Raw genomic sequence first — 50,873 nt, forward strand, 5'->3', positions numbered from 1 at the left:
ATACACTAAATCAGTAAGTTGGCAGCATCACCCTCCACACAATATTCAGCATATGCAGACGCCTCACGATCTGACGGTGGATCTGCACGCGAAAGCAATGCTGAGCATCGATCCCGTTACCGGCGATAACCGGGTGAACGGTGATGAATCTCACCAGCCGTTTACCTGGGTAACCGGAAAAGTCGCTGGTGATGTGCACGTCAATGATGTGGTGTATCTGACGGTGAAAGGCCACGTCCTGACAGGGAAAGTTGTCGATCTGGGCGGCGGAGTTCTCGGGTATAGCATCAAGGTCAGCACCGCTGATTTGCTGGCCGACCCGCACTTAACCGCCACCGTCAGCACCACCGATGCGGCGGGCAACGTGGCGAAAGCGGATGCCGAAACGACGGTGATTATTGATACGCGTGTCGACGCAGCAATCAAGATCGATGCAGTAACACCGGATAACACGCTTAACCGCGATGAGCAGATGCAGAGCCATACGCTGGTCAGTGGCACGGTAACGGGCGAAGTGCATCCGGGCGATCCGCTGGTGATGACAATCAACGGGCAGATTTATACCGGGGTGGTGGAAGACCTCGGCGGTAATAAAATGGGCTTCCATATTTCGGTGGCGACGTCCGATATTATCGCCAACCCACATATTGATGTGTCGATGGATGTGACCGATGCGGCGCAAAACCATGCGCATATTACGGCACACCATAACGTGGGGCTGGATGATAAAGCCTACGCCGCAATCACTATCGACCCGGTCACCGGTGATAAGGTTCTGAACGGTGCTGAGTTGCAGAAAACAACCACCGTAGTGAGCGGGACGGTGGGCGGTGACGCGAAGGCGGGCGATATTGTTCATCTCAATATCGGCGGACATCTGGTGGACACTCAAGTGATTCCGCTGCCGAATTTGGGCGGAACATTAGGCTACAGCGTCGATGTAACTACCCAGTGGTTGCAGCACGATCCGCATATTACCGCCACCATTACCGCCACCGATCCGCATGGCAATAGCGCCACGGCGCAGGCGCAGGATGTCCTGACGATTGACGACCATGCTGTGGCTACGGTGCACATAAACCCTATCGTTACGGCGGATCACGATTCCGTCATCAACTATAACGAGGCGCATAACCCGCTGACAACCGTCACCGGGACGGTGGGCGGTGATGTGCTGGTGGGCGATTGGGTTGAGCTGACCGTCAACAATCAGGTCTATTACGCCCAGGTACAGGACAGTAACGGGCAGCATACCTTTAGCGCGGATGTCTCCACGCTGGACTTGCTGTTGGATCCGCACATCCATGCAGAAGTGTCGGCCACAGACGCGGCAGGTAACGTGGCATATGGGCATGATGACCGTCCGGTAGTGATTGATACCCATGCCGATGCCAGGATTACGATTGATTCAATGACCACCGGTTTATTGCCCAACATGACGACCCCGCAGGATCTTGCTCCGGGCAGAAAACCTGACTATGTGATTGTCACCGGACATGTTGACCCAGATGCTAAGTTGAATGATGAGGTGATTCTTATTGTTGGGAATGGGATCCGATATACAACCCATGTCATTGAATTACCAAATCACATTCTGGGTTTTCAGGCCTCAGTGAGCACGGGTGATCTCGGTGATAACGGTAATATCACCGTTTCGATTACCACGCATGATGATCATGGTAATACCGCGACGGCAACGGACCACAAACTGATTGATCTGCCATGGACTCACAATCAGGCTGTCAGTGGGAATACGCCGTATATCATGCATAACCCGCCAGCGATCACCACGCCGCCAACCGGTACCGGGACGACGGTCCCGCATCAGCCGCAGGTTCATCTGACTGTTGATAAGGTGACGGGTGATGATGTGCTGAACCACGATGAAGTAAATAACGCTACCACACCTGTGCGTGGCAGGGTGACGGGGGATGTGCATGCCAACGACGTTGTCACCGTCACGGTGAACGGCGTGGACTACCACGGCAAGGTATTTGCGATTCCGGGGCTGTCAGGCGAATTTGGCTACCAGGTTGATGTTCCCTCAAATGTGCTTCAGGCACACCCGACGTTTGATGTCTCTGTTACCGTGACCGAGGGCAATCTGACGGGATCGGATACGCAGCACAAGGTTATTAGCATCGACACCGATAACCCTATCACTATCAACATGAACCCTGTGGCCAGCGATGATGTCATCAATGGCAAAGAAGCGCTTACAGGCAAAACGATGATAACGGGTACGGTCAAAGGCGAAGGGTTACACGATGGCAGCGTGGTGTCCTTGCAGGTCAATGGCAATACCTTAACCACCGTGGTGCATAACAATAACGGCACGCTGGAGTGGTCAAAAGAGGTCAGCATTAATGACCTGCGCACCAACCCGACTATCGTTGCGACCGTAACCGGCACCGATGCGGCCGGGAACACGGTCACCGGGTCGACGGACCGACATCTCATCGTCGATCTGAACGCCGTTGCGGGAGTGACGATTGATAACATCACCGCTGATAACGTGCTCAACGCGCAGGAGTCTGACGTCACTGTGCATCCGATGACGACGGTGACGGGCTCCGTGACCGGCGATGTGAAGTCCGGCGATATCGTAACACTGGAAGTGGACAATCATACCTACACCGCGACGGTTGATAACCAGCTGCATTATTCGGTGGATATCGACACCCAACACCTGAACGCCGACCACTCAATTGTGGCGAAAGTCACTGGTCATGACGTTCACGGTAACGATCAGGACGCCAGCTACACGAAGAACTTTACGCGTGATACCACGGCGGCAGCGACGGTGACCATTAACACCGTCGGCGGTGACGATGTCATTAATGCGGATGAAGTGAAGGCAGGCCAGATTGAAGTCAGCGGCACCGTGGGTGGCGATGTGCATAAAGGCGATAAAGTGCATATCACCGTCAATAACATCACGGTGGATGCCGATGTGGTCGAACTGCCGCATATGAACGGACAACTGGGCTACTCCGCGTTAGTGAGCACCGCTGGTCTGCAAACCGATCCCACTATTTACGTTAGCGTGACGGGTGAAGATGCGGCGAAAAATACCCAGACTGCGAACAGTCAGAAACCGGTGACCATTGACACCAATGTGGTGGCAGAAATTCATCTGGATAAGGTGTCGGATGATGATGTGTTGAATAACGCGCAAACGAAACTTCAGCACACCAAAATCAGCGGCTATGTCACCGGTGATGTTGACGTTGGCGATCTGGTCACCATCAGGGTCGGCGGCAAAGACCTGGTGGCGAAAGTTACCAGCAGCGGCGGTAAAAAAGTGTTTAGCGTCGATGCCAGCACCGTGGATTTGGTCCATGACCAGAATATTACGGCACATGTGACCGCCCATGATGATGCGGGCAACCGTCAGGAAATCGATACTGCGAAAACCCTCACCATTGATCGGGAGGCGAAGGGGACGGTGGATATCGATAACGTCACTGCTGACAACGTCCTGAACCAGCAGGAGCTGCAGGCGCTGAAAACGACGATTACCGGTACTGTGGGAGGGGATGCGCAGAAAGGCGATCCGGTGGTTTTAACGATTGGTAACCGTACATTTAATGGTTCGGTGGACGTGCTGCCAAGCGGCAAGCTGGGCTATCAGATTGATGTGGATACCGATGTATTAAAAGCCAACACCAGTATTGATGCCAAAGTCACCGGCCAGGATGCGCCCGGCAACCCGTACAGCATCCATATATCCCATTCTTACGTGGTTGATGATCATGCCGAAGGTACGATTGTCATCAATAACGGTATTGCAAGGGATAACGCGGTAAACCAAACGGAATCTCAACACGACACCGTTATTTCTGGCGTCGTTACCGGTGATGCGAAAATGGGGGATAGCGTCACCCTGACGGTGAACAGTTTCTCCACAACGGTGAAGGTGACACAGGATCCGCACAGCAATAAATTGGTTTACGCAGTTGCGGTACCGACCAGCGCGCTGAATGAAGGCGATAACGACGTTCAGGTGAAAACCACGGTTAAGGATGCGGCAGGTAACACGCTGGATGTGACCGATCATAAAACCGTGGTGCTGGATACTCACGCTGATGCCACTATCGTGGTGGATAAAATCACCGGCGATAACCACATTTCGCAGGCAGAGTCGCAGAACGCGATCACCCACCTTACCGGCAGCGTAACCGGCGACGTGCATGATGGTGAACACATTACAGCGCGGGTCAATGGTCATCAGTACGATACGGTTATTCATCTGAATAATAACGAACTGCGTTATGACTTTGCGGTGGATACGTCGACCTTGCGTACCGGCCATAATCGCGTCAGCGTGATGGTTGAGGCGAACGATAACCACGGCAATACCACGACACATGCGCAAATGGCTGATGTCACCATGGAAGATCATGCGCCAGTGAAAGCGCATGCGGCAGACAAGGGACAGCACGCCGCAGCACAGCATGCGCTGCACAATCTGTTTGATGACAGCGCATTGTCTTTGTCATACGCGCCAGCGGCATCCGCGCACGGACAGGCGGCAGCCGTACTGGGTCCTGACGATAAAGCGAAGGCCGTGCTCGATAAAGTCGACCTGAGCGATTTGGCCCGTGAGCTGCATGAAGGCGTTGATATTGCGAAGTACATTCAAAGCGGCGGCGATCATCATCTGATTGCCAGCCCGGCGAAGGTTGCGCATGGCATTGACACGGCAGTCTCCACACCGTTGAGTAGCGATGTGCATGCGTCAACGTACTCGCTGGATCACCTGATCGCCAAACCGGAACAAAATCACTCTCACTAACGGAAGCTGACTGCCCTGTGTACACGGGGCAGTCGCGTCACGACATATTAATCTAAGGCAACAAGATGAATGCTGTTCCACCTGATGAACACGGCACTGAAATAGACAACCAACAGTTCCTGGCCATGCTGCAAAAGAGCGACCTGGAGATGGTGCGCGTATTGGATGACTTGATTTACCTGTTGATCCGTAAAGGCGTTATAGCGATTACCGATCTACCGCCGATGGAGCAGGTTAAATTAATGAATCGCGCGAACGCGCGTCAGGAACTCGGGGGGTTAGAACAACTGCTCGGTAACGATGACCGAATTTTTTAACGGCAACAGACAGCCTGCAGACAACGTAGAAAATGCCCGGTGGCGCAGGCTTACCGGGCCTACAAAAAATCATAACCATTTGATTTTGTAGGCCGGATAAGCGAAGCGCCATCCGGCAAAAGCAAGCAAAACAACGGCGTCCAGACGGCCCGTTTTCATCACAGCGGTGCGGGCTCGCCTAACAGCTGTCCCATTGCGCCATCCACGCCCAGTTCCTGCAACACCTTAAGCTCACCTGCGGTTTCAACGCGCTCGGCAATCAGCGGTAAATCAATACTGCGGGTGGCGTTACAGAGCACTTCAATAAACAAGCGCTTATCTTTTTCTTTGTCGATATGGCGGATATAGCTGCTGTCGATTTTCAGATACGCCAGGCCCCACTGTGACAGATGACCAATCATATCGAAGCGACTGCCGAAGTGTTGCAGGCCCAGCGAGCAGCGATATTGACTTACGGCTTTAACAAACATCGCCATTTGGTTCGGCCCAGGTAGCTGGTTTTCATCCAGCTCGAGAATTAACCGACCGGCCAGCTTTGGTGCGTATTTCAGCGGATTTAACAGGTCGGAAATGGCGCAAGCACTGGTTACTGAACTGCCTGAAATACTCAGCGCTAACTTACCGGGGGCGATTTTCAGCTGATTTAAGGTCAGTTTTAACATGACCTTGTCCAGACGATGGCTCCAGCCAAAGCGGTGGATCCACGGCAGGAAACGACCGGCGTTAATGGTATTGCCCTGCTCATCAACAATGCGCGACAGCACTTTGTAATGCAGGATTTTATCCGGCTGATGACAATCGACCACGGGCTGATACACCAGCTGAAATTGCTGATTCTCCAGCGCGTGCTCCAGACGCACAAACCATAAATGCTGATCTTCGCTCGCTGTGGCGACCTCTGTCGTCGGCACGACCTGGTGGTCGGTATGCGTTTCCGCTTCGACCAGCAGACGATCGGCCTGAATCAACAACGACTGCGGACTGTCTCCGGCGCTGAAGGGCACCATGCTGCAGTAGGCGACCGGCTGTTGATCTGACATTCCGGTGGCATAAAATGCCGTCAGTTTTTGCGTCAGCGAAGTACGCAGTTCCAGCATCTCACCGTGCGTGACGCCGGGGCAGAGCAGGGCGAACTCGCCGCCCCGAATGCGGGCGAGCGTGCTGTCGAGCGGCGCGTATTTGGCTTTGTGTGCATTCAACAGGTTGGCGATATTCAGCAACAGCTTATCGGTATGTGGACCGCCAAAACGCTGGTTCAGCCCCCCCAAATCCTGAACGCGAACCAACATCAAATAGCCCGGTGCGGTATCCGCATCGCTCAGTCGCGCCTGCAACTGCATATCAAATGCACGGCGGTTGGCAATACCGGTCTGGCTGTCGAGATAGGCCTCATTGTGCAGGCGCTCGCTATAGATAGCCTGCTCTTCAAAGAGTGATTTCAGCTTGGTCGCCATCAGGTTCATGGCTGCGACGACCCGGCGCAGTTCCGGCGTTTTTGGCAGTTCAGGCAGCGTCAGGAATTCGCGACGGGTAATCGCTTCTGATTGTTTCGCCAGATAGTTAAGCGGGCGCAGCAGTTTACGCAACAGCATAACCCCCGCCAGCAGGCAGGCCAGACTACAGGACAGCATCCACACCAAATTGCCTACAGTGCTGCTCCACAAACGTTGCACTGCAAAGATGGGGTCACTGGTGACCTCCACGCGGGCGGCCTGCTGCCAACCGCGCATAATGGTGGCATTGCCCGTTTGCGGGACCACATCTACCAGATCCACAAACCAGCCGGGTACATCCGGGATCGACGCCGCCGCGTGACGTTCCAGCATCGTTGTACCGTTGGTCAGATCGACGATGCGGATTTTTTGATAGTAACCACTATCAAAAATAGAGCTCACCATCAGCTCGATCATCGCCGGATCGTTGACGTTCGGTGTGAGTGAAACCCCCAGAGCCGTTGCCGCATCCTGGGCATGCGCCAGCAGCTGGTTGTTGTATTGATGGCGGGAGCTTTCCAGCGTCACAATAAAACTGCCGCTGAAGACAATCATCATGAAAAGAGAAATAGAAAAAAGTAACTGTTTAAAAAGTGACACTGACGTTCCCTATTTATCTATCGGGAAGCCTTCTTCCCGCATTTTTGTGAATACTTGCTGCCAGCGAGAAAGTCTCTTGCTGTCCCCAATACGTTTTGTGTTCTGGTTGCCCGGCAGCCACAGGCCGCTATCGTTAAATGAGTACACCGGTAATAAATCCTGACGCTGGCTGGCCGGTGAAAGGGTGTTTGTCAGACTATCGAGAACCAGAGGGATGGCGTCAGGCGTGGCATACCAGGTCAGTACCATATGTGCGCGGTTTAAACGTAGGGCTTTAACGTAAGTGATACGTAGCTTCTCTTCGGAAACGCCCAACTGCCGCAGCGTGAAATATTTCGCGATGGCGTAGTCTTCGCAGTCCGCTTTACCCTGGCGCAGGGATTCCACCGGCGTCGCCCAGTAGTCGACGTTGTGCCAGACGTCGCTATCCTCGGCGTAACGGAGCTGGGTATTAAAAAACAGATTTACCGCGCGCAGCTGTGTTTGCTCATCGGCATGGCGCAGTTGAATTAAGAGCTTTTGCCAGGCGTTGATGCGCTGTTGTGCCGCAGCGCTGGCGGGGCCATAGAGGACATCGGACTTCTGCATGATGGTGGCAAAATCCCACGCCGCGCGCAGCGAATTGACCATCAATAGCAACAACAGCGCCCCTGGGATCTGCCAGAGGCGAAGTAAGCGAGTGAGTGAACAGACGCTTATTTTTTTCAAGGGTGATGCTGACACGGTGTAGGTGGCTGATTTCCCGTATGTTTACAGGCATAAGGCGCCAGCCATTTTTTGCGCAGCTGTACATTAATAGGGGAAGCGAAAATGGTTTTCAGTGAACTGTCGATGAACGCCACAAACTGCGGATCGTTTTTGCGCATCATAATGGCATAGTGCATATCCGCGCCGATGGTTTCGGCTGACACGCTGAATGTGTCAGGCAGTTCACTCTGATTAATCAGCGGCCAGGCCAGGATATCATCGATAAACAGCGCTGCAGATTCATTCTGCGCCATTTTATTAAACGCCCCGTTTATCGTGGTAGTGGTTATTGTTGAAATATTAAGATGCTGTTCCCGGTTCGCCTTGTTGAATTCCAGCAAATCTTTTGAACTGCCTGTCAGGCTAACCGTTCGTCCTTTTAAGTCAGCCAGGGAATGAATATTGTTTTTACGTAAAGAGATGATGCGCATTTTCGCGATGTAGTAGTTAACGGAAAATGAAACGCTGGAGGTCCGCTCTGGCGCGTTAGTATTTACGCCACAGTCCATGTCTATTTTACGTGTTTTTAATGCAGAAAAGCGTTCCGCAAAATTCACCGGAATATAATGAATGGTTAAGTTATTGAGCTTGAGATACTGCCGCAGTTTGTCCGCAATCAGGTTACACACCGCAATGGTATACCCCGTTACCTTGCCGTTTTGGTCGGTAAAGGAAAACGGCGGCAGCTGGCGATAACCCACGTTCAGTACGCTGCTGATTTGTATGTGTTCCAGCGTGGCGGCATTCTGCTGCGCCATCAACACAGGGGACACGGTGAGGCCAGCCAGTAAAATCAGCCCCTGCGCCACACGTTTTATCCGGGCCATCTCATGCTTAATTATATTTTTCATAATCAAAACCGATCTTCTTTTTTGCTGACGTTAATGCTTTCAGATTATCTGACATGGGAATATTTAAATTGATGGCTTTCGGCGGTATTGGAGACTGAAACCATTTATTGTACAAGGTCGTAAACTCACCGCTGGTCATCAGAGAAGATAACGTGTCATCCACAAAAGCTTTAAATTCTTTATCGTGTAAAGGGAGCAGCAGTCCCGCCGGAAGTGGCGCACTGAGCGCAATACGGGATAGCATATATTCATCCGGGTTGGCGGCCTGCGCAATCATCCCTTTTAATAATACGGTGCTGGAAATCAGCGCCGGATAGGCGCCGCTCTGAACGCCATTGAAGGCGACGTTGTTGTTAGTATCCAGCTCAATATTAATGTTAAGCGCGTTGGCGGTATTAATTTTCTGTAGTTGCTCAACGTAAACTGTGCCGCTTTTTACCAGCACGCTGTGCCCGGAAAGTGCTTGTAGATTGCCATTATAATCATTCCTACGCATCACATAGCGAGTGCTGGAAAAGTAAAATGGCAATGAGAATTCGCTAATGCTGTGGCGACCCTTCGAATAAAAAGCCGGAATGCACATGATATCGGCCATGTGTTTTTTAATGAGCACAAACTGAGATGCCGAGTTTGCGCGCACCCATTGCGTTTTCAATGTTTTAAGCTGTAGTTTGGTTTTCAGCGCAGCGACGATATTTTTACAGATATCAATGGAATAGCCAGCAGGTGACGTACCTTCCTGGTACGAGAAAGGAAAGGCATCATCCTGGTAACCGAGGGTGATAGTTTTCATACTGGCAATCTTCTCCAGCGTGCGCTGTTCGGGCAAAACATCCGTCGCGCAGCGTGCAGAGAAGGGGATTAACAGCGCAGCGGCAAGCACAATACGCGTTGCCAAACGCAGGCGATTAGTCATGCATAACCTCTTCTGCAAGGGCTTCATCGGCAAAAGCAGACAACACGTCACGCTCGCGCAGCGGATAGCTGAAGAAATATCCCTGCACATGTTGGCACTTAATTTTGCGCAAAATGTTGCGCTGGAGCGGTGTTTCCACCCCTTCCGCGGTGACGGAGATATTGTACTTTTGCGCGAACTGGATAAGCATCACAATCAAGTACTGGCTGGCATTATCCTGCTCTAACTTATCGATAAGCGTGCGGGCAATCTTGATGCGCGTGAAGGGGTAGACCAGCAAATAGTCCAGCGCGGCGTAGCCTGTTCCCAGATCGTCCATTGCGATGTCGATCCCCATCGCGCGGATCTCTTTCAGTACCGGGAGGGCAATAGACTGATCCAGTTTCTCGGATTCGGTGATTTCAATTTCGAGTCGATTGGCTGACAGTTGGCTGGTGCGTAACGCTTCTTTGATGACGTCGACCAGCCCTGGGCTGTGTAGCTGGTTGGCTGACACATTGACGGCAATGCGGATGTGTTCCGGCCATTTTGCGGCGACGGCGCAAGATTGGCGAATGACCCATTCACCTAAACGCACAATCAGGCCCGAGCTTTCAGCAATATTGATAAAGTAATCCGGGTAAATCAGCCCTTTCGTCGGGTGATTCCAGCGGATCAGCGATTCGTAGCCGTGAACCGTTTCATCCTGCAGATTAACGATGGGCTGGTAGTAAAGTTCGAACTGCTCGTTATCAATACCATCAATAATTTCCTGATTAATGAACAGGCTGTGGCTCTGTTTCATCACCATGCCGTCTTCGAAGAAATGGAAGCAACCGCGGCCATGGTGCTTGGAGGCATACATGGCCAGATCGGCATTGATCATCAATGTTGAGGTATTATTGCCCTGATAAGGTGCGCTGGTAATGCCAATGCTGCAACTGATAGAGAACGTGTGGGTGCTCCAGCTAAACGGTGTGCTCAGCGCGCGGAGAATACGTTTCGCCAGCCGGTTCGCCTCTTTAACGGCGTTGTCGCTGACCTGTTGCAGAATCGCAAACTCATCCCCGCCCAGACGTGCCGCCATATCGTTTGGCCCCAGCAATAATTGCAGGCGCTGCGCCACGTTGATTAACACTTCATCGCCGGCTTTATGGCCGAAGGTGTCGTTTACCGGCTTGAAGTTGTCGAGGTCAATCAACAGCAGGTTGAACGGTTTCTCTGCCTGCTGGACTTCACTGACGCGTTTATCCAGCGCCAGTCCGAAAGAGACGCGATTGGGTAAGCCTGTCAGCGAATCATGATGGGCCATATGCTCCATCTTTTGCGACATCTCATGCATACGCTGTAGATAGCCGCGTTCTTTCATCGCGACGCGCAATTTTTCAATGGCGCTGGCGAGATGTCCAATCTCATCATCCTGGTCAAGATAGGGGGTGACAGAGTCGGTTTCTTCGCGGGCAATGCGGGTAATGGAGTTAATCAGCAACGGAACCGGGCGGAACAGACGGCGCATGAACAGCGTCACCAGCGTCAGCGTTGCCAGTAAAATGAGGACGAAAATGATACTGCTCTTTTTCAACATCGCATCATAGGCAGCGTACAGATCACTCTTCTTACCAATGCTGCTTATCAGGCTGCCGAGGATTTCACCTGAGGGCGTCAGAACAGGGACGGCGCTGATGAAGCACGCTTCGCCGTTGATCTGGGCAAATCCGATATAGTCGTTGACCAGCACATCGCGTGGCAAACGCCCGGCGAAGGAGATTACCCCGTCGCCCTCTTCAGACTTATTGTTGATGCCCACGAAACCTTTATCTGGCGTATACAGGAACATCCAGGTGGGATTGTGCGTTTGCGCTGAGGCCAGAGCCAAAACGTCTACCGGGTTATAGCCGGTCTGAATAATGGAGTCGGTATCGCCAAGCTGTCTGTCCGAGACAATACGGGATATTTGCCCCGTGTCGCGGGTTTCAACCGAAACGGTGGTATACACGCTGCGGATGATGTAGGTCATGATCTGGGCGTTGGCTTCTGCTCTCTGTACCCACTGCTGATAAGAAAAGTTGTCGATCAGGCTCCAACTGGTAAAGGCACCAGCACCAAACGCAATAATGATCCCCGCCAGCAAAAACTGTGTTATTTTGCCGGTGATCGAATGTTGCCATCCTTTTATTGCCTTTAGGGAAAACAGAGACGTGGCCACGGATTCTTTTTAATTCCTGAAAATACACATATATGCTGAATTAAATTTCTTTTATGACTTAATGAAATAACAGTATGGGTATTTTTGTTACAAGTAAGTAGATGAAAGGTGTGAAACTCTCAGGTACAACATTTAATTAACACTGGAGCTGAATAGCTAACGATAAAATAACGGTGTATAAATATAAGGATCGCTGTACATTTCGTCAACAGGTAAAAATGTACATTAAAACACAATTTCATTCAGTGGTGATGTGTCGTATTAATGTTGACATTAATACCTGTAAGGAATGTTTTTTGTACACACGTTAAAGATGTGCGATGGATACGCTGGCGGCGCTGTGTTTTTACACTATTAATCAATTGATTAGGTGGCTTATTAACTGGTGAGATAAAAATAAAAATATTATGATATGTCCATTTTTATCTATAAATGATGGTTTATTTTCTGATGCGATATGAATAAGATGCACGCTTCAATGTAGAACCTTTTTTATTTTCTCAGTGTGCGGTTAATGTCATCAATTTTACAATGGTTAATGACTGGCCCAAATGGATTTGTTTGCGACATTAGAATCTGGATTAAAGTCCTATTGGTATAGTGTATAGCGGATAAATTGATTTGGACGCAATAATAAATACAAACACTGCAAAAATCACTCGTGAATGGTGTCTGCCGCTTGCTATTCCTGGCCTTTTTTATCCACTGGCACACTATCTTAACGGTTACTGCATTCTTAATAATACTCTATTAACCGTTTACGATCTCAAATTAGCCGTATTTTCCGCCGCATTGGTTCTCTTTGGTTATCGGGTTCTGCCGGGGATAATGCTGTTTCTGGCGGTGATGTTTTGGGTTGGTCCTGTAGGCGAACACGTGGACGCGTTGTGCCTGACGGCGGCATCGACGCTGAGCTATGCCATTTATCGTAAAGTGACGGGCAGACGCAGTAGCGCCAGCTTTAGCCGGATCACCATCAGCTTGAATCGTATGATTTGGCTCTGCGGCTACAACATTTTGCTGTATCTGCTTTTCAGCAAAATTTTCGCCTTTGTGGTTCCCCACAGTCAGCGATCGGATGTGGCGAACCTGCATATTATGAGTCTGGAAATGCTGGTGCGTGTCCAGGGACTTGCTAACGGTTGCCTGACGGGGATCCCCTTTTTCTACAAAGCATTTCGCATCCTGCGCCGACCGTCCTGGTTGTTTACCTTTATTAAGTCGATCGGCGAACAATGCAAAGGCAATGTCACGGTATACGGCGTCATGGCGTGGTGCACCGTGCTTATTGGTCTGATGCTATGTTTAACGTCGCCCTATAACTCGAATATTTTCTTCTCATTCTACAGCCTGATCCTGCTTTTCCCGTTGATGCTGTGGGGAGCTATTAAGATTGGCCACTCATTTACGATGCTGGTGTGGACGGTGGTATTAATTATTCTGGGCAAGCATAACGATAATTATATCGCCAGCGATGAGAGTTTCATGCTGCACCAGGCTATGGTTTCAACGCTTATTTTTATCTTTTCACTCACCATTGTGATTATGGGCGCGCTGGCAAAATTTACCCGTCAACGATTTAGCCAGGCGCTGGTATTAGGTCTGACCGACCCGATGACGGGCATGGCAAACTTGCGTGCGCTGAAGACGGAGCTGTTTACGACCGAACATGCGACGGTGTGCCTGATTCAACTCCCCGAACTGGAGCTTTTTTCCCGCCGCTACGGTTTTCATTTTCGTACCCGTTATCAGAAAATTTTGGCTGAGCATTTGCAAAAGCACTTGGTCGAAAGTGAGAAGGTCTATTATCACGCCGGTTATGATCTGCTGATCAGGCTGGAAAATTGTACCTGGGAGCGGTTGTGTGATTTATACCAGGCTGCTAACGGTTTTCGCCTTTTTCATAATAATCAGCGGCTGGGGTTTCGCAGTGGTTTGGGCTATTGCCTGATTCACGATGTGAGCGATGACATCTATCAGTTGGTGGGGAAACTGGGCATGGTCGCGGGGTTGTCTCTGACCAACGGCAGACCCGAAAACCTGGAAACGCAACATAGCCGCATGCTTGGCAACCATATTGTGGATAAAACCGATATTCGCACGGCGTTGCAAAATGCGTTGGATAACAATGCGTTTGTGCTGATGGCCCAGCCTATTGTCAGCACCCAGGGCGAAGAACACTATCATGAAATATTGATCCGCATGTTAAACGATAAGGGTGAGTTTATTTCGCCAAACAGTTTCCTGCCGGTGGCGCATGATGCGGGGCTGGCACCGGAAATCGATTTATGGGTCATCGAAAATACGCTCAAAGCCATGTGTCACCATCCACAGCGTTGCTTTTCTATTAACCTGGCACCGGTGACGGTGTGTCGTTCAAATATTGTCTCGAAGATCACCCAGCTCTTACAGGAATACGCCGTCGCGCCGCAGCGAATTATTTTTGAGATTACCGAAGCGGATACGCTGTCCGATAAACAACAAACCGTAGAAACGCTGCGTTTAATTCGCCAATTAGGCTGCCGGGTGGCGATTGATGATTTTGGTACCGGGTTCGCCAGCCATGCGCGTTTGATGAATATCGAGGCGGACATTTTGAAAATTGATGGCTCGTTTATTCGGCGGATCACGGAAAGTGAAATCAGCTACTACATCGTTGAATCATTCTGCCGCGTTGCCGAAATGAAAAACATGCAAGTCGTCGCCGAATTTGTGGAAAACGCCAGTATTCAGGCATGCCTGGAGCAAATGAACGTGGGGTGGTTGCAGGGATATCACATTGGTAAGCCGACACCGCTGCTCACGCTGAAATAGCGTGGCGCCAGCATAATTCTGACTCAAAAAAAGAACAGCGCCTTCTCAGACAGAGAATAAAAAATATGAGTGACATGATTAAAGTAAAAGAACGCCCGGCGGCCATATCTTCAGACGGACCCACTGCACGAGTGCTCGCCTGGCTGCACAGTATTCACCTGGGTGTCGCGATGAAACTCGGCATGATTCTGGTGGTGTGCATTGCCACGCTGCTGATTGGCGCCTCTTTTATGTTATCGAATTATCTGTCCAGCGAGCTGCAGGTTAATGCGCTGGAAATGATCAAAACCAACACCCGTATTTTCCACAACAATATCTCTAATGAGTTTCAACGGGTTACCCGGGATGCGGAACATTACAGCAATGTTTACATTAATAACTATCAGAATGTAGCCAATAAGCCACTGCGCTCTATGGACGCGTCTGAACTAAAAGCCGTTTTGAGTAACCCCAATACAAACGACCATTTCACCGAATTAACCAGCGTCTTTGCCAGTACCTTTATTCTGCAGGGCGAGCAGTTTGTTCGCGTCAGCAGCACGTTGCTGGCCAGTTCCGGTAATACGGCGACGGCAACGGTATTGGGGCGCGATAATCCGGCATTGCCATTACTACTGAAAAATAAACCGTTTTCAGGTGTGGTCACGCTGTTTGGTAAGCAGTTTATTAGCCACTATGAGCCGATTGCCGATAAATATGGTCAGGTGATTGGTGCCGTGGCGGTCGGGTTTGATGTCAAACAGACCCTGCAACCGATCATCAGGCAGTTATTGGATGTGCATATTGGTAAAAATGGCTACGCCTACGTGCTGGATGCCGGGTTCGACCCCGGGCGTATGTTGGCGCACCCTTCGCTGGCTAACCAGCAGGCGGTGAATATTACTGACGCCAACGGTTATAAGCTGTTTGCCGATATCCTCGAACATAAAAATGGCATCACCTACTACAACTGGGTGAGTGGTTATGGTGTCGCACCTAAGACCAAAGTTGCCGTCTATGAGTACATTGAAGGGATCAACTGGATCATCGCCACCACCAGCTATGTGGATGATGTCGCCAAGAGCAGCAATCTTGTGCGCAATGGCCTGTTGCTGTTCACCGCGTTGCTGTTACCCATCATTTTATTGCTGATTGCGATTGCCAGCCGCTTCCTGATTTCACGCCGTCTAAACCGCGTGCTGAGGATTGCGCAGACCATCGCGGAAGGTGACTTAACGGTGGATGTGCAGGTGGATCATCCTGATGAAATTGGCGAACTGCTCGGCGCGGTAGAAATGATGCGCCAGCGCCTGCACTCGCTGGTGGGGGCTATGGTGTCTCATGCGAACTCAGTGCACCAGGCATCATTGCACATCACCGAGGCGGTAGACGGCCAGGCCTCAACCAGCGTGGAAACCTCATCTTCAGTGGCTGAAATTACCTCCACCATGGAAGAGCTGTCAGCCTCTTCCACCCAGATAGCCGAGCATTCGCGGGCGGTGGTCGATATTGCCAACCAGACGCTTGAGGATTGCAATAAAGGCTCGGATTCGATGTCGCAGCTGCTGATGCGCATGACGGATATCGACAACGATAACCAACAAAACATGCGTGAAATCATGATGCTCGGCAACAAGTCGACGGAAATCAGCCGCGTGATGGTGATCATTAACAGTGTGGCGGATCAAACCAAACTGATTGCCTTTAACGCCGCGCTGGAAGCGGCCAGCGCCGGAGAAGCCGGGAAACGTTTCTCCGTGGTGGCGGCTGAAATCCGTCGTCTGGCGGATTCAGTCACCGAATCGACGGTTGAAATTGAGAATAAAATTAGTGAAATCCAGAACGCGATTAATCGCCTGGTGCTGAACGCGGAAAAAGGTGGCGAGAGTATAAAATCGGGGACGAGGGCGTGTCAGCTGAGCGCTGAGCACCTGAATGATATCGTCGTTACCGCAGAGCAAACCTCTACGGCGGCGCTGCAGATCTCGCTGTCTACCCAGCAGCAGAAAACCGCCAGCAATCAGGTGGTTATGGCGCTGCGTGAAATTGTTGTCGCCAGTAACTACACGTCGCAGTCGATCAAAGACATTCTGATTGTGAGTCAGGATATGACACAGCTGTCGAAGGCGCTGAAAGAGGCCTCTGCATCATTCACCCTGATGGATATGGATGCATGAGTAGCCGCGGTATTCGGGTACTGATCCTGGATTTGGGCAGCGTGTCGCGCAACCAACTGGTCAAGCAACTGGAAGATCATCCACATATTTCGGTGGTTGGGCAGGCGGCCCATCGCCGCCAGGCAATGCGGTTGTTGCAACAGTTAGGGCCTGATCTGCTGATCCTGACGCTGGAAACGTCGACCGCCGATAACGTCGAGATCGTCGAAACCATCATGGCGACCAGCGCAATCCCTATCCTGGTCATGCATTTTGGTGGTGAAAATGCAGGCGATGAGGATTACATCTCTCGCGGGGCGCTGGCGGTGTTGCACCATAACTACGACTCTCCACTCGCCACCCGGACGCTGCATCGACAGGTGGAACTGCTGGTGGGCGTGAAGGTCATCCGTCATATCAAGGGGTTACGCTACCCTGCAGAACCGAGTGTGTCGGGCACGCGATTGGCAATGGAAACGGTTGAGACCACGGCCGACTGGCCCTATGTGCTGGCGATTGCCTGTTCGACCGGTGGGCCGCAGGCACTGAGCAAACTGTTGCAGGATTTACCCGGTACGTTCCCGTGTCCGGTACTGATTGCCCAGCACATTGCCGATGGTTTCGCCAAGAACATGGTGCACTGGCTGGACAGCGTAACCGATCTGAAGGTACGGCTGGCGCAGGATAATGACCCGGTGGAGGCCGGAAATGTCTATATCCTGCCACCGGAACAGCATCTGATCGTCAAAAGTAACCAACGGCTGGCGACGGTTCCACGACAAGAAAGCGACGTGTATCACCCCAGCTGCAATCTGTTATTGGAGTCGGTCGCTGAGGTGTTCCGCGAAAAAGCGGTCGGGCTGATCATGACCGGAATGGGCAGCGATGGATGTCGCGGCATCGAGCTTATCGTCCAGCGTGGTGGGCGAACGCTAGCGCAAGATGAAGAAAGTTCGGTGGTCTTTGGTATGAACAAGAACGCGATTGATAAGCAGCTCATACACCGCACGATCCCGCTGAATGGCCTCGCGAAGGTGCTGCTTTCGATGGCAGGTCACGGGCATTTCGAGAGTACATTGCCATGATACCCAACCTTCCAGAATATGCCCGCTTGATCAAAGAACGGGTGGGTTTGCACTTTGATAATGCGATGGAAGCGCTGCTAAAATCGGCGCTGAGTCAGCGCATGGCTGAGCGTAATATCACTGATTATTATGAATACTATGAAAAACTGCGGCTGTCGCAGGACGAGTTTGATCGCTTTATTACCCTGATTACGATTAATGAAACGTATTTTTTCCGTGAAAGCGACACGCTGGATTTAATCTGCGAAAAATGGGTGCCGCGCATCATGCAACAGCGTAGCGGTCCGGTGCGTATTCTTAGCGCAGGGTGTTCATCAGGGGAAGAAGCCTACTCGCTGGCCATCAAACTGCATGAAAAGTACCAGGATGGGATGGCGGAACGGGTTGAACTCTACGGCTGTGATATTGACCCGGCAATTCTCGCGAAAGCCAGAAATGCCAGCTATTCCAGCTACTCGTTTCGTGGCGTCGATCCGTTAATTCAGCAGCGCTATTTTACCCGTACGGGAAACCAGTTTCGGCTGCATGACGCCATCCGTGAAAAAGTGTCATTCCACCGCACCAACATCATCAAAGAGCAACTGCTGCCGGAAGTGGACATTATTTTGCTGCGCAACGTGTCTATTTATTTCGACACGCCGACCCGCCGCGAGCTGCACGCAAATTTGCAAAAGATGCTGCAGCCGCACGGCGCTCTGTTCTTCGGCAACGCAGAAACGCTGGCGAACAATTTCGATATCCTGAAGCTTGAGCAGGAAGAGAGCATTTTCTATTTTTGCCACCACGCTGAATCTCCTCGGGTAGTGCCAACACCACGGGCTACGCCGCGCGTGACCGTTACCGCCCCCGTTGTTGCCGTCGAGCCTGCCACACCCGCGACGCTTAAGTCTGACGACTGGCTGAAAAAGGCGCGTGCCTGCCTCGATGAAAAACGTTTTTCCGATGCTGAAAAGTGTATCGCCTGCGTATTACGCAGCGATCCAGGCCATCAGGATGCGCTGCTGATTCAGGGCGTGATTGCGCTTGAGCAGCGAGAGTTCTCGCAGACCACCGGCAATGCGCAAAAGATCCTCGCCCAGGATGAATGGTCGGCAGAGGCAAAAATGTTGCTCGGTCTGGCGATGATGTGGCAGCACCAGACGCAGCAGGCGATTGCCTGGTTCAAACAGGTGGTTTATCAGGAACCGGGTTACTGGCCCGCGCATTATTATCTGGCCGAAATGTATCGCCAAAGTGAACTTCACCAGCCCGCGCAGCGGACTTATCGCGTGGTGATGCAATTACTTAACGATGAAATCAACAATCCTTCAACGGTGTGTCGTCTACGTTTGCCGATGGTCTTTCCCGGCACGACGTTTCGCTTTCTGTGTGAACATCAACTGGCGCAATTCGCCCATCAAAGCGGGTAATAAGAACGATTATGGCTATCGATCTGAAAAAATTCGTTCTGCGTTTTATTGATGAAGGGAGAGGTCATTTGCAGACGCTCAGCGAGGGGGCCTTTCTGCTCTCCGCTGGGGAACATACTGATGCCGGGATCGGTGAGATGTTTCGCGCCGCGCATACCCTGAAAGGGGGCGCACGGATGCTGAAACTGCAAAGTATCGCCGATGTCACGCATCACCTGGAGGACGTCCTGAGCGAACTGCGGGAAAAAAAACTGACGCCGGACCGGGCGCTGGGCAACCTGATTCATGAAGCGGTGGAGTATCTCTCAAACCAATTGACCCAGCTTTTTGTTAGCGCAGGGGATAACCAGCTGCCGCCTGCGGATGCGGGGCTGTGTGAACGTCTTGCCTGTGCGAGCCGTGGGGAAGCCGCTACGTTGGCGGTGGAGGCGGTTATTCACGCGGACAAACCCGCGCCGTCGGCGGCGTCGATTACCGTGGACGGTGGCATTAAGCAGGCTGACTTCGTGCGCGTTAAGCTCAACAAGCTGGATGATCTGATCGACATTCTGGGGGAAGTGGTCGCCGGTCATGACCGCCTGGAACAGCAGATACAGAACCTGAGTCACATTGTGCCGCGGTTGTTAGGGCTAAGCGCAGAGCAACTTCGTCAGCAGATCCGCGATTTCAGCGCCCAGTTAAAAGAGAGCGTACAGGTTCAGCATTTGCAGATGTTTGAACTGTATGACGTGGCGGCGCGGATCCGCATGCTCCCGCTTTCCACGCTCTTTGAGCCGATTTCATTGCAGGTGAGTGAGCTGGCCTCCACGCTGAATAAGCAGGTGGTCTGCCGCTTTGTGGGCGGGGAAGTGGAGATTGACCGCCAGCTTATTGACCGGCTATCGGAGTCGCTGACGCATCTACTGCGCAACGCGGTCGATCACGGCATTGGTGACATTGATGAGCGGTTGGCGCTCGGTAAATCCACGCGCGGTACGATCACCATCACTACCCAGCAGGATGGCAGCGGAATATTACTGCGGGTGGAAGATGATGGCCGTGGGCTGAACTATCCGGCCATCAGCGCGAAGGCGGTCAGTAGAGGGCTGGTTCCCGCGTCGATGGCCGGGCAGCTCTCCGAGCAGGAGTGCAATGAGCTTATTTTTCATCCCGGTTTTTCAACCAGCAAAATCGTTTCTGAACTGTCCGGTCGCGGCGTCGGTCTTGATGTGGTGCGCAAAACGGTGGTAACCGATTTGCAGGGGGATTTGCAGGTGTACAGTCGGCAAGGTGTCGGAACGAGTTTCACGCTGCGTCTGCCGGTATCACTGACAATGATGCGTATCCTGCAATTTGAAGAGCAGGGACACCTGTTTGGGTTGCCCGCTCAGTACGTGGTTGAGGTGGTGGAGTACACCCCGGAAGGGATCAGCGATATTGCCGGACGCCCGGCCATTATTTTGCATAACGAGTTTATTCCGGTGGTTTGCGCAGGCCTGTTACTCGGTATACACGCACGTCAGGGAAGCCGCTCTCCGGCGGGGCAGCGCTTAATCATTGTGCAGAATCAGTACAGCAAGATGGCGCTGCGGGTCGATAAGTTGCTCGATGAGCGCAAGATGATGATCAAACCGCTACCGAAGCATATGCAACAGCAATCGCTGGTATCCGGAATGGTCCAGACGCCGGAGAACCAGCTGGTCAGTATTTTGCAAGTTCCGGCGTTAATGGCGATGGCGCAGCAATCGCGACAAACCAGTACGCCCGTAAAACCGGTGAGCGTGGCGCAAAACGCCTGGCATGTGCTGGTGGTTGATGACTCGCTGAATACCCGCGAGATAGAAAAGAATGTACTGGAAGCGCACGGCTATCAGGTGACGCTGGCGGAAGATGGGCTGTCAGGCTTGCAGAAAGCGAAACTGACCCAGTTTGATGCGGTCCTGACGGATGTCGAAATGCCGTTTATGGACGGTTTTACCTTCACAAAATCGCTGCGTGGCGAGAAAAACTACCAGCACACGCCGATTATTATCGTGACCTCCCGCGCCAAGGAAGAAGACCGGCGGCGCGGTATTCAGGTAGGCGCGGATGCCTATATTGCCAAGGGCGATTTCGAGCAGGACAGCCTGATAAAAACCTTAAAAATGCTGTTGTGCTGAGGGCACAACACCGAGAGAGACGATGCGAATTTTATTAGTTGATGATGATCTTTTTGCCGCTGAACTGGCATCCGTCTTCCTGGAAATGGACGGCTACGAGGTGGTGATTGTGGAAAGCGCCATCTCTGCCTTAGCGTGCCTGGATTCGGATAAAACACTCGATCTGGTGATTAGCGACCTGCATATGCCAGAGATCAGCGGGCTGGATCTGCTGGCGCTGCTGCGTGCCCAGGGCTGGTCTAAACCGTTTATTTTGCTGAGCGCCAATGAAGTGACGGCCAGCGATGTGCCGTATGATCGCTGGGTGAAAAAAGATGAAAATCTGGCGGAAAACCTCGGCGCCGCGGTCAATGCGCTGCTGCAGCCTGCTACTGAATAAGTCAAAAACCTCACGATGAAACAAGAAAATAAGCACCTTGCTATGGCTGCCGCTCAGGAAAAAATCTCACGGCTGAGACAGGGGTTTTTACGCCGCATTCCCGATATGCTGGCACAAGCGGACAGGCTATTGGTCCAACTGGTCGCCGAACCCAGCGAGGTTTGTCGTAAACAGCTGCATATTTTGCTGCACAGTATTCACGGGTCTGCCGGATCTTTTGGCTTTGCTCCGCTCGCTACTGCCTCCGCGGAAGGTGAGCGATTACTCACCGAGCCGGAGCAATGCACATTACATTGCGATGAGCTGCGGAGGATCCTCCGTTGGCTGTATACCCTGACGCAAGAACAGCTCAGTCTTGAGCATCGTATCAGCGACACAGGCTTCAAATTACCGAACCCTGAGGAGCGTCCAGAGGAGGCGTTTGTCCGCCGTACCAGTAAACCGATCTACCTGTGCGATGATGACCTCGATCAGGTTGAACTGCTCGCCACCCAACTGCGCTGCTTTGGTTTTACCTGCCATGTCTTTGCGAATACCGAGGACTTTACCCAGGCCGTACTGGCGCAACCGCCTTCCGTGGTGATCATGGATGTCAGCTTTCCGGACAACGCCTACGGCGGCCCGCTGACCATGTCAGATCTGAAAAAGAAAGTTGGCACCGCTTTCCCGGTGCTGTTTCTCTCCTGTCACAGCGACTTTACGGCGCGTATTAACGCCATAAAATCGGGCTGCGACGGCTACTTTGTTAAACCGGCGTCTATCACCGATTTAGTGCAGGAACTTCACCGCTTAACCCAGCCGTCGCTAAAGAAACCCTATCAGATCCTGTTGATTGACGATGAGCCAGCGGTCGCGGAATACAACGCGGAAATGCTGCGGATGGCGGGAATGGACGTGCATGTGCTGGAGAAACCTCAGTATTTGCTGCATGTGCTGAACGCCCAGCCGATTGATCTGGTACTGATGGACTACCACATGCCTGAGTTTAGCGGCGTGGATCTGACCAAACTGATCCGCCAGATCCCGCAGCACATTGGCCTGCCGATTGCCTATCTTTCCAGTGAAACTAATAAGACGGCGCAGTTTGGCGCCATGAGTATTGGTGCGGAGGACTTTATCCTCAAACAGGCCGATCCTCAGGGATTGATCCATGCCGTGTCGATCCGAGCGGAAAGAATGCGCACCCTGCGCGCCCGGATGTCGCAGGACAGTTTGAGTGGGTTATACAACCACTCGACGACCACCCACTTTCTTAAAAGCGCGATCGCCGAATCTAACTACAGCGGTAAACCGTTCTGCATGGTGATGGTGGACCTGGATCATTTTAAAAATATTAACGATACCTACGGCCATGTCGTCGGAGACCAGGTGATTGTCGGCATCTCGCAGCTGTTTTCCCATCGTTTACGCAGCACCGACATCGTGGGCCGCTACGGCGGGGAAGAATTCGCCATCATCATGCCGAATACCACCAGCGAAACGGCAGCCCTGGTAGTGGAACGTTTACGCAAGGATTACGAGCAGGTCGCGTTCTCCGTTAATGATACCTATTTTCACAGTACCTTCAGCGCTGGTATCGCGCAGTGGCAGTTTGGCGATCGTATTGAAACGCTGCGTGAGCGTTCCGATCAGGCGCTGTATGCCGCCAAGCAAAAAGGCCGCAACACCTTCTGTATCGCTGAAGAAAAGGAGAGGGCATGAGCCCACAACTGGAGCAGATCCTGGCGCTGAATCATGGTGAGAAACCCGAGTGTGAAAGCGTCGATGAGCCGCAGTGCACGCTGGTGTTATTTCAGCTGGCGGATAAAAACTTTGCTTTCTACGGCGCGCAGATAAGAGAGATCCTCGCGGAACGTCCTATCTCGTGGGTACCCTGTTGTCCGCCGATGCTTGAAGGCGTGATCAACTATCGCGGGCGCGTGGAGTCGGTCATGAGGCTGGACGGCCTGATTGACAACCCCGTGGCTAACGCCCTGGGAAAACGGACTATCCTGATTGGCTGCGGTGAGAGGATGCAAAGTGGCATCCTGATTGACAGATTGATTGATGTTCTTGAGGTGGTGGAAAGCCAGATTCATTTACCCGGTGATTCGCTGCCTCCGGCGCTACAGCCGATTGCGGTCGGGGTGGTCAAGGTGGGCGACACCTGGTTCACCCTGCTGGATCTGAATCTGGTATTTGACCGTTATCAGGAGACCTGTGGTGATGACGCAACCCGTTAACCTGGCGGCCGTGCGCATCCGCATGGGAACGCAGGAGTTTTACATTCCTGCAAGCCAGGTCCGTAACTGCTCGCGGGTGACGCACGTTTCACCGGCTATCCCGCGCTTTAGCCAGTGGCTGGGCATTGCCGATGAACCGTCAGAGGGCGGACATTTGCATTTTTTTGTTCCGCCAAGTGGTGTTGATACTGGCTGGTACTTATGGGGGCAACTGGAGAATGTCATGCTCTCCAGCGACATCATTTTTGCGCTGCCTCCGCTGCTGGCTCACAGCTGTCGCCTGCCCGCGTTACGGGCGCTGGTGGGGCGCGAAGCGCTCAGCCCGCTGTTGAGCTGGGGCTGATAAATTAGCGCTTTATATGCTGCGGGGCAGGTTCTGACCTCGCAGCGTGGGGGCGTTGAGAATACTATATCCAGTTACTGGATATAAACATCTACAGACCGACTGACCAGATTAGTCATGAAATTATCAAGACTATCAACGGTCTTTTGGTCCTGGATACCATAAATTTTTGCCACGTCATCAAGGTTTTCATAACTAACCCAAACCCGACCAATCTTATCCTGCCAGACGGAAACACGTAACGGCAGATCAAGCGATATGCCCTGTTTATCCTGCATCAGTTTTGTACCGACTTTAGGATTACCAAATACCAGGACTTTCGTTGGTCTGAGGTTCATGCCAGCGCCCTCGGCATTTTTCTCATGATCAATCTCGGTGAATAACGGAACACCTTCACTATTCAGAACGGCCTTCAGTCGGGAAATAGTCTCATCGACAGAGTATTTACTCTCTTGATTTTTGATTTTCTCTGAATTTAAACCAGAATTCAGTCCGGTTTTGTAGGCTTCGGCAATATCACGTGCCACCTGGGTCATGTCGACACCTTCTTTGTTGGTCAGTATCGTCACGCAAACCAGTTCATCACCGGCGGTAAAGCGGCTCAGATAGGCGCTGAAACCAGCGGTCGTTCCTTTGATTTCAAGGAAACCAGGATGACGGGTAAATTCCCAGCCAGCCATAGCGGGCACGACTTTGCCGTTTTTCAGTTTTGCGGGGCTGTAGATAATATCGCGCAGCTGTTTATCTTTAACTAGCGTGCTGCCTGCAAGACCGATGTCCCATTTACTGATGTCTTCAGCTGATGACCACAAGCCGCCGTACGCGTACAGGTTATTGGTGGCGATAGCGCTGACCGGCTCCAGTTTTTCACCCGCGGCGACATAACCGGTTGCGGGTTCAACCGGGTTGATGTAGGCGATTTCTGCTTTAAATTTAGCGTGCTGGTTGTGTTGTTTGTCGGGTGTTGGGCGATCCAGATAGGCTTTCGTTGGCATATCCTTCGCGAACTGTGTGCTTTGCAGGCCTAATGGTTCAATTTGGTATTTGATAACGAAGTCTTCATAACGCATCCCGCTGACGTTTTCGATAGCCATCCCTAACAAAATAAAGTCGGTCGCACTGGCGTTGATATCAGTACCGTTTTTAAATTCGAGTGGTTTATTTTTGACAAGATCAACCAGCTGCGCAGGTGTATATTTCTGCGCTTGTTTATAGCCGAAGGATCTGAAGTCGGGGATCCCGGAAGAGTGTTGCATTAACTCCAGTATCGTAATGTTATGCCAGCTTTCCGGTAAGCCGGGTATATACTTGCTTACTGGGTTATTAAGATTTAATTTTCCTTGCTCTACCAGCTGCATGACCGCTACGGCGGTAAAAGCCTGAGTGATTGGCCCGATACCCCACATAGTTTTGGTCGAAGCCAATTCATCATTGGTGAGTGTTGCCAGTCCATATCCAGCTGAGCGCGGGATATACGGAGCCTGAACGATCGCCATGGATAAACCGGGCAGATTATTTTTCGCCATCACCTCGGCAATCATCTGATCGATATATTTACCGTTTACTTTTAACTGTGGGTTACCACGATTAACTAAGTAGGTTGTCTCGTTAGAATTAGGGGCGGCAATCACCACGGAGGTTGAAACGGACATGGAAAGTAAAATACATGCCGCAATCACCTTTAACTTAAGCTTCATGGAGGGGTTCCGTTTTATTGATTTTTCTGTGCAGTTGTTGGCGATAACTGCACAGCAATTAGATAATGATATGAAAGGTGCCGATAGTCGTTACTTAGCTGCGGCTATTACTGTTTCAATCGTCTTTTCAGTGTCCCATAAATCATTAGCAATAATACGGTAGTTGGTGAGTGCGGCGAGATAACCGTCACCTTCCGGAATTCGTGGCCCTGCCGTGGCGTCTTTAACTACGACAACCTCAAAGCCTTGCTCAATCAATTCACGCAAATGGGATTCAATGCACAGATTGGCGGCCATACCTGCCAGAATGACCTGGGAGATGCCACGTTTTCTGAGTTGCAGCACCAGATCGTTGGTTTCTGGTCCAAAAATTTTATGCGGTGATGTAATGACCGTTTCGCCGTCATAAATATAGGGTTTAAACTGCGGCATAAAGTCAGCACCTGAATTTTCGAAATTATCCACGTTCAGCGGTCCCTGACGATCAAACATTCCCGTGCTGTGCATAAATGTTTCGCCTGGTGCGGTCGATACCCATTTATGATCATGTGGGAAATAATAATGTGGAGAGACAAATACAGGAAGATGCTGTTCTTTTGCCAACTTAAACAGCGCTTCCAGGTTTTCTACGGTATTGTTTTCGGTGATGCTGTCTTTAAATACTTCCCAGCCAATTCCCTGCGGACTTAGAAAATCAACTTGTGGATCAACTACCACCAATGCAGCAGTCTTGCTATTAAGTGTAATACCTTTACGTGGTAATCCGTAGGCTTCTGGTTCAGAATATATTTCGGACATGCTTATCTTGCTCATAAAAATTTACCTGTTTGTATTTATTTATATCTGATGTGATAGTTACTATCGTCGCGATAAATAACGTCGGTAAATATGGCATGGTTTCAGAGGGAGTGAGTTGCTCAATACGCTGATAAAATTGTCATTGCGTATTCTAATAACGAAAGTGGGCATCTGAGTGCCCACACGTTAGAGGTCGTATTGCCGGCGTCGCCGTTCTAAACGGCGATCGCGTAGAGTGGAATAAATAAAGGCGATAACAAATAGCAGGGAGAATAAGACGACGATGGTCGGGGCCGGTGCGCTGTCGATGAAAAATGACAGGTACACGCCCATAAATGAGGTGACCATCGACATGACGACGGCGAGTATCAGGGCGTGGGAAAACTGGCGCGTGAGTAAAATTGCAATCGCGCCCGGCGCAATTAACAACGAGATCGACAGAATAATACCCACCGACTTCAGCGTGGCGACGATGGTGAGCGCGATCATACACAGCAGACCATAATGCAGCAGGGTGGTGTTCAGCCCGCAGGCTTTTGCCTGGTGCGGATCGAAGGCGTGCAGCAACAGATCTTTCCACTTTAACCCGATGACAAGGGCAATCCCCAGCGCAATAACCGCCGTTTGTGCGATATCCCCCAGCGAGACACCGAGCATGTCGCCGAACAGAATATGGTCCAGATGAATCTCAGACTGGATTGAGACGTACAGCACCAGTCCTGCGCCAAACATGCCGGAGAAGACGATACCCATCAGCGTGTCGCGTTTGATGCGGCTGTTATCATCGAGATAGCCGGTCGCCACCGCGCAGAACAGCCCAGCGATAAACGCGCCAATGGCCAGCGGAATGCCCGCGATGTAAGCCAGTACGATCCCCGGAAATACCGCATGGCTCATGGCATCGCCCATCAAAGCCCAGCCTTTGAGCACCAAAAAAACCGACAACAGCGCGCAGGGTATGGCGACGATAACGGAGATGGTCAGCGCGTTCACCATAAAGCTGAACTGAAAGGGTTCCAACAGGGCGGTTAAGAACATGAGGACTCCTTATTCACCTGGCGGGCGCGGCGACGGTTGGCCAACAGACCGTGTTTTGGCGCGAAGACAAACGCCAGCAGAAACAGCAGTGTTTGCAGAACGACAATAATTCCGCCGGTCGCGCCGTCCAGCCAGTAGCTCAGCCAGGCACCGAAAAAGCTGGTCAGGCTACCGATAGCGACGGCGATAGTGAGCAGCCGGGGAAAGCGATCGGTCAACAGCCAGGCCGTGGCACCGGGCGTCACTACCAGGCAAATCACCAGAAATGCGCCGACAGTTTGCAGCGCCGCAACGGTGGAAACTGAGAGCAGCGTAAAAAATAACAGCTTCAGGCGGCCTGGGTTCAGACCGATAGAACGCGCGTGGTTCTCATCGAAAAAAACCACCATCAAATCTTTCCACTTCAACAGCAGAATGGTGAGTGAGATGACGCCGATAATCGCCAGTTGCAGAATATCTTCCGGTGCAATCGCCAGCACATTACCGAGAATAATGGTCTGAATGTTCACCGACATCGGATTGAGCGACACCATAAACAGCCCGATGCCGAAGAAAGAGGAAAAAATCAGCCCAATGATCGCATCTTCCTTCAGGCGCGAACGCTGGTTAAGAAACAGCATACTGCCCGCTGCCAGCCCGCCGGAAAGAAACGCGCCAAGCGCAAAGGGGAGCCCTAACATATAGGCCCCGGCAACGCCCGGCACAATCGAGTGTGACAGTGCATCGCCAATTAACGACCAGCCCTTGAGCATTAAATAGCAGGAGAGAAACGCGCACAGGCCGCCGACCATCGCCGAGACCCACATGGCGTTGAGCATATACTGGTAGCCAAACGGTTCTGTCAGCCAGTTCATGGTGATTCCCCCTCGTTGGGCGTACGTCGAGAAATAAACGGCCGTTCATCATCGGTGATTACGTGCTGCTCACCGCCGCTTAGCTTCACATGGCGCAGGACGCCGCTGAACGCCAGCTCGAGATTCTCGGGGGTAAAGGTGGAGTCGGTTGGGCCGCTCGCCAGCACCGTCCCTTTGATCATGACCGTGTAATCACAAAACTCGGTCACCGAACCCAGATTGTGAGTAGAGACCAGCATCGTGCGCCCCTCATCGCGCAGTTCGCGCAGCAGGTCGATGATGCGGGCCTCGGTTTTCACGTCTACGCCGGTGAACGGTTCATCCAGCAAAATGACCTGTCCGTCCTGGGCGATGGCGCGCGCCAGAAAAACACGTTTTTTCTGCCCACCGGAGAGTTCGCCGATCTGCCGATGGCGGTATTCCAGCATATCGACCCGCGCCAGCGCCGCATCCACGCATTGATGGTCGCGCGCGGTTGGTCGTCGCAGCCAGCCCATATGGCCAAAGCGTCCCATCATCACCACGTCTTCCACCAGCACCGGAAATGACCAGTCCACCTCTTCCGACTGGGGAACGTAGGAAATCAGATTCTGTTTTAGCGCCTTGCTGACCGGCTGCTGCAGAATGGAAATTTCGCCCTGCGCCAGGCGGACAAACCCCATCAGCGCTTTAAACAGCGTTGATTTCCCGGAGCCGTTGACCCCGACCAGCGCGGCAATCGAGCCACCCGGTACCTGAAAGGTGGCATCGCGCAGCGCGGTGTGCCCGTTGCGATACGTCACCGTCACCTGATTGACGGAAATCGCTGAATGACTCATGGCTGGCTCCCCAAACCTGCGTTAATCCCGCTGACAATAGTTTCCGTTGTCACGCGCAGTAAATCCAGATAGGTCGGTACCGGGCCATCGGCAGCGCTCAGCGAATCGACATACAGCACGCCGCCGTAATGTGCGCCGGACTCACGTGCCACCTGACGGGCAGGCTTGTCGGACACCGTGCTTTCGCTAAATACCGTCGGGATCTGATGAGTTCTGATCGCATCGATCACTTTGCGCACCTGTTTGGGTGTGCCTTGCTGATCGGCGTTGATCGGCCACAAATAAAGCTCTTTCAAATCGTTATCGCGCGCCAGATAGGAGAATGCGCCTTCACTGGTGACCAGCCAGCGTTTATCGGCCGGGATTTTTGCCAGCGCCGCATGCAGGGGATCGAGCGTCTGACGAATTTTCGTTTTATAGCGCTCTGCATTGTTCTGGTAGATGGTGGCATTGTCCGGATCGTACTTCATCAGCGCATCGCGGATGTTATCGACGTATATAAGCGCGTTCTCAGCTGACATCCAGGCATGGGGATTCGGCTTGCCGTTATAGGGGCCTTCGCTGATGCCCATCGGCTTCACGCCGTCAGAGACCATCACCTCCGGCACGCCGGATAAATGCTGGTAGAAGCGGGAAAACCACAGTTCCAGATTGAGACCGTTGGAGAGGATCAGCTGTGCGCCCTGCGCGCGTTTAATGTCGCCCGGCGTGGGCTGATATTCGTGAATTTCAGCCCCCGGCTTGGTAATGGAGCTGACCTCGGCTGCGTCACCCGCTACGTTGCTCGCCATATCGGCAATCACCGTAAAGGTGGTGACCACCTTAAATTTTTCTTGCGCCGATGCAGGCGACAGCGTCAGCGTCGTCAGGACGCAGGCAAGGAGAAACGATTTCAGATGGGGCAGGCGCGGCATAGTATCCCTCACAAGAAAGTGGTTAATTTATCATCGAATATAGCCTTTGCTATGTTATATAGCACAAGGCATGATAAATGAAAATAATTCTTATTTGCGTAGGGTGCTAAGGATGTATCACCTTCAGGTAATAGTGCCGCGGATTACTAAGGTGTATTATGTATGCAACTTAAATGTGGAGGCATCATGTCCGGCAAACGTATTGCACGTGAAAAAATGACGATCCAGAAAATGATCTCGCTGTATGAGAGCCAGTGTCCGCAGGCTTCAGACGAGCCGGGGCATTACGATGCGTTGTTTGCCTATGCGCAAAAACGACTGGATAAGTGCGTATTTGGTGAGGAGAAACCAGCTTGCAAACAGTGTCCGGTGCACTGTTATCAACCTGCAAAACGCGAAGAGATGAAGCAGATTATGCGCTGGGCCGGGCCGAGGATGCTCTGGCGTCATCCGATCCTGACCGTGCGTCATCTGATGGATGACAAACGCCCGGTGCCGGAATTGCCAGAGAAATTTAAGCCTAAGAAATAATGTTGCGGTGTGCCGGATGGCGGCTGCGCCTTATCCGGCCTACAAAGGCATACGCATCTGCGCCATCAGCCACAATCGTTAAACCAGCGCATCCTTATCAATACCCAGTCGCTTCATGCGTGAGAGCAACGTTGTGCGTTTCAGTCCCAGCCGCTGTGCTGCGCCTTTTGGACCGGCGACCACACCGTTGGTCTCTTTCAGCACGCGCATAATCAACTGGAATTCATCTTCGCCTTCCTGCGCAACTTCGGTCGCCACCGGCGGTGTGCACGGCGCCGGCGTGATGATATCCGGCAGGGACAGTTGCAGCACGTTGCCTCTGGTCAGCAGGACCGCGCGTTCCACCACGTTTTCCAGTTCGCGCACGTTACCCGGCCACTCCATGCCGCTTAGCGTGCGCAGCGCTTCAGCCGGAATGCTGTCGATATTGCGCCCCATCCGGCGAGCAATTTTAAAGGTGAAGGCCTTCACCAGCAGCGGGATATCTTCCGGGCGCTCGCGCAGCGGCGGCAGATGGATCGGGAAGACGTTCAGGCGATAGTACAGATCGTTGCGGAATTCGCGATCGGCCACCATTTTTTTCAGATCGCGGTTGGTGGCGGCGATCAACCGCACGTCGGTCTGGATCAGCTTGTTGCTGCCCAGACGTTCAAATTCCTGCTCCTGCAGAACGCGCAGCAGCTTAGGCTGTAGCTCCAGCGGCATGTCGCCAACTTCGTCGAGAAACAGCGAGCTTTTATCGGCCAGTTCGAAACGCCCGATGCGCTGCGTACTGGCACCGGTAAACGCGCCACGCTCATGACCAAACAGGTCGCTTTCCAGCAGTCCGGCAGGCATCGCCGCACAGTTCATCTTCACCATCCGACGGGCATTACGTCCGCTCAGATTGTGAATAGCCCTGGCAATCAGCTCTTTACCCGTTCCGGTCTCGCCCAGAATCAGCACGGTGCTGTCACTTTGCGCCACCATCTCAACCTGTTTGAGCACGCTGTACATGGCTTCGCTGCGGCCAATGATTTCACCAAACTCACTGTCCACGTTATTGAGCTGCTCGGTCAATGCCAGGTTCTCATCGACCAGCCGTTCTTTCAGGCGGTGGATCTCCTGGTAGGCGAGGGCGTTATCGACAGCAATGGCCACGCGCTCGGCAATCTGGCGCAGCAGCTTGAGATTGGCGGTAGTGAAGACTTTTTCTTCGCACTGGGCCAGCTTGAGGACGCCAAGCATCGTGTTACCGGACATCAGCGGCAGCAGACACAAGGTTTGTAACTGGTTGCCCCAGGTGTCAAACAGCATGCGTTCGTAAGGCGCCAGCGCATCACGTTCGCTCAGGTTAATCAGCAGCATCTCTTTGCTTTTGAAAACCCGCTCAGAGAGCGTGCCCGCTTCGTCAACTTCGCTCTGCTCGTGCGCCGGATGATGCTCATCCAGATAGTGGGTGGAATAGATGCTCAGCTTATTTTTGCGATCGCTGCGCAGCACGATGCTGATGGCGTCGATATCGAAGTAGTGGTGGATCTCTTTGGCGACTTCGCTGACCAGCTCATCAATGTCCAGGCGGGAGAGCACCGCATTGGTGATGGCGACCAGGATACGAAAGTTGTCACGCTCACGACATAGCAGATCGTAGTCGACGTTGTTGCTGACCCGGTTCTGGATCTGTTCGGCCACGACGCCGACGATCTGGGTAAAGGTTTGCAGGCGGTTGTACTCTTTTTCACTCCACGGGCTGTCTTCGTGGCGGATAAATTCACAGCCGCCGAAGATGCGCCCATCGGCCGCCAGCGGCAGCAGACAGTAGTGACCAAATTGGGAGTACAACCCGCCGGATGCCAGCTGCGGCCAGGTTTCACTAAACTCATGATAGCTGCAGTGCAGGGCATCGGGACGAGACAGAATGCGGCGCACCGGACCGTGTGCCAGCACCGTTTCGTCTTCATAATCGATGGGTTTACCATTTTCACGCGTCGTAAAGTAACGCGCACGCTGCGTCTGCGCCTGCCATAACACAATAGCCGCACTGTCGGCCAGCGCCGAACGCTTGACCAACTGAGAAAGCGCCTCACTGAGAGACTGAAGATCGGGCTGCTGTAATAATGTACGAGTGATATCGAACAAGCCTTGCTGTCCGAGGTCGCTCATCGGTGTATACGACATATTGCTTTTCCAGGAAGCACCAACGGTGCAAAAACGGTAAATGAATTATAGGTATAAGTTGAAAATTATTGTCGGATGGCCAGGGTACGCCATCCGTAGGCCCGGTAAGCGAAGCGCCACCGGGCAATATATCAGCATATGCGTGGGAGTGGTTCGGCGTGTGGTAAATCAAGAGTTCGCTTCACGCCGTACAGTCCGGCCAGACGAACGCCTTTACGTTCCACCACTTCACCAATCAGCGCCGCATCGCGGCCCAACGGATGCGCGCGTAGCGCGGCAAGCACGCTTTCTGCGGCCTGGCGTTCCACGGCGATAACCAGTTTGCCTTCGTTGGCAAAGTTGAGCGCATCCAGACCGAGCAGTTCGCAGACGCCACGTACCGCTGGTTTCACCGGCAGGGATGATTCGGACAATTCAATGCCGAAGCCGCAGGCCGCCGCAAACTCGTGGGTGACTGCATTCACGCCGCCGCGAGTGGCGTCGCGCAGCGCTTTCACGCCGGGGATGTCACGCAGCGTCTGAATCAGCGGCGTTAACACCGCGCAGTCGCTGACCAGTTCACCGTCCAGCCCCAACTGCTCGCGCAGGTTAAGGATGGTTGCGCCGTGGTCGCCGAGCGTTCCGCTGACCAGCAGTACATCGCCTGGGCTCAGGGTTTGTGCACCCCAGTGGATAGTAGCGGGGATCGCGCCCATTCCGGCGGTGTTGATAAACAGTTTGTCCGCCGCGCCGCGCTGCACCACCTTGGTGTCGCCGGTGACGATGGCAATGCCCGCTTCGCGCGCGGTGGCCGCCATGCTGTTGACCACGGTTTTCAGCGTGTCCATCGGCAGACCTTCTTCGAGGATAAACCCGCAGGAGAGGTAGCGAGGGATCGCTCCACTGACGGCGACGTCGTTAGCCGTACCGCAGACAGCCAGCTTGCCGATATTGCCGCCAGGGAAGAACAGCGGATCAATCACGTAGCTGTCGGTCGAAAATGCCAGACGGTCGCCTTCAGCCATCAGTTGCGCCAGATCCAGACGCGCCTGATCTTCTTGTTCCGCCAGCCACGGATTCGCAAATGCTTCCATAAACAGGCTATTGATCAATTGTTGCATAGCCTGACCGCCGCTACCGTGGGCGAGTTGTACGCTGTTCATGCTTCACACTCCTGCTGACGATACTGATACCAGGCGGCACACGCGCCTTCGGAGGAGACCATCAGGGCGCCAAATGCGGTCTCCGGATTACAGGTTTTACCAAATAACGGGCACTGATGCGGTTTACATCTGCCGGTCAGCACCTCGCCGCAGCGCGCGCGCGGGTCGTCATACACCTGCTGTGGCGCCGGTTTGAAATGTGCTTCGGCATCAAAACGTTGGTAGTCAGGCGTCAGATGAACGCCGGAAGATTCGATAACGCCCAGACCGCGCCATTCGCTGTCGCCATCGACGCAGAACACCTCGGCGATAGCCTGCTGCGCCAGGGCGTTACCGGCATCCGGCACCACGCGACGGTACTGGTTCTCAACCTGGCTGTGGTCGGCAATTTTCTGCTCAATCAGCATTACCACGCCTTGCAGCAGATCCAGCGGTTCGAAACCGGCGACCACCAGCGGGCGATGGAAATCGGAGGCGATGAAATTATAAGCATCGGTGCCAATGACCATGCTGACGTGACCCGGTGCTAAAAAGGCGTCAATACCGTTATCTGGCTGTTCCAGCAGGCTACGCAGTGTTGGGATCAGCGTAATGTGCTGACAGAAAAAGTAGAAGTTTTGCACGTCACGCTGTCTTGCCTGCTGGAGCGTGATGGCGGTCGTCGGCATGGTGGTTTCAAAACCCAGACCAAAGAACACGACTTTGCGGGTCGGGTTTTCCTGCGCCATCTTCAGGGCATCCATCGGCGAATAGACGATACGGATATCTGCGCCACGCGCTTTGGCCTGCAGCAGCGACCCCTGTTTTCCCGGGACGCGCATCGCGTCGCCAAAGGTGCAGAAAATCACTTCCGGGTGGCTGGCAATTTCTACGCAGCTGTCAATTCTGCCCATCGGCAGCACGCAAACCGGGCAGCCGGGGCCGTGAATAAACTCCACGTTTTCAGGCAGCAGTTGGTCAAGACCGAATTTGAAAATAGCGTGGGTATGGCCACCGCACACTTCCATAATGCGCAGCGGACGTTCAGCGGTGTAGGGGAGGTGAGCGGCACGTTCACACAGGTGGTCAATCAACTGCATCACCTGTTCTGGTGCGCGATATTCGTCAACGAAACGCATTTATTTTTCCTCGCCGTACAGCAACGCGCCGACATCCGGCTCAACGTCAAACATGTTTTGCAGCGCCTCGAGCGTGTCGCGCGCTTCAGCCTCATTAATGATGCTCATGGCAAAACCAACGTGCACCAGGACCCATTGCCCCAGACGTGGTTGACCGTGCTCATCACAACTACCGACCAGCGTCAGGTCGACGTCGCGCTGAATACCGCAAACATCGACCTTGGCCTGGTTTCCCTCAATGGTGCGGATTTGACCCGGAACACCTATGCACATCGCTGCGTCTCCAGCCAGGAGAGCCATTGATCCATGCCTTCACCGCTGGTGGCGGAAATCAGGATGATCTCAATTTCCGGGTTCACTTCCCGGGCGCTGGCGATGCATTGTTCAACATCAAAATTGAGGTATGGCAGCAGGTCGACTTTGTTGAGTAGCATCAGCGAGGCGGCGGCAAACATATGCGGGTATTTCAGCGGTTTGTCTTCGCCTTCGGTAACGGAAAGCACCGCCACTTTATGACGTTCGCCGAGGTCGAAGCTCGCCGGGCATACCAGGTTACCGACGTTTTCAATGAACAGAATACCGTTGTCTGCCAGCGGCAGTCGCGGCGCGGCATCGGCAATCATTTGTGCATCAAGATGGCAGCCTTTACCGGTGTTCACCTGGATGGCGGGCGTACCGGTGGCGCGAATACGCGCGGCGTCGTTAACCGTCTGCTGGTCGCCTTCGATCACCGCACACGGCACGCTGTCTTTCAGCTTCATCAATGTTTCGGTTAACAGTGTTGTTTTACCGGAACCGGGGCTGGAGACCAGATTCAGCACCAGATGCTGACGGGCGGCGAAGCGGGCGCGGTTACGCTCGGCCAGACGGTTGTTCTTGTCCAGCACGTCAATTTCCACTTCCAGCATACGGCGCTGGCTCATGCCTGGCGCGTGGGTGCCGGCCTCACCATGGCCGTAGTGTAAATCGCCTTCTTCAGTTTGGCTCGGGGTGAAACTGGAGGTCTTCACTCCGGTAATATTCAGCGCCGGACGAGCGGCCGGGGCAAATGGCGCGCTGCGAAACGCCGAGTGGGGGTTATGTTCATCACCCTCTATATAAAGGTTGCCTTCAGCGCAACCACATGTCGTACACATCGCTCACTCCTGATCTATTGCTTGTTACTCGCTTTTTGCCGGATGGCGACGCTAACGTCTTATCCGGCCTACTTTGTCACCAGCTTTAATCTTCAGCATCGCCTATTTCAATTCGTCGAATCTGCAGGCCGTCATCGGCCACGATTCTTAGCATGTCGCTGTGGCATTGCGGACAACGGCGCACGCGCTGGGTCAGTAAGGTGACGTACTGCTGGCATGTTTCACACCAACATTCGGCTTCTTGTTCTTCGAGGTGGAGTTTACAACCTTCTGCAAGGGTGCCACGGCATACCAGATCAAAACAAAAGGCGAGAGCGCTGGTTTCTACGCAAGAAAATGCGCCAATTTTGAGCCAGACCGCAGTAACCCGTTTTGCACCGTGTTGCGTAGCCTGTTGTTCAATCAATTCCAGTGCCCGTTGGCAGAGGGTTATTTCGTGCATATCGCCTCCCATGTTGTTATCGGGATAAAAGCAAAAAACATGCCAAACTGGATTTTTTCACCCGTGACAATGACGACGATGACGAAATGACATGTCGTCACGACCAGTAATTTATTTATCCATATGAAATATAAGTAATTAAATATTGGCATGAAACGTGCTTAACGCTGAATGTCTCTGCTAAACGGGTAACCTGACATGACTATTTGGGAAATAAGCGAAAAAGCCGATTACATCGCTGAACGGCATCGTCGCCTACAGGACCAGTGGCGTATTTATTGCAACTCGCTGGTACAGGGGATCACCCTGTCGAAAGCGCGTTTACATCATGCGATGAGCTGCGCGCCGGACAAGGACCTGTGCTTTGTCTTGTTTGAGCACTTCGTTATCTACGTCACGCTGGCGGACGGCTTTAACAGCCATACCATCGAGTACTACGTTGAAACGAAAGATGGCGAAGATAAGCAGTTGATTGCACAGGCACAACTGTCTCTCGACGGTAAGGTCGATGACCGTATCAGCAACCGCGATCGGGAACAGGTGCTGGAGCACTATCTCGAAAAAATCGCCAGCGTCTACGACAGCCTGTACACCGCGGTTGAAAACAATATGCCAGTGAATTTAAGCCAACTGGTAGAGGGTCATAGCCCGGTTTAAGCCTCGGGTGTGTCCACGTAAGTCATGATGCGGTGCGTATGCTGCGTCACGACAGTTTAGGGAATGGGCATGTCGATAAGTGTCGAAAATGACATTTGATAGACATGTTTTCGTCAAAAATGACTATCACCTGAGGAATGCCTGGTGAATCGTTTTGTAATTGCTGACTCCACTCTTTGTATCGGCTGCCACACCTGTGAAGCCGCCTGCTCAGAGACACATCGCCAGCATGGCCTGCAGTCAATGCCGCGCCTGAAAGTGATGCTAAATGAAAAAGAATCTGCGCCGCAGCTTTGCCACCAGTGTGAAGATGCGCCTTGTGCCACCGTTTGTCCGGTCAATGCGATTAACCGTGTCGACGGCGCCGTACAGCTGAATGAAAGCCTGTGCGTGAGCTGCAAACTGTGCGGGATCGCCTGTCCGTTTGGGGCCATTGAGTTTTCAGGCAGCCGTCCGCTGCATATCCCGGCGAACGCCAACACGTCAAAAGCGCCTCCTGCTCCGCCAGCGCCAGCTCGCGTCAGCACGCTGCTGGACTGGGTGCCGGGTATTCGCGCCATTGCGGTGAAATGCGACTTGTGTAGCTTTGATGAACAAGGTCCGGCCTGCGTGCGCATGTGCCCAACGCAAGCCCTGCATCTGGTGAGCAATATGGACATCGCCCGCGCCAGCAAACGTAAGCGTGAGCTGACGTTCAATACCGACTTCGGCGATCTCACCTTGTTTCAGCAGGCTCAGAGTGGGGATGCAAAATGAGCGCAATTTCACTGATTAACAGCGGCGTGGCCTGGTTTACGGCGGCGGCGGTTCTGGCATTTCTGTTTTCGTTTCATAAGCCGTTAAGCGGCTGGATCGCCGGTGTCGGCGGTGCGGTGGGTAGCCTCTGTACGGCGGCTGCGGGGTTCCTCGTACTGACCCGCGCCGTTGCGGTTAGCGGCGTGATGCCGTTTATCGGTCATAGCCTGCAAATGTCGCCGCTGAACGCTATCTGGCTGATTACGCTGGGTCTGTGCGGCCTGTTCGTCAGCCTGTACAACATCGACTGGCACCGTCACCCGCAGGTAAAAGCCAACGGACTGCTGGTTAATCTGCTGATGGCGGCGGCGGTGTGCGCGGTGGTTGCCAGTAATCTCGGCACGTTGGTGGTGATGGCGGAAATCATGGCGCTGTGTGCGGTGTTCCTGACCGGGTGCAGCAAAGAAGGCAAGCTGTGGTTTGCGCTGGGTCGTGTCGGTACGCTGCTGTTGGCGATCGCCTGCTATCTGGTGTGGCAGCGCTACGGTACGCTGGAACTGCGCTTGCTCGACCTGCGCACTCAGCAACTGCCGCTCGGTGCTGACATCTGGCTGTTGGGTGTGGCGGGCTTTGGTCTGCTGGCCGGGATTATCCCACTGCACGGTTGGGTGCCACAGGCACACGCCAACGCCAGTGCACCGGCGGCGGCGCTGTTCTCTACCGTGGTAATGAAGGTGGGTCTGCTGGGTATTCTGTCCCTGTCGCTGCTGGGCGGTAATGCACCGCTGTGGTGGGGCGTTACGCTACTGGTGCTGGGGATGATCACCGCGTTTATCGGCGGCCTGTATGCCCTGATGGAGCACAACATCCAGCGTCTGCTGGCGTACCACACGCTGGAAAACATCGGCATTATCCTGCTGGGTCTGGGTGCTGGCGTGACCGGTATTTCCCTTAACCAACCGGCACTGATCGCACTTGGCCTGACCGGCGGTTTGTATCACCTGGTCAACCATAGCCTGTTCAAAAGCGTCCTGTTTTTGGGCGCAGGCAGCATCTGGTTCCGCACCGGTCACCGTGATATCGAGAAACTGGGCGGTATCGGTAAACGTATGCCGGTGATTTCTCTGGCGATGCTGGTTGGCCTGATGGCGATGGCCGCGCTGCCGCCGCTGAACGGCTTTGCCGGTGAGTGGGTTATCTATCAATCCTTCTTCAAGCTGGGTAATAGCGGCGCGTTCATCGGTCGTCTGTTAGGACCGTTGCTGGCTGTCGGTTTGGCAATTACCGGCGCGCTGGCGGTGATGTGTATGGCGAAAGTCTACGGTGTGACGTTCCTCGGCGCACCGCGCACGAAGGAAGCGGAAAACGCCTGCTGCGCGCCTATCCTGATGAGCGTGAGCGTGGTTGCGTTGGCTATCTGCTGCGTGATTGGCGGCGTTGCTGCCCCATGGTTGCTGCCGCTGATTTCTGCCGCTGTTCCGCTACCGCTGGAAACGGCGAATACCACCGTATCTCAGCCGATGATCACGCTGCTGCTGATCGCGTGTCCGCTGCTGCCGTTCATCATCATGGCTATTTTCAAAGGCAACCGCCTGCCGTCACGTTCACGCGGTTCCGCGTGGGTGTGTGGTTACGATCACGAGCAGTCAATGGTGATCACTGCGCACGGCTTTGCCATGCCGGTTAAAGAAGCCTTTGCTCCGGTACTCAAACTGCGTAAATGGCTGAACCCGGTATCCTGGGTTCCGGGCTGGCAGAACGCGGCGGCACCGGTGTTGTTCCGTCGCCTGGCGCTGATTGAGCTAGCGGTGCTGGTGGTGATTGTGGTTTCACGAGGAGCCTGAAAATGAGTGTTTTATATCCGTTAATTCAGGCGCTGGTGCTGTTTGCCGCGGCGCCGCTGTTGTCCGGTATTACCCGCGTGGCGCGTGCGCGTTTGCATAACCGCCGCGGTCCGGGCGTGTTGCAGGAATATCGCGACATTATCAAGCTGCTGGGCCGTCAGAGCATTGCGCCAGCGGATTCCAGCTGGGTCTTCCGCCTGACGCCGTTTGTGATGGTGGGCGTTATGCTGACTATCGCTACCGCGCTGCCGGTGGTGACCGTGGGCTCGCCGCTACCGCAACTGGGTGATTTGATCACGCTGATTTACCTGTTTGCCATTGCCCGCTTCTTCTTTTCTATCGCCGGTCTGGATACCGGTAGCCCGTTCACCGCTATCGGCGCCAGCCGTGAAGCGATGCTCGGCGTACTGGTGGAGCCGATTCTGCTGCTGGGCTTGTGGGTGGCGGCGCAGGTTGCTGGTTCGACCCACATCAGCAACATTGCCGATACCATTTATCACTGGCCTGCCGCGCGTAGCATCCCGTTGATTCTGGCGCTGTGTGCCTGTGCCTTCGCCACCTTTATCGAAATGGGCAAGCTGCCGTTCGACCTCGCGGAAGCCGAGCAGGAGCTGCAGGAAGGTCCGCTGACCGAATACAGCGGCAGCGGTTTTGCGGTGCTCAAGTGGGGTATCAGCCTCAAGCAACTGGTCGTTTTGCAAATGTTTGTCGGCGTGTTCCTGCCGTGGGGGCAGATGGAAACCTTCACTGCGGGCGGGCTGCTGCTGGCGCTGGTGATTGCTGTCGTTAAGCTGGTCCTCGGCGTGCTGGTCATCGCCCTGTTTGAAAACAGCATGGCGCGTCTGCGTTTTTGCGCCACTTCACGCGTGACCTGGGCCGGTTTTGGGTTTGCGTTTTTAGCCTTCGTCTCCTTGCTGGTGGCGTGATTTAAGAGAGTTTGAACATGTCTGAAGAAAAAGTAGGTCAACACTATCTCGCCGCTCTGCACCAGGGCTTCCCGGGCGTGGTGCTGGATGAAGGCTGGCAGACCAAAGATCAGCTGACCATCACCGTGAAGGTCAACTATCTGCCGGAAGTAGTTGAATTTCTCTACTACAAACAGGGCGGCTGGTTGTCGGTGCTGTTTGGTAACGACGAACGTCAGCTGTGCGGTCATTACGCCGTCTACTATGTCATGTCGATGGAACAGGGCACCAAGTGCTGGATAACCGTTCGCGTAGAAGTCGACGCCAATAAACTGGAGTTCCCGTCCGTGACGCCGCGCGTACCGGCCGCTGTTTGGGGCGAGCGTGAAGTACGCGACATGTACGGCTTGATCCCGGTAGGGTTACCGGACGAACGCCGTCTGGTACTGCCGGATGACTGGCCGGACGAACTCTATCCGCTGCGTAAAGACAGCATGGATTACCGTCAGCGCCCGGCGCCGACTACCGATGCCGAAACCTACGAGTTCATCAACGAACTGGGTGACAAGAAAAATAACGTGGTGCCGATTGGCCCGCTGCACGTCACCTCCGATGAACCAGGTCACTTCCGCCTGTTTGTTGATGGCGAAAACATCATCGACGCCGACTACCGTCTGTTCTATGTCCACCGCGGCATGGAGAAACTGGCGGAAACCCGTATGGGTTATAACGAAGTGACGTTCCTGTCGGATCGCGTATGCGGTATTTGTGGTTTTGCCCACAGCACGGCGTACACCACCTCCGTGGAAAATGCGATGGGGATTGTGGTGCCGGAACGCGCGCAGATGATCCGCGCCATTCTGCTGGAAGTGGAACGTCTGCACTCGCACCTGCTGAACCTTGGCCTGGCGTGCCACTTCACCGGCTTTGACTCCGGCTTTATGCAGTTCTTCCGCGTGCGTGAAACGTCGATGAAAATGGCGGAGATCCTCACCGGGGCGCGTAAAACCTACGGTATGAACCTGATCGGCGGCATCCGTCGTGACCTGCTGAAAGAGGACATGATCCAGACCCGTCAGCTGGCGCAGCAGATGCGTCGTGATGTACAGGATCTGGTCGACATGCTGCTCAGTACGCCGAACATGGAACAGCGCACCGTCGGCATTGGCCGTCTGGACCCGGAAATTGCTCGTGACTTCAGTAACGTCGGCCCAATGGTGCGTGCCAGCGGCCACGCGCGTGATACCCGCGCGGACCACCCGTTCGTCGGTTACGGTTTACTGCCGATGGAAGTGCACAGCGAGCAGGGCTGCGACGTTATTTCCCGTCTGAAAGTGCGTATCAACGAAGTCTATACCGCGCTGAACATGATCGACTTTGGCCTCGATAACCTGCCGGGCGGCCCGCTGGCGGTGGAAGGCTTTACCTATATTCCGCACCGCTTCGCGCTGGGCTTTGCCGAAGCACCGCGTGGCGATGACATCCACTGGAGCATGACCGGCGACAACCAGAAGCTGTATCGCTGGCGCTGCCGTGCGGCCACCTACGCCAACTGGCCGACGCTGCGTTACATGCTGCGCGGTAACACCGTCTCCGATGCCCCGCTGATTATCGGTAGCCTCGATCCTTGCTACTCCTGTACTGACCGTATGACCGTGGTCGATGTACGTAAGAAGAAAAGCAAAGTCGTGCCGTACAAAGAACTTGAGCGCTACAGCATCGAGCGTAAAAACTCGCCGCTGAAATAAGGAATCGCCATGTTTACTTTTATCAAAAAAGTCATCAAAACCGGGGCACCAACGTCGTCCTATCCGCTGGAGCCGATTGCGGTTGATAAAAACTTCCGCGGTAAGCCGGAACATAATCCGCAGCAGTGTATTGGCTGTGCGGCCTGTATCAATGCGTGCCCATCTAACGCGCTGACAGTAGAAACAGATCTGGTCACCAATGAGCTGGCGTGGCAGTTCAACCTCGGTCGCTGTATTTTCTGTGGCCGCTGTGAAGAAGTCTGCCCGACGGCGGCGATCAAGCTGTCGCAGGAGTATGAGCTGGCGGTATGGAAGAAAGAAGATTTCCTGCAGCAGTCTCGTTTTGCTCTGTGTAATTGCCGCGTCTGTAACCGTCCTTTTGCGGTGCAAAAAGAGATTGATTACGCCATTGCGTTACTGAAGCACAACGGTGATTCCCGTGCGGAAAATCACCGTGAAGGCTTTGAGACCTGCCCGGATTGTAAGCGCCAGAAATGCCTGGTGCCGTCTGACCGTATAGAACTGACTCGCCATATGAAAGAGGCCAGCTGATGAGCAATTTATTAGGCCCACGTGATGCCAACGGAATTCCGGTCCCGATGACCGTGGATGAATCCATTGCCAGCATGAAAGCGTCATTGCTGAAAAGCATCAAGCGTTCAGCGTACGTTTACCGCGTCGACTGTGGTGGCTGCAACGGTTGCGAAATCGAAATCTTCGCCACCTTGTCCCCGCTGTTTGACGCCGAACGTTTTGGCATCAAAGTGGTTCCGTCGCCGCGCCATGCGGATATTCTTCTGTTCACCGGTGCGGTAACCCGCGCGATGCGTTCTCCGGCACTGCGTGCCTGGCAGTCTGCCCCGGACCCGAAAATTTGTATCTCCTATGGGGCCTGCGGCAACAGCGGCGGTATCTTCCACGACTTATACTGCGTATGGGGCGGCACCGACAAAATTGTTCCCGTGGATGTGTATATTCCTGGTTGCCCACCGACGCCTGCCGCCACGCTGTACGGTTTCGCGATGGCGCTTGGCCTGCTGGAGCAGAAAATTCACGCACGTGCACCAGGCGAACTGGACGCACAGCCTGCGGAAATTTTGCACCCGGATATGGTTCAGCCGCTGCGTGTGAAGGTCGATCGCGAAGCACGTCGTCTGGCGGGTTATCGCTATGGTCGTCAGATTGCCGATGACTATATGAATCAGTTGGGGCAGGGTGAGCAACAGGTGGCGCGCTGGCTGGAAGCGGAAAACGATCCGCGTCTGACCGAGATCGTCACGCATCTTAATCATGTTGTAGAAGAGGCGCGTATCCGATGAGTGAAACGGTGGTGTTCAGTCAACTGAGCCGTAAGTTTATTGATGAGAACGATGCAACGCCCGCCGAGGCGCAGCAGGTTGTCTATTACAGCCTGGCGATTGGTCACCACTTAGGCATAATCGACTGCCTGGAAGCGGCGTTAACCTGCCCGTGGGATGACTATCTGGCGTGGATTGCCACGCTTGCCGAAGGAAGCGAAGCTCGCCGTAAGATGGAAGGCGTACCGAAGTACGGTGAAATCGTCATCGATTTTAACCATGTGCAGATGCTGGCGCGCGCGTTTGATGACGCGCTCGCCGCGCAAACGCCGCAGCAGCAGGAATGGAGCAAGCTGGTGCTCAGCATGCTGCATGACATTCACCAGGAAAGCGCCATCTATCTGATGGTGAGGAGACACCGTGACTGACGTTTTATTGTGTGTCGGCAACAGCATGATGGGTGACGACGGTGCGGGTCCGCTGCTGGCAGAAATGTGCGCGGCTGAGCCTAAAGGCAACTGGGTGGTCATCGACGGCGGAAGTGCGCCAGAAAATGACATCGTCGCGATCCGCGAACTGCGCCCGGAACGTCTGCTGATTGTTGATGCCACTGACATGGGACTCAATCCCGGCGAGATCCGCATTATCGATCCCGATGATATTGCCGAGATGTTCATGATGACCACCCATAATATGCCGTTGAACTATTTGGTTGATCAGCTCAAAGAGGATGTTGGCGAGGTGATTTTCCTCGGCATTCAACCGGATATTGTCGGCTTTTATTACCCGATGACACAGCCAATCAAAGAGGCGGTCGAGACCGTGTATCAGCGATTAGCCGGTTGGGAAGGCCATGGCGGATTTGCTGAGTTAGAAGCGCCAGAAGAGTAAGCATTCCCAGCGCCGGATGTCAGCCACGCTCGGCATCCGGCCTGTTCCGCCTTTACATATCCAGCCGTTATTCAGTTGCCTGCTCAATAATTAATTTCCCCTGCATCACCGAAACATTCACCTCTGTGCCGGTCGGAAAACCCGCCTGTTCCAGCCAGTCGCCATTCAGCGTTAATGAGGCGTGTCGACTGATACGCAGGGTGAATCCGGTACGGCGATCTTCGTAGCGTCTTCTGACGTAACCCACTTTTAAACGACGCACGGGTTTGGCGATAATCATTGGTGTTTGAACATTATCAGTAGACATGAACGTTTCCTTGTTACGAACGGTGAAAAGTAAAAACTACTGAATAAAATGCCAGTAATAATGCGCGACAGCAAACCGCAGAATGGAATGACGATCCAGAAAAATGAATGTAAAAAATGAAACGGGAAGGAAGGGAGGATGTTTGTGGCGGGTGATCATGTGGGCCGGATAGCAAGCGCCATCCGGCCCGACGATCAGTCCAGATCAGCCCCGTTGCTGGCGATCACTTTTTTATACCACCAGAATGATTTCTTGCGAGTACGCGTCAGCGTGCCATTGCCTGCGTCATCGCGGTCGACATAGACAAAACCGTAGCGTTTGCTCATCTCGCCGGTGGAGGCGGAAACCAGATCGATACAGCCCCAGGTGGTGTAACCCATCAGCGGCACGCCGTCTTCAATGGCGTCTGCCATGGCGCGAATATGGTCGCGTAAATAGCGGATGCGATAGTCATCGTTGATCTCGCCGTTGGCATCGATTTCATCTTTTGCCCCCAGTCCGTTCTCCACCAGAAACAGCGGTTTCTGGTAGCGGTCATACATCATGTTTATGGTGATGCGCAGACCCAGTGGGTCAATGCCCCAGCCCCATTCGCTGGCTGCAATGTACGGATTGCGCAGCGACTTTACCACGTTGGCGGCGCTGGTGTTGCCGGTGTTCATTTCTGCCGAGGCGCAGCGCGAGGCGTAATAGCTGAAGGAGACAAAATCGACGGTATTTTTCAGGATGTCGTCATCTTCCGGGGCTTTCTCAATCACTACGCCCTTGTCACGAAACACGCGGGCTGAGTAGGCGGGATAAGCACCACGCGCTTGTACATCAATAAAGAACAGGTTTTCACGGTCCTTTTCCAGCGCGGTCCACACATCTTCAGGTTTGCACGAGTAGGGGTAAAAGTTTCCACCCGCCAGCATGCACCCGACCTGGTTGTGCGGATTGATTTCATGGGCGATTTTGGTTGCCAGTGCGCTGGCAATCAGTTCGTGGTGCGCGGCCTGGTATTTCACCTGATCCTGATTTTCACCCGCTTCAAACACCAGTCCCGCGCCGGAAAAAGGGCTGTGCAGCAGGATGTTGATTTCATTGAACGTCAGCCAGTATTTCACCAGACCATCAAAGGCCTCGAAGCAGGTACGGGCGTAGCGGGTGAAAAACTCCACCATTTTGCGGTTACGCCAGGAGCCATACTCGGTGACCAGGTGCATCGGTACATCAAAGTGGCACAACGTCACCAACGGCTCAATACCGTACTTTTTGCACTCGTCAAACACCGAGCGATGAAAATCAATGCCTTCCTGATTTGGCGTCAGTTCATCCCCGTTCGGATAGAGCCGACTCCAGGCAATTGAGGTACGAAACACCGTGAACCCCATTTCTGCCATCAGGGCGATATCGTCTTTATAGCGATGATAAAAATCAATTGCTTCATGGCTGGGATAAAACTCGTCATCCCGCAGTTGAACGCGCTTTTCCTGACCCAGTTTAACCGGCATTCGATGTGCGCCGTGGGGGATCATATCCACGGTAGTCAGCCCTTTGCCGCCTTCCCGATACGCCCCTTCAGACTGGTTGGCGGCCAGTGCGCCGCCCCATAAAAATCCTTGCGGAAAAACAGACATAATAAACCTCAGTTAGTATCCGTCAGATGCTGGCGCCATTGATATTTCCCGGCTGCGCAGCCTGATTTTTTCTGGCCTGCGCGGCCGCATCTTCGACGGGAATATCCTCAAAGCCGAGCAGCAGCGTTAAGACAAACGACAGCACTACCGCCAGCGCCATGACGCCAAATACCCAGACAATGGTCATCGGATTGGCCGGGTCAAAAAACTGTACGCTGGTGAACAGACCTGGTGCAGCCATCGAGTGGCTTGCCAGTCCTGCCATCCCGGCTACGGCACCGCAGATAAAGCCGCTGATAAGACTGGCAATCAGCGGACGTTTCAGGCGTACCGCCACGCCGTACAGCGCCGGCTCGGAAATCCCTGCCATAATGGCGGAGGCCGCCGCGGCTAACGCTGTCTGACGCAGTTCCGGGTTTTTGGTTTTCCAGGCGACCGCTAAAGAAGATCCACCCAGCGACAGGTTGGCGCCAATTTCAGACGGCATAACCATGCCTTCTTTACCGGTTTCGGCAATGGTTTGAATAATGGTGGGGGTAAAGACGCGGTGCATGCCGGTCATCACCAGAAGCGGCCACAGTGCGCCCATAATGGCCACCGACAGCCAGCCCAGATAGCCGTGAATGGTGTACACCAACGCGGAGATCGCGCTGCCGATCCAGATGCCAATCGGGCCAATTAAGACGATGGCGAGCGGGGCGGCGATCAGCACGATCAGCATTGGTTTCAGGAAGTTTTTGGTTACGGCTGGCGTAATGCGATCCACCCACCGTTCGATGTACGACAGGCACCAGGTCATGACCAGCGCCGGGATCACCGTGTAGGTGTATTTCACCGCTGTGACCGGGATCAGCGCGAACTCAACGTGCTCGCCCTGTGCGGCCTTAGCCATCAGATCAATAAAGCTCGGATGCACCAGCACGCCCGCAATAGCAATAGCCAGCGACATGTTGGTTTTGAATTTAATGGCGGCAGAGGCGGCGACCATCAGCGGCAGGAAGAAGAATGCGCCGTCGCCAATCACTGTCAGGATCGTCAGCGTCGAGGAGCCTTTTTGCAGCACGCCGGTCATTTCGAGGATCATTGCCAGCAGTTTCAGCATCGATCCACCGATAATCGCCGGGATCAGCGGTGACATAGTGCCGATCAGCGCATCAAGGATCCCTGCCCCAATACGCTTGAGCGTCAGTTTGGGTTTGCCTGCGGGTTCGCTGGGCTGCATATCGCCCGGCAGCAGGCTGACGACCTCGCGATACGCCTGGGACACGGTATTACCAATGATCACCTGGCACTGATTGTCGCTACGCACTACGCCGAGTACGCCATTAAGCGTTTTTAACGTGGCGCTGTCGACCTGCGAATCATCTTTGATAACGAAACGTAAACGGGTCATGCAGTGGGTTACTGCGGTGATGTTCTCGACGCCGCCCAGAGCCGTCACAACCGAGCGCGCCAGCGCTGCATAATTTTTAGACATCGGATTTAATCCTGTTTTATCAGTAGGGTAGGTAATGTCTTACCGTTTATTTTCGTCTCATGTTGGTGATGATGAAACATTGATAGGAAACCGGTTCCACAAAATCATGTTTAATTTATGCTATTTATACAAGATTATATTTTGATCATTTTTTGTATTTGTGACTACGATCACCAGATAACGCGTTCTGCGATTGAGCAGCAAGGACAGCGGTGAAACGGTGCAGTACACTGCGTCACATTGCGTGAAAAGGGATGAGTAAGATGACCACGATGTTGGAAGTGGCGAAGCGTGCTGGCGTGTCGAAAGCTACGGTTTCCCGGGTGCTTTCGGGGAACGGCTACGTCAGCCAGGAGACCAAAGACCGCGTGTTCCAGGCTATTGAAGAGAGTGGCTATCGTCCCAATTTGCTGGCGCGCAGCCTGGCGGCGAAGAGCACGCAGACGCTGGGTCTGGTAGTGACCAACACCCTGTATCACGGCGTTTATTTTAGCGAGTTGCTATTTCACACTGCGCGTATGGCGGAGGATAAAGGACGCCAGCTTCTGCTTGCCGACGGTAAACATAGTGCCGAGGAAGAGCGTCAGGCGATTCAATATCTGCTCGACCTGCGCTGTGATGCTGTCATGATCTATCCGCGTTTTCTCAGTGTGGATGACATCGATGAGATTATCGATGCACACGCCCAGCCCATTATGGTGCTTAACCGACGCCTGCGTAAAAACACCAGCCACTGCGTCTGGTGCGATCAAAAACAGACCAGCTTTAATGCCGTCACGCAGTTGATTCGCGCCGGGCATACCGAGATTGCTTTTATCAGCGGCTCAATGGATTCGCCCACCGGCGTGGAGCGACTTTCCGGTTACAAAGACGCGCTGGCGCAGCACGGCATTCCGTTGAATAATGATTTGATTGTGAAGGGTAAATGGACGCCAGCCTGTGGCGCTGAAGGCGTTAAAACCTTACTTTTACGCAAGGTGAATTTCACCGCGCTGGTGGCCAGCAATGATGATATGGCGATTGGCGCGATGAAGCAGTTGGACGAGCAGGGCATTAATGTTCCCGCGCAGGTGTCGGTGATTGGTTTCGATGATATAGCCCTTGCGCCGTACACCATTCCGGCGCTTGCCAGCGTCAAAATCCCGGTCACGGAGATGGTCCAGGAAACCATAGGACGCCTGATCTTTATGCTGGACGGCGGAGCCTTTACGCCAGCGAAAAACTTTACCGGCGAGCTTATCCCTCGCGCCTCTCTTGCCCCGACACTTTCACGCTGATGCTGTCATTTGTCATCGTCACTAGTGACGATGACAGGCATTTTTGCAGCGAAGTAAAATAAAAACCCTTTAATAACAGTGCATTAAATTCTGGCACGATTTATGAATGCTTCGGCAGATAATCTGTCATTGCTGGAGAATTTGATGAACCGTTTCATCATTGCAGACGCCAATAAATGCATTGGTTGCCGTACCTGTGAAGTGGCCTGCGTGGTATCCCATCAGGATAACCAGGACTGCGCATCGCTGACCCCTGAAACCTTTTTACCGCGCATTCACGTGATCAAAGGCGTTAACGTCTCTACCGCGACGCTGTGCCGTCAGTGTGAAGATGCGCCGTGTGCCAACGTCTGCCCGAACGGTGCAATTAGCCGCGATAAAGGCTTTGTCCACGTGATGCAGGAACGCTGCATTGGCTGTAAAACCTGCGTGGTCGCTTGTCCTTATGGCGCAATGGAAGTGGTTGTCCGTCCGGTTATTCGTAACAGCGGCGCGGGTCTGAACGTGCGTGCTGAAAAAGCCGAAGCCAACAAATGCGACCTGTGCCACCATCGCGAAGCCGGTCCTGCCTGTATGGAAGTCTGCCCGACGCATGCGCTGATTTATGTCGATCGCAATAAACTGGAGCAGCTGAGCGCGGAAAAACGCCGTCGTGCGGCACTGGACTCCACCGCATCTTTGCTGTTCTGATTGTCCAAAATCCGCGTAAAATACCTGCCTGATGGCGCTACGCTTATCAGGCCTACAGGGCAATAACACGTAGGCCGGATAAGGCGAAGCCGCCATCCGGCAAAGGGATGTTTCAGGGATACACGATCGCGGGAATTCAACATGACACTAAGCAACCACTCCGGTGTAGAGCTGCGCATTCGCGGTAAGGTACAGGGCGTTGGGTTCCGACCCTTTGTCTGGCAACTGGCGCAGCGGCTACAGCTGCATGGCGACGTCTGTAACGACGGCGACGGGGTGGTGGTGCGTTTGCTCGAAGACGCAGCGCAATTTATTGCCGAACTGCATCAGCACTGCCCGCCGCTGGCG

At 53.5% G+C, this 50,873-nt stretch carries 43 protein-coding genes and 1 pseudogene; 24 read left to right on the forward strand and 20 right to left on the reverse strand.

Features of this window, described 5'->3' with window-relative positions:
* Nucleotides 1-43: 43 nt before the first annotated feature.
* Together FDX01_RS09045 and FDX01_RS09050 are read left to right on the forward strand one after the other, a co-directional pair.
* A complete protein-coding gene (locus tag FDX01_RS09045) occupies nt 44-4,798 on the forward strand; it encodes an Ig-like domain-containing protein (protein ID WP_283205038.1) in 4,755 nt (1,584 codons plus the stop codon).
* Nucleotides 4,799-4,926: 128 nt separating this feature from the next.
* A pseudogene (locus tag FDX01_RS09050) lies at nt 4,927-5,115 on the forward strand (hypothetical protein); the annotation flags it as partial.
* 158 nt (nt 5,116-5,273) lie between these two features.
* Here FDX01_RS09050 and lapD read toward each other — a convergent pair.
* The 5 genes from lapD to FDX01_RS09075 are packed head-to-tail and all read right to left on the reverse strand — an operon-like array spanning nt 5,274 to nt 11,907.
* Complete coding sequence (lapD, locus tag FDX01_RS09055; protein ID WP_137399657.1) at nt 5,274-7,208, reverse strand: cyclic di-GMP receptor LapD; 1,935 nt, start codon at nt 7,206-7,208, stop codon at nt 5,274-5,276.
* 9 nt (nt 7,209-7,217) lie between these two features.
* Nucleotides 7,218-7,907: a cysteine protease LapG gene (gene lapG / locus FDX01_RS09060; RefSeq protein WP_170974770.1), complete on the reverse strand. Its 690-nt coding sequence runs from the start codon at nt 7,905-7,907 to the stop codon at nt 7,218-7,220.
* 5 nt (nt 7,908-7,912) lie between these two features.
* Nucleotides 7,913-8,806 carry a transporter substrate-binding domain-containing protein gene (locus FDX01_RS09065; RefSeq protein ID WP_096755939.1) on the reverse strand — a complete coding sequence of 298 codons (894 nt, stop codon included), beginning with the start codon at nt 8,804-8,806 and terminating at the stop codon, nt 7,913-7,915.
* A complete protein-coding gene (locus FDX01_RS09070) occupies nt 8,790-9,722 on the reverse strand; it encodes a transporter substrate-binding domain-containing protein (RefSeq protein ID WP_137399658.1) in 933 nt (310 codons plus the stop codon). Before FDX01_RS09070 ends, FDX01_RS09065 begins: the two co-directional genes overlap by 17 nt.
* The gene (locus tag FDX01_RS09075; RefSeq protein WP_137399659.1) at nt 9,715-11,907 is read right to left on the reverse strand and encodes an EAL domain-containing protein; all 2,193 of its coding nucleotides are present in this window, start codon (nt 11,905-11,907) and stop codon (nt 9,715-9,717) included. The genes FDX01_RS09070 and FDX01_RS09075 overlap by 8 nt, the downstream gene beginning before the upstream one ends.
* A 621-nt stretch (nt 11,908-12,528) precedes the next feature.
* Here FDX01_RS09075 and FDX01_RS09080 point away from each other — a divergent pair.
* The 9 genes from FDX01_RS09080 (at nt 12,529) to FDX01_RS09120 (ending at nt 24,432) form a co-directional block, all read left to right on the forward strand.
* The gene (locus FDX01_RS09080) at nt 12,529-14,721 is read left to right on the forward strand and encodes an EAL domain-containing protein (protein WP_117343168.1); all 2,193 of its coding nucleotides are present in this window, start codon (nt 12,529-12,531) and stop codon (nt 14,719-14,721) included.
* A gap of 65 nt (nt 14,722-14,786) precedes the next feature.
* On the forward strand, nt 14,787-16,877 hold the full coding sequence (locus FDX01_RS09085; protein ID WP_137399660.1) for a Cache 3/Cache 2 fusion domain-containing protein: 2,091 nt from the start codon (nt 14,787-14,789) through the stop codon (nt 16,875-16,877).
* Complete coding sequence (locus FDX01_RS09090; protein WP_096755944.1) at nt 16,874-17,941, forward strand: chemotaxis protein CheB; 1,068 nt, start codon at nt 16,874-16,876, stop codon at nt 17,939-17,941. Before FDX01_RS09085 ends, FDX01_RS09090 begins: the two co-directional genes overlap by 4 nt.
* A complete protein-coding gene (locus tag FDX01_RS09095) occupies nt 17,938-19,350 on the forward strand; it encodes a protein-glutamate O-methyltransferase CheR (protein ID WP_137399661.1) in 1,413 nt (470 codons plus the stop codon). The genes FDX01_RS09090 and FDX01_RS09095 overlap by 4 nt, the downstream gene beginning before the upstream one ends.
* 11 nt (nt 19,351-19,361) lie before the next feature.
* Nucleotides 19,362-21,488 carry a response regulator gene (locus FDX01_RS09100; RefSeq protein WP_117343172.1) on the forward strand — a complete coding sequence of 709 codons (2,127 nt, stop codon included), beginning with the start codon at nt 19,362-19,364 and terminating at the stop codon, nt 21,486-21,488.
* Nucleotides 21,489-21,510: 22 nt separating this feature from the next.
* Entirely contained in the window at nt 21,511-21,867 is a 357-nt protein-coding gene (locus FDX01_RS09105) for a response regulator (RefSeq protein WP_135911512.1), read from the forward strand.
* Between the two features lie 15 nt (nt 21,868-21,882).
* Nucleotides 21,883-23,568: a diguanylate cyclase gene (locus FDX01_RS09110; protein ID WP_115257615.1), complete on the forward strand. Its 1,686-nt coding sequence runs from the start codon at nt 21,883-21,885 to the stop codon at nt 23,566-23,568.
* Complete coding sequence (locus tag FDX01_RS09115; protein ID WP_096755949.1) at nt 23,565-24,089, forward strand: chemotaxis protein CheW; 525 nt, start codon at nt 23,565-23,567, stop codon at nt 24,087-24,089. The genes FDX01_RS09110 and FDX01_RS09115 overlap by 4 nt, the downstream gene beginning before the upstream one ends.
* Entirely contained in the window at nt 24,073-24,432 is a 360-nt protein-coding gene (locus FDX01_RS09120) for a hypothetical protein (protein ID WP_137399675.1), read from the forward strand. Before FDX01_RS09115 ends, FDX01_RS09120 begins: the two co-directional genes overlap by 17 nt.
* A 74-nt stretch (nt 24,433-24,506) precedes the next feature.
* On the opposite strand, the gene FDX01_RS09125 is transcribed toward FDX01_RS09120, so the two are convergent.
* From FDX01_RS09125 to sitA, 6 genes are all read right to left on the reverse strand, one after another.
* Nucleotides 24,507-26,129, reverse strand: a complete 1,623-nt coding sequence (locus FDX01_RS09125) for a serine hydrolase (protein ID WP_137399662.1) — start codon at nt 26,127-26,129, stop codon at nt 24,507-24,509.
* A 90-nt stretch (nt 26,130-26,219) separates the two neighbouring features.
* Nucleotides 26,220-26,942 carry a cysteine hydrolase gene (locus FDX01_RS09130; RefSeq protein ID WP_137399663.1) on the reverse strand — a complete coding sequence of 241 codons (723 nt, stop codon included), beginning with the start codon at nt 26,940-26,942 and terminating at the stop codon, nt 26,220-26,222.
* A gap of 171 nt (nt 26,943-27,113) precedes the next feature.
* Entirely contained in the window at nt 27,114-27,965 is an 852-nt protein-coding gene (gene sitD, locus FDX01_RS09135) for an iron/manganese ABC transporter permease subunit SitD (RefSeq protein WP_137399664.1), read from the reverse strand.
* On the reverse strand, nt 27,956-28,819 hold the full coding sequence (gene sitC / locus FDX01_RS09140) for an iron/manganese ABC transporter permease subunit SitC (protein ID WP_048213040.1): 864 nt from the start codon (nt 28,817-28,819) through the stop codon (nt 27,956-27,958). The genes sitD and sitC overlap by 10 nt, the downstream gene beginning before the upstream one ends.
* The gene (sitB, locus tag FDX01_RS09145) at nt 28,816-29,637 is read right to left on the reverse strand and encodes an iron/manganese ABC transporter ATP-binding protein SitB (RefSeq protein WP_115257617.1); all 822 of its coding nucleotides are present in this window, start codon (nt 29,635-29,637) and stop codon (nt 28,816-28,818) included. Before sitB ends, sitC begins: the two co-directional genes overlap by 4 nt.
* The gene (gene sitA / locus FDX01_RS09150; RefSeq protein ID WP_137399665.1) at nt 29,634-30,551 is read right to left on the reverse strand and encodes an iron/manganese ABC transporter substrate-binding protein SitA; all 918 of its coding nucleotides are present in this window, start codon (nt 30,549-30,551) and stop codon (nt 29,634-29,636) included. The genes sitB and sitA overlap by 4 nt, the downstream gene beginning before the upstream one ends.
* A gap of 186 nt (nt 30,552-30,737) precedes the next feature.
* Here sitA and FDX01_RS09155 point away from each other — a divergent pair, with 186 nt between their 5' ends.
* Nucleotides 30,738-31,082: a nitrous oxide-stimulated promoter family protein gene (locus FDX01_RS09155; RefSeq protein WP_115257619.1), complete on the forward strand. Its 345-nt coding sequence runs from the start codon at nt 30,738-30,740 to the stop codon at nt 31,080-31,082.
* A 78-nt stretch (nt 31,083-31,160) separates the two neighbouring features.
* Here the strand turns inward: FDX01_RS09155 and flhA are convergent, their stop codons facing one another.
* The 6 genes from flhA to hypA all read right to left on the reverse strand — a co-directional run bounded on the left by flhA (nt 31,161) and on the right by hypA (nt 37,077).
* Nucleotides 31,161-33,239, reverse strand: coding sequence for a formate hydrogenlyase transcriptional activator FlhA (flhA, locus tag FDX01_RS09160; protein ID WP_115257620.1), 2,079 nt, complete (start codon nt 33,237-33,239; stop codon nt 31,161-31,163).
* Between the two features lie 131 nt (nt 33,240-33,370).
* Nucleotides 33,371-34,381, reverse strand: a complete 1,011-nt coding sequence (gene hypE, locus FDX01_RS09165; protein WP_137399666.1) for a hydrogenase expression/formation protein HypE — start codon at nt 34,379-34,381, stop codon at nt 33,371-33,373.
* On the reverse strand, nt 34,378-35,499 hold the full coding sequence (hypD, locus tag FDX01_RS09170; RefSeq protein ID WP_096755957.1) for a hydrogenase formation protein HypD: 1,122 nt from the start codon (nt 35,497-35,499) through the stop codon (nt 34,378-34,380). Before hypD ends, hypE begins: the two co-directional genes overlap by 4 nt.
* Nucleotides 35,500-35,772 (reverse strand): hydrogenase 3 maturation protein HypC, encoded by a 273-nt coding sequence (gene hypC, locus FDX01_RS09175; RefSeq protein WP_096755958.1) that lies wholly within the window; start codon nt 35,770-35,772, stop codon nt 35,500-35,502. It lies immediately after the preceding gene.
* On the reverse strand, nt 35,763-36,635 hold the full coding sequence (gene hypB / locus FDX01_RS09180) for a hydrogenase nickel incorporation protein HypB (RefSeq protein WP_137399667.1): 873 nt from the start codon (nt 36,633-36,635) through the stop codon (nt 35,763-35,765). The genes hypC and hypB overlap by 10 nt, the downstream gene beginning before the upstream one ends.
* Nucleotides 36,636-36,720: 85 nt before the next feature.
* Entirely contained in the window at nt 36,721-37,077 is a 357-nt protein-coding gene (hypA, locus tag FDX01_RS09185; RefSeq protein ID WP_096755960.1) for a hydrogenase maturation nickel metallochaperone HypA, read from the reverse strand.
* 198 nt (nt 37,078-37,275) lie between these two features.
* On the opposite strand from hypA, the gene hycA reads away from it, so the two are divergent.
* The 9 genes from hycA to hycI all read left to right on the forward strand — a co-directional run bounded on the left by hycA (nt 37,276) and on the right by hycI (nt 45,155).
* The gene (gene hycA / locus FDX01_RS09190; RefSeq protein ID WP_096755961.1) at nt 37,276-37,734 is read left to right on the forward strand and encodes a formate hydrogenlyase regulator HycA; all 459 of its coding nucleotides are present in this window, start codon (nt 37,276-37,278) and stop codon (nt 37,732-37,734) included.
* 144 nt (nt 37,735-37,878) lie between these two features.
* Nucleotides 37,879-38,490, forward strand: a complete 612-nt coding sequence (hycB, locus tag FDX01_RS09195) for a formate hydrogenlyase subunit HycB (RefSeq protein ID WP_096755962.1) — start codon at nt 37,879-37,881, stop codon at nt 38,488-38,490.
* A complete protein-coding gene (hycC, locus tag FDX01_RS09200) occupies nt 38,487-40,313 on the forward strand; it encodes a formate hydrogenlyase subunit 3 (protein WP_117343180.1) in 1,827 nt (608 codons plus the stop codon). Before hycB ends, hycC begins: the two co-directional genes overlap by 4 nt.
* Before the next feature lie 2 nt (nt 40,314-40,315).
* Nucleotides 40,316-41,239 (forward strand): respiratory chain complex I subunit 1 family protein, encoded by a 924-nt coding sequence (locus tag FDX01_RS09205; protein ID WP_096755964.1) that lies wholly within the window; start codon nt 40,316-40,318, stop codon nt 41,237-41,239.
* A gap of 17 nt (nt 41,240-41,256) precedes the next feature.
* On the forward strand, nt 41,257-42,966 hold the full coding sequence (gene hycE / locus FDX01_RS09210) for a formate hydrogenlyase subunit HycE (protein WP_137399668.1): 1,710 nt from the start codon (nt 41,257-41,259) through the stop codon (nt 42,964-42,966).
* 9 nt (nt 42,967-42,975) lie between these two features.
* On the forward strand, nt 42,976-43,518 hold the full coding sequence (gene hycF / locus FDX01_RS09215; RefSeq protein ID WP_115257624.1) for a formate hydrogenlyase subunit HycF: 543 nt from the start codon (nt 42,976-42,978) through the stop codon (nt 43,516-43,518).
* Nucleotides 43,518-44,285: a formate hydrogenlyase subunit HycG gene (gene hycG / locus FDX01_RS09220; protein WP_115257625.1), complete on the forward strand. Its 768-nt coding sequence runs from the start codon at nt 43,518-43,520 to the stop codon at nt 44,283-44,285. The genes hycF and hycG overlap by 1 nt, the downstream gene beginning before the upstream one ends.
* Nucleotides 44,282-44,692 carry a formate hydrogenlyase maturation HycH family protein gene (locus FDX01_RS09225; RefSeq protein ID WP_115257626.1) on the forward strand — a complete coding sequence of 137 codons (411 nt, stop codon included), beginning with the start codon at nt 44,282-44,284 and terminating at the stop codon, nt 44,690-44,692. Before hycG ends, FDX01_RS09225 begins: the two co-directional genes overlap by 4 nt.
* The gene (gene hycI, locus FDX01_RS09230; RefSeq protein WP_117343181.1) at nt 44,685-45,155 is read left to right on the forward strand and encodes a hydrogenase maturation peptidase HycI; all 471 of its coding nucleotides are present in this window, start codon (nt 44,685-44,687) and stop codon (nt 45,153-45,155) included. Before FDX01_RS09225 ends, hycI begins: the two co-directional genes overlap by 8 nt.
* A 67-nt stretch (nt 45,156-45,222) precedes the next feature.
* On the opposite strand, the gene FDX01_RS09235 is transcribed toward hycI, so the two are convergent.
* From FDX01_RS09235 to ascF, 3 genes are all read right to left on the reverse strand, one after another.
* Nucleotides 45,223-45,462 carry a SymE family type I addiction module toxin gene (locus FDX01_RS09235; protein ID WP_115257628.1) on the reverse strand — a complete coding sequence of 80 codons (240 nt, stop codon included), beginning with the start codon at nt 45,460-45,462 and terminating at the stop codon, nt 45,223-45,225.
* A 194-nt stretch (nt 45,463-45,656) separates the two neighbouring features.
* Nucleotides 45,657-47,081: a 6-phospho-beta-glucosidase gene (locus FDX01_RS09240; protein ID WP_137399669.1), complete on the reverse strand. Its 1,425-nt coding sequence runs from the start codon at nt 47,079-47,081 to the stop codon at nt 45,657-45,659.
* Between the two features lie 22 nt (nt 47,082-47,103).
* Complete coding sequence (gene ascF / locus FDX01_RS09245; RefSeq protein WP_137399670.1) at nt 47,104-48,558, reverse strand: PTS cellobiose/arbutin/salicin transporter subunit IIBC; 1,455 nt, start codon at nt 48,556-48,558, stop codon at nt 47,104-47,106.
* A gap of 263 nt (nt 48,559-48,821) precedes the next feature.
* Here ascF and FDX01_RS09250 point away from each other — a divergent pair, with 263 nt between their 5' ends.
* The 3 genes from FDX01_RS09250 to FDX01_RS23690 form a co-directional block, all read left to right on the forward strand.
* Nucleotides 48,822-49,835: a LacI family DNA-binding transcriptional regulator gene (locus tag FDX01_RS09250; RefSeq protein WP_115257631.1), complete on the forward strand. Its 1,014-nt coding sequence runs from the start codon at nt 48,822-48,824 to the stop codon at nt 49,833-49,835.
* 144 nt (nt 49,836-49,979) lie between these two features.
* A complete protein-coding gene (hydN, locus tag FDX01_RS09255) occupies nt 49,980-50,525 on the forward strand; it encodes an electron transport protein HydN (RefSeq protein WP_096759340.1) in 546 nt (181 codons plus the stop codon).
* Between the two features lie 141 nt (nt 50,526-50,666).
* A partial coding sequence (locus FDX01_RS23690; protein ID WP_249360926.1) for an acylphosphatase occupies nt 50,667-50,873 on the forward strand: 207 nt, incomplete at its 3' end.

The sequence above is a fragment of the Citrobacter sp. wls613 genome (assembly GCF_005281195.1).
Taxonomy (GTDB): domain Bacteria; phylum Pseudomonadota; class Gammaproteobacteria; order Enterobacterales; family Enterobacteriaceae; genus Citrobacter; species Citrobacter gillenii.

Bases quoted from the DNA above. Each gene is read 5' to 3' on its own strand.
- FDX01_RS09065 (WP_096755939.1), bottom strand. From the start codon at position 8,806: ATGAAAAATATAATTAAGCATGAGATGGCCCGGATAAAACGTGTGGCG.
- FDX01_RS09070 (WP_137399658.1), bottom strand. From the start codon at position 9,722: ATGACTAATCGCCTGCGTTTGGCAACGCGTATTGTGCTTGCCGCTGCG.
- FDX01_RS09085 (WP_137399660.1), top strand. From the start codon at position 14,787: ATGAGTGACATGATTAAAGTAAAAGAACGCCCGGCGGCCATATCTTCA.
- FDX01_RS09090 (WP_096755944.1), top strand. From the start codon at position 16,874: ATGAGTAGCCGCGGTATTCGGGTACTGATCCTGGATTTGGGCAGCGTG.
- FDX01_RS09095 (WP_137399661.1), top strand. From the start codon at position 17,938: ATGATACCCAACCTTCCAGAATATGCCCGCTTGATCAAAGAACGGGTG.
- FDX01_RS09100 (WP_117343172.1), top strand. From the start codon at position 19,362: ATGGCTATCGATCTGAAAAAATTCGTTCTGCGTTTTATTGATGAAGGG.
- FDX01_RS09105 (WP_135911512.1), top strand. From the start codon at position 21,511: ATGCGAATTTTATTAGTTGATGATGATCTTTTTGCCGCTGAACTGGCA.
- FDX01_RS09110 (WP_115257615.1), top strand. From the start codon at position 21,883: ATGAAACAAGAAAATAAGCACCTTGCTATGGCTGCCGCTCAGGAAAAA.
- FDX01_RS09115 (WP_096755949.1), top strand. From the start codon at position 23,565: ATGAGCCCACAACTGGAGCAGATCCTGGCGCTGAATCATGGTGAGAAA.
- FDX01_RS09120 (WP_137399675.1), top strand. From the start codon at position 24,073: ATGACGCAACCCGTTAACCTGGCGGCCGTGCGCATCCGCATGGGAACG.
- FDX01_RS09125 (WP_137399662.1), bottom strand. From the start codon at position 26,129: ATGAAGCTTAAGTTAAAGGTGATTGCGGCATGTATTTTACTTTCCATG.
- FDX01_RS09130 (WP_137399663.1), bottom strand. From the start codon at position 26,942: ATGAGCAAGATAAGCATGTCCGAAATATATTCTGAACCAGAAGCCTAC.
- sitD (WP_137399664.1), bottom strand. From the start codon at position 27,965: ATGTTCTTAACCGCCCTGTTGGAACCCTTTCAGTTCAGCTTTATGGTG.
- sitC (WP_048213040.1), bottom strand. From the start codon at position 28,819: ATGAACTGGCTGACAGAACCGTTTGGCTACCAGTATATGCTCAACGCC.
- sitB (WP_115257617.1), bottom strand. From the start codon at position 29,637: ATGAGTCATTCAGCGATTTCCGTCAATCAGGTGACGGTGACGTATCGC.
- sitA (WP_137399665.1), bottom strand. From the start codon at position 30,551: ATGCCGCGCCTGCCCCATCTGAAATCGTTTCTCCTTGCCTGCGTCCTG.
- FDX01_RS09155 (WP_115257619.1), top strand. From the start codon at position 30,738: ATGTCCGGCAAACGTATTGCACGTGAAAAAATGACGATCCAGAAAATG.
- flhA (WP_115257620.1), bottom strand. From the start codon at position 33,239: ATGTCGTATACACCGATGAGCGACCTCGGACAGCAAGGCTTGTTCGAT.
- hypE (WP_137399666.1), bottom strand. From the start codon at position 34,381: ATGAACAGCGTACAACTCGCCCACGGTAGCGGCGGTCAGGCTATGCAA.
- hypD (WP_096755957.1), bottom strand. From the start codon at position 35,499: ATGCGTTTCGTTGACGAATATCGCGCACCAGAACAGGTGATGCAGTTG.
- hypC (WP_096755958.1), bottom strand. From the start codon at position 35,772: ATGTGCATAGGTGTTCCGGGTCAAATCCGCACCATTGAGGGAAACCAG.
- hypB (WP_137399667.1), bottom strand. From the start codon at position 36,635: ATGTGTACGACATGTGGTTGCGCTGAAGGCAACCTTTATATAGAGGGT.
- hypA (WP_096755960.1), bottom strand. From the start codon at position 37,077: ATGCACGAAATAACCCTCTGCCAACGGGCACTGGAATTGATTGAACAA.
- hycA (WP_096755961.1), top strand. From the start codon at position 37,276: ATGACTATTTGGGAAATAAGCGAAAAAGCCGATTACATCGCTGAACGG.
- hycC (WP_117343180.1), top strand. From the start codon at position 38,487: ATGAGCGCAATTTCACTGATTAACAGCGGCGTGGCCTGGTTTACGGCG.
- FDX01_RS09205 (WP_096755964.1), top strand. From the start codon at position 40,316: ATGAGTGTTTTATATCCGTTAATTCAGGCGCTGGTGCTGTTTGCCGCG.
- hycE (WP_137399668.1), top strand. From the start codon at position 41,257: ATGTCTGAAGAAAAAGTAGGTCAACACTATCTCGCCGCTCTGCACCAG.
- hycF (WP_115257624.1), top strand. From the start codon at position 42,976: ATGTTTACTTTTATCAAAAAAGTCATCAAAACCGGGGCACCAACGTCG.
- hycG (WP_115257625.1), top strand. From the start codon at position 43,518: ATGAGCAATTTATTAGGCCCACGTGATGCCAACGGAATTCCGGTCCCG.
- FDX01_RS09225 (WP_115257626.1), top strand. From the start codon at position 44,282: ATGAGTGAAACGGTGGTGTTCAGTCAACTGAGCCGTAAGTTTATTGAT.
- FDX01_RS09235 (WP_115257628.1), bottom strand. From the start codon at position 45,462: ATGTCTACTGATAATGTTCAAACACCAATGATTATCGCCAAACCCGTG.
- FDX01_RS09240 (WP_137399669.1), bottom strand. From the start codon at position 47,081: ATGTCTGTTTTTCCGCAAGGATTTTTATGGGGCGGCGCACTGGCCGCC.
- ascF (WP_137399670.1), bottom strand. From the start codon at position 48,558: ATGTCTAAAAATTATGCAGCGCTGGCGCGCTCGGTTGTGACGGCTCTG.
- FDX01_RS09250 (WP_115257631.1), top strand. From the start codon at position 48,822: ATGACCACGATGTTGGAAGTGGCGAAGCGTGCTGGCGTGTCGAAAGCT.
- hydN (WP_096759340.1), top strand. From the start codon at position 49,980: ATGAACCGTTTCATCATTGCAGACGCCAATAAATGCATTGGTTGCCGT.